General features: G+C 32.4%; 37 protein-coding genes (1 of these 37 cut by a window edge). 27 read left to right on the top strand and 10 right to left on the bottom strand.

What is annotated here, in order from left to right; genetic code table 11:
- The 3 genes from EKL96_RS05340 to EKL96_RS05330 all read left to right on the top strand — a co-directional run.
- On the top strand, positions 1 to 1906 hold the 3' portion of the coding sequence (locus tag EKL96_RS05340; RefSeq protein WP_126459215.1) for a gliding motility-associated C-terminal domain-containing protein. It extends 4025 nt beyond the left edge of the window; 1906 of the gene's 5931 nt are visible here — the last part of the coding sequence; its start codon lies off the left edge, out of view; it ends in the stop codon at positions 1904 to 1906.
- A gap of 156 nt (positions 1907 to 2062) precedes the next feature.
- The gene (locus tag EKL96_RS05335; RefSeq protein WP_126459212.1) at positions 2063 to 2980 is read left to right on the top strand and encodes a type IX secretion system membrane protein PorP/SprF; all 918 of its coding nucleotides are present in this window, start codon (positions 2063 to 2065) and stop codon (positions 2978 to 2980) included.
- 10 nt (positions 2981 to 2990) lie between these two features.
- A complete protein-coding gene (locus tag EKL96_RS05330; protein WP_126459209.1) occupies positions 2991 to 4931 on the top strand; it encodes an OmpA family protein in 1941 nt (646 codons plus the stop codon).
- Positions 4932 to 5013: 82 nt separating this feature from the next.
- Here the strand turns inward: EKL96_RS05330 and EKL96_RS05325 are convergent, their stop codons facing one another.
- Positions 5014 to 5682: a DUF4294 domain-containing protein gene (locus EKL96_RS05325; RefSeq protein WP_126459206.1), complete on the bottom strand. Its 669-nt coding sequence runs from the start codon at positions 5680 to 5682 to the stop codon at positions 5014 to 5016.
- Between the two features lie 83 nt (positions 5683 to 5765).
- On the opposite strand from EKL96_RS05325, the gene EKL96_RS05320 reads away from it, so the two are divergent.
- Positions 5766 to 6854, top strand: a complete 1089-nt coding sequence (locus tag EKL96_RS05320; RefSeq protein WP_126459203.1) for a M42 family metallopeptidase — start codon at positions 5766 to 5768, stop codon at positions 6852 to 6854.
- A gap of 187 nt (positions 6855 to 7041) precedes the next feature.
- Here EKL96_RS05320 and EKL96_RS05315 read toward each other — a convergent pair whose 3' ends face one another.
- The 3 genes from EKL96_RS05315 to EKL96_RS05305 all read right to left on the bottom strand — a co-directional run bounded on the left by EKL96_RS05315 (position 7042) and on the right by EKL96_RS05305 (position 11349).
- Positions 7042 to 7995 (bottom strand): phosphoribosylaminoimidazolesuccinocarboxamide synthase, encoded by a 954-nt coding sequence (locus EKL96_RS05315; RefSeq protein ID WP_126459200.1) that lies wholly within the window; start codon positions 7993 to 7995, stop codon positions 7042 to 7044.
- A gap of 98 nt (positions 7996 to 8093) precedes the next feature.
- Entirely contained in the window at positions 8094 to 10442 is a 2349-nt protein-coding gene (locus EKL96_RS05310; RefSeq protein ID WP_126459197.1) for a S9 family peptidase, read from the bottom strand.
- A 49-nt stretch (positions 10443 to 10491) separates the two neighbouring features.
- Positions 10492 to 11349: a Cof-type HAD-IIB family hydrolase gene (locus EKL96_RS05305; protein ID WP_317125134.1), complete on the bottom strand. Its 858-nt coding sequence runs from the start codon at positions 11347 to 11349 to the stop codon at positions 10492 to 10494.
- Between the two features lie 147 nt (positions 11350 to 11496).
- Here EKL96_RS05305 and hmpA point away from each other — a divergent pair, with 147 nt between their 5' ends.
- Positions 11497 to 12699, top strand: a complete 1203-nt coding sequence (gene hmpA / locus EKL96_RS05300; RefSeq protein ID WP_126459194.1) for an NO-inducible flavohemoprotein — start codon at positions 11497 to 11499, stop codon at positions 12697 to 12699.
- Positions 12700 to 12710: 11 nt separating this feature from the next.
- The gene (locus tag EKL96_RS05295; protein WP_126459191.1) at positions 12711 to 13136 is read left to right on the top strand and encodes an Rrf2 family transcriptional regulator; all 426 of its coding nucleotides are present in this window, start codon (positions 12711 to 12713) and stop codon (positions 13134 to 13136) included.
- 47 nt (positions 13137 to 13183) lie between these two features.
- On the opposite strand, the gene EKL96_RS05290 is transcribed toward EKL96_RS05295, so the two are convergent.
- On the bottom strand, positions 13184 to 14134 hold the full coding sequence (locus tag EKL96_RS05290) for a PhoH family protein (RefSeq protein ID WP_126451687.1): 951 nt from the start codon (positions 14132 to 14134) through the stop codon (positions 13184 to 13186).
- A gap of 183 nt (positions 14135 to 14317) precedes the next feature.
- Here EKL96_RS05290 and EKL96_RS05285 point away from each other — a divergent pair, with 183 nt between their 5' ends.
- From EKL96_RS05285 to dnaN, 5 genes are all read left to right on the top strand, one after another.
- Positions 14318 to 15145, top strand: a complete 828-nt coding sequence (locus EKL96_RS05285) for an S-adenosyl-l-methionine hydroxide adenosyltransferase family protein (RefSeq protein ID WP_126459188.1) — start codon at positions 14318 to 14320, stop codon at positions 15143 to 15145.
- Between the two features lie 58 nt (positions 15146 to 15203).
- Complete coding sequence (locus EKL96_RS05280) at positions 15204 to 15500, top strand: putative quinol monooxygenase (protein WP_126459184.1); 297 nt, start codon at positions 15204 to 15206, stop codon at positions 15498 to 15500.
- Between the two features lie 68 nt (positions 15501 to 15568).
- Complete coding sequence (gene gldF, locus EKL96_RS05275) at positions 15569 to 16294, top strand: gliding motility-associated ABC transporter permease subunit GldF (RefSeq protein ID WP_126459181.1); 726 nt, start codon at positions 15569 to 15571, stop codon at positions 16292 to 16294.
- Complete coding sequence (gene gldG, locus EKL96_RS05270) at positions 16294 to 17979, top strand: gliding motility-associated ABC transporter substrate-binding protein GldG (protein WP_126459178.1); 1686 nt, start codon at positions 16294 to 16296, stop codon at positions 17977 to 17979. Before gldF ends, gldG begins: the two co-directional genes overlap by 1 nt.
- A 103-nt stretch (positions 17980 to 18082) precedes the next feature.
- On the top strand, positions 18083 to 19201 hold the full coding sequence (gene dnaN / locus EKL96_RS05265) for a DNA polymerase III subunit beta (RefSeq protein WP_126459175.1): 1119 nt from the start codon (positions 18083 to 18085) through the stop codon (positions 19199 to 19201).
- An 81-nt stretch (positions 19202 to 19282) separates the two neighbouring features.
- On the opposite strand, the gene EKL96_RS05260 is transcribed toward dnaN, so the two are convergent.
- The 4 genes from EKL96_RS05260 to EKL96_RS05245 all read right to left on the bottom strand — a co-directional run bounded on the left by EKL96_RS05260 (position 19283) and on the right by EKL96_RS05245 (position 23889).
- Positions 19283 to 20173: a hypothetical protein gene (locus EKL96_RS05260; RefSeq protein WP_126459171.1), complete on the bottom strand. Its 891-nt coding sequence runs from the start codon at positions 20171 to 20173 to the stop codon at positions 19283 to 19285.
- Positions 20174 to 20261: 88 nt separating this feature from the next.
- The gene (locus EKL96_RS05255) at positions 20262 to 22034 is read right to left on the bottom strand and encodes a MutS-related protein (protein ID WP_126459168.1); all 1773 of its coding nucleotides are present in this window, start codon (positions 22032 to 22034) and stop codon (positions 20262 to 20264) included.
- A 116-nt stretch (positions 22035 to 22150) separates the two neighbouring features.
- Entirely contained in the window at positions 22151 to 22984 is an 834-nt protein-coding gene (locus EKL96_RS05250) for a universal stress protein (protein ID WP_126459165.1), read from the bottom strand.
- A 74-nt stretch (positions 22985 to 23058) separates the two neighbouring features.
- Complete coding sequence (locus EKL96_RS05245) at positions 23059 to 23889, bottom strand: universal stress protein (protein WP_126459162.1); 831 nt, start codon at positions 23887 to 23889, stop codon at positions 23059 to 23061.
- A 177-nt stretch (positions 23890 to 24066) separates the two neighbouring features.
- On the opposite strand from EKL96_RS05245, the gene mnmE reads away from it, so the two are divergent.
- The 8 genes from mnmE (at position 24067) to EKL96_RS05205 (ending at position 32575) form a co-directional block, all read left to right on the top strand.
- The gene (mnmE, locus tag EKL96_RS05240; protein ID WP_126459159.1) at positions 24067 to 25455 is read left to right on the top strand and encodes a tRNA uridine-5-carboxymethylaminomethyl(34) synthesis GTPase MnmE; all 1389 of its coding nucleotides are present in this window, start codon (positions 24067 to 24069) and stop codon (positions 25453 to 25455) included.
- 149 nt (positions 25456 to 25604) lie between these two features.
- Positions 25605 to 26732, top strand: coding sequence for a tyrosine-type recombinase/integrase (locus tag EKL96_RS05235; RefSeq protein ID WP_126459156.1), 1128 nt, complete (start codon positions 25605 to 25607; stop codon positions 26730 to 26732).
- A 4-nt stretch (positions 26733 to 26736) separates the two neighbouring features.
- Positions 26737 to 27468 (top strand): hypothetical protein, encoded by a 732-nt coding sequence (locus EKL96_RS05230; RefSeq protein ID WP_126459153.1) that lies wholly within the window; start codon positions 26737 to 26739, stop codon positions 27466 to 27468.
- 95 nt (positions 27469 to 27563) lie between these two features.
- Entirely contained in the window at positions 27564 to 27851 is a 288-nt protein-coding gene (locus EKL96_RS05225) for a helix-turn-helix transcriptional regulator (protein ID WP_126459150.1), read from the top strand.
- 89 nt (positions 27852 to 27940) lie between these two features.
- The gene (locus tag EKL96_RS05220) at positions 27941 to 29155 is read left to right on the top strand and encodes a primase-helicase family protein (RefSeq protein ID WP_126459147.1); all 1215 of its coding nucleotides are present in this window, start codon (positions 27941 to 27943) and stop codon (positions 29153 to 29155) included.
- Positions 29156 to 29357: 202 nt separating this feature from the next.
- Positions 29358 to 30218 (top strand): toprim domain-containing protein, encoded by an 861-nt coding sequence (locus EKL96_RS05215; RefSeq protein WP_126459144.1) that lies wholly within the window; start codon positions 29358 to 29360, stop codon positions 30216 to 30218.
- A 166-nt stretch (positions 30219 to 30384) separates the two neighbouring features.
- Positions 30385 to 31047 carry a BfmA/BtgA family mobilization protein gene (locus EKL96_RS05210; protein WP_126459142.1) on the top strand — a complete coding sequence of 221 codons (663 nt, stop codon included), beginning with the start codon at positions 30385 to 30387 and terminating at the stop codon, positions 31045 to 31047.
- A gap of 4 nt (positions 31048 to 31051) precedes the next feature.
- A complete protein-coding gene (locus EKL96_RS05205) occupies positions 31052 to 32575 on the top strand; it encodes a DUF5712 family protein (protein WP_126459139.1) in 1524 nt (507 codons plus the stop codon).
- 124 nt (positions 32576 to 32699) lie between these two features.
- Here the strand turns inward: EKL96_RS05205 and EKL96_RS05200 are convergent, their stop codons facing one another.
- Positions 32700 to 33980: a hypothetical protein gene (locus tag EKL96_RS05200; RefSeq protein ID WP_126459136.1), complete on the bottom strand. Its 1281-nt coding sequence runs from the start codon at positions 33978 to 33980 to the stop codon at positions 32700 to 32702.
- 380 nt (positions 33981 to 34360) lie between these two features.
- Between EKL96_RS05200 and EKL96_RS05195 the strand changes: the two genes are divergently transcribed.
- The 8 genes from EKL96_RS05195 (at position 34361) to EKL96_RS05160 (ending at position 44932) form a co-directional block, all read left to right on the top strand.
- Positions 34361 to 35923, top strand: coding sequence for a type I restriction-modification system subunit M (locus EKL96_RS05195; RefSeq protein ID WP_126459133.1), 1563 nt, complete (start codon positions 34361 to 34363; stop codon positions 35921 to 35923).
- The gene (locus EKL96_RS05190) at positions 35923 to 37062 is read left to right on the top strand and encodes a restriction endonuclease subunit S (protein ID WP_126459130.1); all 1140 of its coding nucleotides are present in this window, start codon (positions 35923 to 35925) and stop codon (positions 37060 to 37062) included. The genes EKL96_RS05195 and EKL96_RS05190 overlap by 1 nt, the downstream gene beginning before the upstream one ends.
- 59 nt (positions 37063 to 37121) lie before the next feature.
- Positions 37122 to 37844 carry a hypothetical protein gene (locus EKL96_RS05185; protein WP_126459127.1) on the top strand — a complete coding sequence of 241 codons (723 nt, stop codon included), beginning with the start codon at positions 37122 to 37124 and terminating at the stop codon, positions 37842 to 37844.
- Positions 37845 to 37928: 84 nt separating this feature from the next.
- Complete coding sequence (locus tag EKL96_RS05180) at positions 37929 to 40805, top strand: type I restriction endonuclease subunit R (RefSeq protein WP_126459124.1); 2877 nt, start codon at positions 37929 to 37931, stop codon at positions 40803 to 40805.
- Between the two features lie 177 nt (positions 40806 to 40982).
- On the top strand, positions 40983 to 41645 hold the full coding sequence (locus tag EKL96_RS05175; protein WP_126459121.1) for an SLATT domain-containing protein: 663 nt from the start codon (positions 40983 to 40985) through the stop codon (positions 41643 to 41645).
- Positions 41646 to 41771: 126 nt separating this feature from the next.
- Positions 41772 to 42617 carry a hypothetical protein gene (locus tag EKL96_RS05170; RefSeq protein WP_233579267.1) on the top strand — a complete coding sequence of 282 codons (846 nt, stop codon included), beginning with the start codon at positions 41772 to 41774 and terminating at the stop codon, positions 42615 to 42617.
- A 6-nt stretch (positions 42618 to 42623) separates the two neighbouring features.
- Positions 42624 to 43790: an AAA family ATPase gene (locus EKL96_RS05165; protein WP_126459118.1), complete on the top strand. Its 1167-nt coding sequence runs from the start codon at positions 42624 to 42626 to the stop codon at positions 43788 to 43790.
- A gap of 287 nt (positions 43791 to 44077) precedes the next feature.
- A complete protein-coding gene (locus EKL96_RS05160) occupies positions 44078 to 44932 on the top strand; it encodes a hypothetical protein (RefSeq protein ID WP_126459115.1) in 855 nt (284 codons plus the stop codon).
- Positions 44933 to 45244: the final 312 nt, after the last annotated feature.

Below are 45244 nucleotides of genomic sequence, written 5' to 3'. Positions count from 1 at the left end.
TGCTGTAAATGGTGCCAACGGAGGAACAGCTTTCTCCAATGTTTTAATAAATGATACCTTAAATGGAGTCGCTGTTTTGGCTTCGCAAGTTGTCTTAACAACCGTTTCGGCTTCTAATGCCGGAATAACGCTTTCTGGTACTAATGTGATTGTGGCTCCGGGTACGCCTGCGGGAAGTTACACTTTGGTATACCAAATCTGTGAAATTATAAATCCAAACAATTGTGATACTGCCACCGTTAGCGTTACCGTTACTGCGCCTGCTATTGTCGCTAATGATGATACTGGAACTGCTGTAAATGGTGCCAACGGAGGAATCGCTTTCTCCAATGTTTTAATAAATGATACCTTAAATGGAGTCGCTGTTTTGGCTTCGCAAGTTGTCTTAACAACCGTTTCGGCTTCGAATGCTGGAATAACGCTTTCTGGTACTGATGTGATTGTGGCTCCGGGTACGCCTGCTGGTAACTATACATTGGTGTACCAAATCTGTGAAATTATAAATCCAACCAATTGTGATACTGCTACCGTTACTGTTACCGTTACTGCGCCTGCTATTGTTGCTAATGATGATGTTTTTTCAATCGAAAATTGTACTTCAGTAGGATTGTTAGGAAGTGTTTTAATAAATGATTCAATAAATGGAAACCCGGTAGTGGCTTCAGCGGTAAACATCTCTTTAGTTTCTGGACTAAATTCAAACATTCAATTGGATAACCTTGGAAACATCAATATATTAAATGGAATAATTCCTGGAACGTACGTTTTAACGCATCAAATATGCGAAAAATCAAACACTGAAAACTGTGATACTGCTGTAATAACAATAATCATTAAAGATAGTACTGCGCCTGTCTTTGCATCATTACCAGTGCAATCAACGATACAATGTAGTACTACTCCTGATTTTGCTCAAGCAACAGCTACTGATACCTGTAGTTCTGTTACACTAACATTTGTTGACGCAACGGTTCAAGGAAGTTGTATTGGTTCCTATACGATAACAAGGACATGGACCGCTACTGATTTAGCAGGAAATGCAACTACTGCTTCTCAAAGGATCAGTGTACAAGATACTAACGGCCCAACCACAACAACTGAGTTTGCATCTAATATTAATGTAAATTGTGATGCTATTCCTTTGAAACCGGAACTTATATTTACAGATAATTGTTCAACTGTTTCCCCCGCACTATTTACTGAAAAAATTACTAACAGCTCACTTAACTCCTACTCAATTGTCAGAGAGTGGTCTGTTTCTGATTCTTGCGGGAATGTTTCTAAATTTACTCAAATTGTGAATGTAACAGCATCAAATAACGCCACACCAATTGTAAGCTCTGCGTGTAATGGTGACTCTTCAACAATCAATATCTTTAATTTGTTACCCGAGGGAACTCTAATAAATGGAACTTGGACAGATGTTGATAATACTGGCGCATTGCAAGGAAATATCTTATCGCCTTTTGGTTTGACTTTAGGAAACAAAGTTTTTGAGTATCGAATTAATGACGAAATGTGTCCAAAAAGCATCCAGTTAACAGTGAATATTAACGATGATTGTATCGTTTTAGGATGTGGAAACATAAAAGTCCATAATGCTTTTTCGCCAAACGGAGATGGTATAAACGAAGTATTTGTAATCGATAATATTGAAAACACAACTTGCTACCAAGAGAATACGGTTGAAATATATAACCGTTGGGGTGTATTAGTTTTTGAAACAAAAAACTATAATAATCAAACTAATAATTTTGAAGGTATATCTCGTGGAAGAACAACTATTAGTCAATCTTCTGGATTACCTACCGGTACTTATTTTTACATCTTAAATTACAGTGCTATTAATGGGAATGGCAAAGTGGAAATCAAAAAATTAGACGGGTATTTATACCTTAGTAAATAATCTTGAATTAATTTAAAAATCGGAGGATTCTTTTTTGTCCTTCGGTTTTAAAAATGAATTAGCACTATTCTTTAACAAAAATAGAATTGACATTATCCTAAATACCCTTTTGAACCTTTTTTAAATAATTAGTTCAAACAAAATAAAAAAGCAACTATGAAAACAAAAATATTTTTAATCCTATTGATGTTTACAGCATTTACAAGTTATGCACAACAAGATGCTCAATTTGCACAATATATGTACAACACAATCAATATCAATCCGGCCTATGCAGGATCTAGAGGAGCATTAAGTATTTTTGCTATGCATCGCACGCAGTGGGTGGGTTTAGATGGTGCTCCTGTAACAAATGTAGCTTCGATTAATACACCGCTAAATAATAACAATCTAGGTTTAGGAATTTCTTTTATCAATGATAAAATTGGTCCCACCAATGAAAATACTATTTCTGCCGATTTTTCATATACCATACAAACCTCAAAAACATTTAAACTTTCTTTTGGCATAAAAGGTACCGCAAATTTATTCAATTTGGATATATCTAAATTAAATCCTGTAGATGCTTATCCTGTAGACCAAAGTATACAAAATATTGATAATAAGTTTTCTCCAAATATTGGTACAGGTGTTTATTTACATTCGGATAAAGCGTATGTAGGTTTTTCTATTCCTAACTTTATTGAATCAGACCGCTATGATAATAATGAAGTTGCCATATTCAAAGAGAAAATAAATTATTATTTAATTGCAGGATATATATTTGATTTAAATAGAACCATAAAATTTAAACCCGCGGTTCTGTCAAAATTTATTGAAGGTGCTCCTCTTCAAGTCGATATTTCAGGAAACTTTATATTTAACGAGAAATTTGTCGTTGGTATTGCCTACAGATGGAGTGCTGCACTTAGTGCTATGGTTGGTTTCCAAATTTCTGACGGAATGTATATAGGATATGGGTATGACAGGGAAACCACTCGATTAAACAACTATAATTCTGGCTCGCATGAATTTTTCTTGCGCTATGAAATCTTTAAAAATAATGGTAAAATTATAACTCCAAGATTCTTCTAAAAAAATTAGTATGAAAAATAATATACTCCTTTATACAATTGTAATAACTGCTTTATCTATTCATGGATACTCACAAAAAGGGGAAGTTACTGTAGCCGACAAAAAATATGACAACTATGCCTACATTGATGCCATAAAAACCTACGAAAAAGTAGCCGAAAAAAAATACAAATCGGCTGATATGTTTAAGAAATTAGGGAATTCTTATTACTTTAATGCAGAGTTAGAAAAAGCAGCCAGATGGTATGGAGAGTTATTTGCAATGAATACTATCGATTTAGAACCTGAATATTATTTTCGTTATGCACAGTGCTTGAGATCCATTGGTCAAAATCACAAAGCCAATGATCTATTAGAACTATTCAATCAAAAATCTGGAAACGATAGTCGCGGCAAGATTTTTATGAAAAATGTAAATTATCTTGACGCAATCAAAGCAAATTCCGGAAGATATAAAATCGAGGATGCTGGAATAAATTCTATATATTCCGATTACGGTACTGCATTTCATGCAAATGAAATCGTATTTGCATCGGCAAGGGACACCGGAAGTGTAGGCCAAAGAAAACATAAATGGACAAATCAATATTTTACCAATTTATATACTGCCAATTTAGGGGAAAATAGGAATCCGGGAAACCCTCTCCAGTTCGATACCCATATAAATTCTAAATTTAACGAGTCTACTCCTGCTTTCACAAAAGATGGAAAAACCATGTACTTCACCCGTAACAACTATCTTGATGGAAAAAAAGGAAAAGATGCTAATAAAATTACTTTAATAAAAATATATAAAGCCACTTTAGAAAATGACAAATGGTCTAATATAACCGAACTTCCTTTTAATAATGATAATTACAGTACGGCTCATCCTACACTAAGTCCAGATGAGAAAACATTATATTTTGTCTCGGATATGCCCGGAACTATAGGTCAATCTGATTTATTTAAAGTAATAATACACAATGACAAAAGCTTTGGCACTCCAGAGAATTTAGGTGCTGTGATAAATACTGAAGGTAGAGAAACATTTCCGTTTGTAAATGATGAGAACGAAATATATTTTGCATCAGACGGCCATCCTGGCTTAGGAGGTTTAGATGTTTTTGTTGCCGCTATAAATCCCAATGGAACTTTTGGTGAGATACAAAATGTGGGGGCAGATATTAATTCTCCAAAAGATGATTTTGCCTACTTAATTGATACAAAATCAAGAAAAGGTTTTTTTTCTTCCAATAGAGATGGTGGTTTAGGATATGATGATATTTATAAATTTTCAGAACTGAAAAAAATTATTTGCCAACAGTTATTATATGGTGAGATCACTGATATTGCTACAAAAGAATTCCTTCCGAACACTAAAATTACTCTATTTGACAATCATTTTAACATTGTAAATACAACCCTTTCAGATGATAAAGCTAATTATTTTTTTCCTGTTGAATGTGGTAAAACATATTACGTAAGGGCTCAAAAACCTGAATATACTGCAAAAGAACAAAAGATTACAATAGCTGATGAAAATGGAAAGACATACGTACCAATCGCATTAGAAGATGCAAAGTGCAAAGTAACCATAGGGGATGATTTAGGTAAATGTTTTAATATAAAAATGATTTATTTTGATCTGGATAAATCAAATATCAGGCAAGAGGCAGCTTTTGATTTAGAAAAAATATTAGATGTTTTAAATCAAAACCCAACGATGAAGCTTGATATTCGTTCTCATACAGATAGCAGACAAACGTTCAAATACAATGAAGCGTTATCTGACAGAAGAGCTAAATCTACTATTAACTGGCTGATAAAAAATGGAGTACATACAAGCAGATTAATTGGAAAAGGATATGGTGAAACCCAACTGGTAAACAAATGTGTAGACGATCTAGAGTGCACTGAGGAGGAGCATCAACTTAACAGAAGAAGTGAATTTATTATTACTGATTTATAAAAAAAATTATCAAAGTAGCTCCTACACTGCTAACTATGCTGCAACATTATCTTTATAGAAATAGGAACACAAAATGATGGTATTATTTAATTGCCCTGCTAACCCAAGCATCGTTCAAGCTGTCATAATTAATAGGCTGTGCCGGAGTTTGATTTTGTAATCTTCCTGAATCAAATCCTCGTACTAGTATAGTTTCTATTAAATAATCCTCGTTGACATAGTAGGGTTCGTATTTTGTTTTTAGATTAATGTCAAACATGCTTGCTGCAGTATTGGACCAAAAAGCTTTCCAGCCACTTTTAAGGTTTTTTACTAACTCATAAGTGGTAGTACCTGTTTGACGGTGAATTAACTTTACCAATATTTGACCTTGTTTACGAGATAGCTTTTTAAGTTTAGCTTCGAACTCCTCACTCAAATAACTTTCTACTATCTTAAAGTATTTTTTTTTCTCCTTATTTGTTTTAAGGTTTGCCATTCCTTTATTAAGAATCGTCAATCGCTCCGAAGCTAGTTTTGCATAAGGATACGTTTTATAAACCCGACTTTGAAGTAATAAAAATTGCTTTCTTGCTTCGGGATCTGTTTTTCCCTTGTATATTATTATTTCTGGTAATTGAATGGTGTCATTAAGAATCAATTCGTCATCTTCTAACTCATGCCCTATTTTTGTAGTATCCTGCGGCATTACCTGTGCATTAACAGACAAAGTTATCAATAGAAAAAACAACAAAAATTTAATTAGCTTCATATTAGGAAAGTTTAATTGCCAAAATTATACATTATATACGCAACTGTAATGCCAAATTTATAATTTAGCAAAAAAATAATTTTATGAGCACAAAATCAATATTAAACAAGTCGTCACTTGAGTTTTTAGAAAACTATCTTAATAATGCTTCGCCTACCGGTTATGAAAGTGGTGGACAAAAATTATGGATGGATTATTTAAAACCTTACGTTGATACTTTTATAACAGATACTTACGGCACAGCGGTAGGAATTATAAATCCGGATGCACCTTATAAAGTAGTAATTGAAGGTCATGCAGATGAAATTTCATGGTACGTAAATTACATTACAGACGATGGATTAATCTACGTGATCAGAAATGGTGGTTCCGATCACCAAATAGCACCTTCAAAGCGCGTCAATATTCATACTAAAACAGGAATTGTAAAAGGTGTTTTTGGCTGGCCTGCTATTCATACACGAATGAGAGACAAAGAAGAAGTAGCTAAAGTTAACAATCTATTTATTGACATTGGTTGTGAAACCAAAGAACAGGTTGATAAAATGGGCGTTCATGTAGGTTGTGTGATTACCTATCCTGATGAATTCATGATTTTGAACGAAAATAAATTTGTTTGTCGCGCGATTGATAATCGTATGGGTGGGTTTATGATTGCCGAAGTGGCTCGTTTGCTACACGAAAACAAAATAAAACTTCCTTTTGGATTGTATATTACGAATTCAGTTCAGGAAGAAGTAGGGCTTCGCGGTGCCGAAATGATTACCAAAACCATCAAACCGAATGTAGCGATCGTAACCGATGTTTGTCATGACTCTACTACTCCAATGATTGAAAAGAAAATTGAAGGAGATACAAAAATTGGTAAAGGTCCTGTAGTTACTTACGCTCCTGCTGTTCAAAATAATTTGAGAGAATTAATTTTAGAAACCGCCATGGCAAACGAAATTCCGTTCCAAAGATTAGCTTCATCTCGTGTTACGGGTACTGATACCGATGCTTTTGCGTATAGTAATGGCGGCGTAGCTTCTGCATTAATATCGTTGCCGTTGCGATATATGCACACCACGGTTGAAATGGTGCATCGTGACGATGTTGAAAATGTGATTAAATTAATTTATGAAACCTTATTGAAGTTAGAAAACGAAGAAACATTCTCTTATTTCAAATAGTTTTAGGAGCTAATCCCGCTATCCGTTTTAAATGAAATTCACTGAACTCAAATAAAAATAAAAGTATAGTGAAGTAATCTTTTCCTTTTTAAAGTAAAAAGGAAAAGGATTTCCACTTTTATCGGGGCTAAAAACCGCAATTCATAATTATGAATTGCGGTTTTGCATTTATCTTTTAAAAAAACAATTATCTATTGGCTAGATATTCCAAAACATTTTTCTCTATTCTTTGATCTATATTGGTGATATCTGCTTTTACAAATTTCTCTCCTAAGATATTTTCATATAATTCAATATATCTTTCAGAAACGGTTTGAATGTATTCATCCGTCATATTAGGAATTTGTTGTCCTTCTAATCCTTGAAAACCATTTTCGATTAACCAACGACGAACAAACTCTTTCGATAATTGTTTTTGTTCCTCACCTTTGTTTTGGCGTTCCTGATATCCTTCAGCATAAAAATAACGAGAAGAATCCGGCGTATGAATTTCGTCAATCAAGACAATTACCCCTTCTTTGGTTTTTCCAAATTCATATTTGGTGTCAACCAAAATCAAACCACGACTGGCTGCAATTTCAGTTCCCCTTTGAAACAAATCTCTCGTGAATTTCTCTAAAACCACATAATCTTCTTCAGAAACAATTCCTTTCGATAAAATATCCTCACGAGAAATATCAGCGTCATGTTCGCCATTATCCGCTTTGGTAGTCGGAGTAATAATAGGTTCCGGGAATTTATCATTTTCTTTCAAATAGTCAGGCATTGTAACTCCGCAAATTTCTCTTTTTCCAAGAGCATATTCTCTGGCAGCATGACCAGAAAGATAGCCCCGAATGACCATTTCTACTTTAAAAGGGGCACATAAATGCCCTACCGCCACATTAGGATCAGGAGTTGCAATCAACCAGTTAGGAACAATATCCTGCGTCAGCTCCATGAATTTAGTAGCAATTTGGTTTAGAATCTGACCTTTATATGGAATTCCTTTTGGCAAAACTACATCAAAAGCCGAAAGCCGATCCGTAGCTACCATTACCAAAAGTTCATCATTGATATTATATACTTCTCTTACTTTACCGCGGTAAACAGATTGCTGGTTTGGAAAATTAAAATCAGTAGTTGTGATGGTGTTGCTCATTATACTAGTTGTGTGTGTTTTTGTTCTTGCAAATTTAAAACTATTTCATAGAGTTTTGCAAAGAAGCGAACTCATAAATTTAACTTTTATCTCTAAAATTATTTTTTAAGCAACGTATCGTTGAATAAGTTTAAGATTCGGCCGTATTCGTCAACCCAAGAATAGGTTTCTTTAAAACCATGTGCCTCCACTGGAAAACTGGATAAACTCCATTTTTTCTTCCCTAATTCGATAAAACGCTGAGACAAACGAACAATATCTTTGTACTCTACATTATCATCTACCATTCCGTGAAGCATCAATAAATCGCCTTCTAAATTATCTGCAAAATAGATTGGAGAACTTTTTTTGTAAGCATCCGGATCCGTTTCTGGAAAATTAAGAATATTTCCAGTATAACCATGATTGTAATGCGCCCAATCTGTAACGGAACGCAATGCAGCTCCAGAAGCAAACTCTTTTGGAGTAGTTAACATTCCCATCAACGTGATGAAACCGCCGTAAGAACCGCCATAAATCCCAACTCTTGTCGCATCGATTCCATGATTTTCAACTAGGTATTTCTTTCCGTCAATTTGATCTGTTAAGTCCTTCCCGCCCATAAAACGGTAAATTCCTGTTCTAAAATCACGTCCATATCCATCGCTGCCTCTATAATCAATATCTAAAACAGTATAGCCTAAATCGACCAATAAATTATGAAACATGTATTCTCTGTGGTAGGTACTCCAATAGTTATGCGCGTTTTGCAAATAACCGGCACCATGAACAAACAAGACAGCTGCTTTATTCGCATTGGCAGTTTGCGGCTTATACAATCTCGCATTTACGGGAGTTCCATCCTGCGCTTTGAAAGTAATCACTTCCGGTTCACGCCAAGAATATCCTTTGAAACTTTCCGATGTTGAAGCCGTTATCTGATTTAAGTTTGTATTCTTTTTATTAGGCGCTACATACAATTCCCAAGGTTTATTTTTATACGAGTAACGAATCAATAAGGTGCTTTCGTCTGGAGACAAACTCACTTCATGAGCACCATCTTTAGTCAAAATTGGCTGTAAAACCATATTTGCCACTTCTAATTTATAGAAATTTCTGTTTCCGGGATGCGTGGTTGTTGTGGTTAAATAAAAAGACTTTTTATCTTTTGCTAAACTCACGTTGCGCACTTCCCAATTTCCTTTAGTCAGTTGAGTTTTCTTTTTTGATTTTAAATTATAGCTGTACAAATGCGAATAACCAGTTTCTTCGGATTGAAAATAAGCAGTTTCATTGTCTCCCAAAAATCCCAGCGTTCCTCTTCCATACGAATTAGAAGGAATTCCGGGCCCGCCAATCCACGCTTCATCATGTTGATGGTCTAATTCCTGAAAAGTTCCTTTCTCTAAATTTAAACTGACAATCCATCGGTCTTTATTGTCCTGGCTTCGTATTTCACTAATTGCATACGAACCATTTTCATTGTAAACAGGTTCCTGAACTACAATCAATTTATTCTTTTTTTCTGTAGTTTTTGATTTTTCATACCATTCAAAATACTTAGGAACATCCTGAATATGACTTAATGTTGAAAAATTTACGAAATAAACAGAATCTTTAACAATGTTATAGACTCCAAATTTAGTTGCCAACAAATTATCTACAGAAACTTTCTCCTTTGTATCTTCAATTTGGTTGTAGCCATCAGCAGTTATGAAAAGTTCCATTTTTTCACTTTTACGTTCTGAATCTTCTATTAATCTGAAGGTGGCAAAGTTTCCTTTTGGATCCACTTTTAAGCTTCCAAAGGTATTTTTTCCATAATAATAAGGCTTTGGAAAATCAGATTTTGTAGTTTTTGATTTTGCCAAATTCCATTTTTTCAGTGCTTCCTGATCTCTGACAAATTGGAATAATTCTGCTTGTTGGCTTTTCAAAAAAGATTCTTTATCTGTGGCTTTCTCATCTGATTTTCCTTTACGAAAGTTTGTGATTTGAATGATAGAACCTTCATTGGTATTGAACTGAAAAAGATTTTCGTTTTGCCTGAAATAAAGCACTCCTGGTACAGAACCCATTTGCAAATTAGCAATTGGACTGCTTTGTTGGTACAGTTTTTTCGAGATTTTACTTTTTACAGCATACGAAAATAATCTTCCTTTATCGATGTAATAATATAAATCTGGATTAGTTGTTTTTTTAAAATCTAGTTTTGAAAAAGCAGCTTCATCTGGAGAAGCTAATTCTGGTTTTGTTAATCCATTTTTCCAAAAATAAGTACTTGTGCCCAACTCATTGTTTGGATTCCAATCAAAATACACTTTCTGACCATCTAAAGACCATCTTTCATTTTCAGGGGAAACACCAATAAAAGTGTTGCCTTTCATGATTCCTTCCAGTTTTAGCGTTTGACTTTGAATTGTTATGAAAAACAAGATACAGATAACGAAGATTATTTTTTTGTTCATTTGGTTTTAGTTTTTTTTGAAAATGGAAAAATATGGTTAGTTAAAAACATTAATTATTCAATAATTCTTGCGCTATATATTTGGCGACTCCGTCATTATCATTAGTTAAAATTACCTCTAAATGAGACAATTTATTTTTCAAACTATCAGGTGCATTCCCCATCACTAAACCTTTACCGGAAGAATTAAGCATCTTTTCATCATTGTAGCCATCACCAAAAGATAGTGCTTGCTGAAAAACAAAATTTTCCAGTTCCAAAATTTTGGCAATCGCAACACTTTTATCTACGGATTTGTCCATAAATTCCAGGCAAAGCGGAAGACTAAAAGCATGGCTAAAAAGTCCGGTATGATTTTCTAAAATTTGATCTCTTAATTCGATTAATTTTGAATGTCGATCGTGCGTAAAAAATACTTTTATAGCACTCAAATCCTCTAAGTTTTCAAAATCAACGAGTTCTGGATGATAATTTACTTCTGGTTGAAACTCATTTAATTTTTCATTGTGCTTGTTCGTTTGCCAAACATTTTCTCTGAATAATACGGTTGTAATTTCAGGATCAATATCTAAAGACAAGACGGATTTAACGGCCTCACTTTCCATATTATAAGAAAAAATTAGCTCTTTTTCAGGAGAATGTATCCGTGCTCCATTTGAAGTGACTAAATAAACAGGAACATCCAATCCTGCTACAATAGGCATTGCATCCAGATGATGACGACCAGTTGCTATAATTATTAGGTAATTTTGATTATGGAGTTCTTGAAAAACAGTTTTGGTGTATTGGGATATTTTGTGATCTGAGTTGAGTAACGTTCCGTCTAAATCGCTTATTACGACTTTTATTTTTTCTTGTAGCATCTTTCGGTTTTCACTGTCATTTTTAATATTTCCAAATTTATTCAATTTTAAAGAGAAACGCAAAAATTTATAAAAAGTTTAGGTTAACCTTTCTTGACGATATTTTGATAAATATAGCTATTTATTTGTTGTATTTTAAATAAAACAAATAGAAAATGATTGCTATCTTTGTAAAAAATAAATTTCAATACCATGAATGCAAGTCAAAAAGAATTAATAAAAGCAACTGTGCCAATTTTAAGAACAAATGGAAATGATTTGATAACCTATTTTTACCAAAGAATGCTATCCAATAATCCAGAGTTGAAAAACATTTTTAATATGGCAAATCAAGCTAGTGGAAAACAACAAAATGCTTTAAGTGGAGCTGTACTTGCTTATGCTGAAAACATAGAAAATCCTACTGTTTTGATCAATACGTTAAAATCAATTGGAAATAAACATGTAAGTTTAAATATTCAACCAGAGCAATATGATATTGTTGGAAACCATTTAATCGGATCGATAAAAGAAGTCTTAGGTGATCTCGCAACAGTAGAATTAATTGAAGCCTGGACCTGTGCTTACAATGAATTGGCTCAGATAATGATTAGTATTGAAGCTGAAATGTACCAAAAAACAATTAATAAAAAAGGAGGATGGAATGGCTGGAGAAACTTCATAATCTCTAAAATTGTAAAAGAAAGCGACGAAATTAATTCATTTTACCTTAAACCGGAAGACAACAAAGAAATTGCTGATTTCTATCCGGGTCAATATATATCTGTGAGTACGTATATTCCTGAATTAGGTCATAAACAGCCTAGACAATATAGTCTGTCGTCTTATTCTAATAATGAATATTATAGAATTTCAGTAAAAAAAGAAATTAGTCAAAACACATCTCCCGATGGTATTGTTTCCAATGCTTTACATAACAAAAAGGAAGGTGACAGTATCGAAGTTAGTGCACCAGCGGGGGTGTTTTTTGCAGATCCAGACGCAAAAAATCCTTTAGTACTGGTTAGTGGAGGTGTTGGACTTACTCCTATGATGAGTATGGTTGAAACCAATAAAAATTCACTTCAAAAAAATAAAACAGTTTGGATTCACAGTTGTCGCAATGAAAATGTTCACGCGTTTAAAGATACTATCGAGGAATTAAACAACGAAAATGAGTGGTTAACTTCTTTCGTTTTTTATGAAACTTTGCCCGAATCAGAAACAAATGCTATCGAAGGAAGAATTGATTTGCAGCAAATAAAAGAAGAAATCCTTATTGAGGATGCAAAATATTATATTTGCGGACCGGCTATTTTTATAAAAGTTCAATATCAATCTTTGGTTGCACTTGGCGTAAATAGAGAAAATATTCTGTATGAAGAATTTGGCCCTCAATTATTAAGCCTTAATTAGTAAATTTTAATATGAAATTGAATCACTTTACCGATTTTAGTATGCGCGTTTTGATGTATCTAAATCAAAAAAAAGATACTCCACAAAGTTCTCTAGATGATTTAGCGACTACATTTAAAATCTCGCGAAACCATCTTATAAAAGTGGTTCAATTTTTATCGGCAAATCAATTAATTCTCACCAAAAGAGGAAAAAATGGCGGAATAGTGATTTCTGAAAAAGCAAGAGAAATTCGATTAGGCGATTTGATTCACCTATTAGAACAAGACGATACGCCCATCGTCAACTGCGATTCAAAACCTTGCATCTTTCAATCACACGATTGCAAACTAAAATCATTGTTCAATACCGCTTATCAAGCTTTTATTGAAAGTTTAAATCAGTACACACTTTCTGATATAGAATTCAAGAATTGGAGTGCTATGTTTCAGGATTAATAAAAAAAATTACAAAAGGAGGCTTTTTCACAAAGCCTCCTTTTGTTTTAATCATTATTCTCAATCATTTTGTAGGCATCAATTACTTTTTTAACTAATCGGTGTCTCACAATGTCTTTATCATCCAGATAAATGATTCCGATTCCCTCAACGTCTTTTAAAACCAATAAGGCTTCTTTGAGTCCGGATATGGTTCTTCGGGGTAAATCGACCTGACCTGGGTCTCCAGTAATCATGAATTTAGCACTTTTTCCCATACGGGTTAGGAACATTTTCATTTGAGAATGCGTTGTGTTTTGGGCTTCATCCAAAATCACAAAAGCATTATCCAATGTTCTACCACGCATAAATGCCAATGGTGCTATCTGGATAATTCCCTTTAAAATATAATCTTCCAGTTTTTCGTTGGGTAACATATCGCGTAAAGCATCGTAAAGTGGTTGCATATATGGATCTAGTTTTTCCTTCATATCTCCTGGAAGAAAACCAAGGTTCTCCCCTGCCTCTACCGCTGGTCTTGTCAATATAATGCGTTTGACTTGCTTTTCTTTTAGCGCTTTCACTGCCATAGCAACTCCGGTGTACGTTTTTCCTGTACCGGCAGGTCCTACTGCAAAAACCATATCATTTTTTTCCATGGTATCCACCAACAATTGCTGATTGGGAGTCATAGGTTTGATGATTTTACCACCTACACCATGCACTAAAATTTTATCCTGTCCTTGAAATTTTTTGTCTTCCTGAACATCACCACGAATAACACGCTCGATTACATTATTATCAATGTTATTGTATCTTGAAAAGTGCACCATTAATCGTTGAAAACGTTTTTCAAAGTCGTCTAAAACTTCTTTTTCACCAAAAGCTTTTAAGGTTGTTCCCCGGGCGACAATCTTTAATTTTGGATAATATTTTTTAATTGTTTCAAGATGAGTGTCTTGAGCGCCCCAAAAGTCTGTTGGAGCGATGTCTATGAGCTCGATTATTCTTTCGTTCAAATGAGGTAGTTTTTAAATTAAATTAAGTAAATCAATAAATTTGTTATCAATGCGAATAATTGTAGTATTAATTTGAATTTGTCTTTTGTTTTTTGCTTTTTTGAATTTACTATTATTAGCTTTGCGTTTCTCAAATTTAATGAAAATTAGGTTTACAAAACACCAATAGTTATAAACAAATTTATGTCAATAATTACCCTAACTACCGATTATGGCTTGAAAGACCACTTTGTAGGTGCGCTGAAAGGGAAAATTTTGTCTGAGTATTCCGAAGCTGTAATTATTGATATTTCACATGATATTGATCCATTTAACACGTTAGAAGCTAGTTATGCAATTAGTGCCTCATATGCTAGCTTTCCAAAAGGCACGGTTCATCTCATAGGTGTGGATATAGAAGCCAATAAGGAAAACCAACATATTGTGATGCAATGGAATGATCATTATTTTATTGCTGCTGATAATGGTATTTTAAGCATGCTTTCGCAAAAAATTGTTCCGCAAAAAATGGTGGCAATCAATATTCATGATCGTTTACCGAGTGATGCGGCTGATCTTGATGTGTTTGTAAAAGTAGCCTGCCATTTAGCCAAAGGGGGTTTGATGAACGTCATTGGTAAAGAAATACACACTATTAAGCAAGTTACAAATCTGCAAGCCACTATTTCGGATGATGGGAATTCATTAAAAGGTCATGTGATTTACATTGATCATTTTGGGAATGTAATTACAAATATCACTAAAAAATATTTTATTGAAGTCGCCAAAGGAAGGGCGTATGAAATTGTTTTGAAAACTAAAAATATCAAAACAATTTTGCCCAATTATTCCGCAATTGCCAGTTCCGATAAATATCCGATTAAATCGTATGAAGGAGAAAAATTAGCCATTTTCAATGAAGCCGGTTTTCTTGAAATTGCAATTTTCAGAAGCAATCCTTCTAAAGTAGGTTCAGCGAATAGCTTATTGGGATTGAATTATAGAGATATAATAAATATAATATTCAGATAGCAGTGTTCAGTAATCAGTTTAAAAATCTAAAATCTTTAATCTAAAATCATAAATCTAAATGTTTGTACGAATAGTAAAATTGAGTTTTCACGAGGAAAATATTCCTGCTTTTTTAGAAAATTTTGAATTAATGAAAGATAAAATACGAAATGCGCCCGGTAATCGTTTCTTAGAATTGTATCAGGACAAAAACAACAAAAGCATTTTCTTTACCTATAGTTATTGGGAAACCGAAGCCGATTTAGAAAATTACCGAAATTCCGAACTTTTTTACGATGTTTGGACATTCACCAAGAAATTATTCAACGACAAACCAGAAGCGTGGAGCGTGGATAAATTAGTTACTTTGGTTTAAAGTTTTTTAGTTTAAAGTTGAGCAACGTTAAACTAAAAAAACTTTAAACTTTAAACAAAAAATAAAACATGAAATCAATAGTTTTACGAGAGATAAAATCCTTTTTCGGTTCGCCCATCGGCTACTTAGTTATTGCCATTTTTTTAATTATTAATGGATTGTTTCTTTGGGTTTTCGAAGGAGATTATAATATTTTGAATACCGGATTTGCTGATTTGACTCCGTTTTTTACCTTAGCGCCATGGATTTTGATATTCTTGATTCCTGCAGTAACCATGCGCAGTTTTTCGGATGAAAAAAAACAAGGAACAATAGAATTATTGCTGACGAAGCCATTGAGTATTTGGCAAATTGTAAACGGAAAATTTCTTGGTGCTTTACTTTTAATTGTCATGGCAATTATTCCAACCTTCATCTATGTAGCCGTTATTTCGAGTTTAGGAATGCCGGAAGGCAATATTGATATGGGAAGCACAATTGGTTCTTATTTTGGATTATTATTCTTAATTGCAGCCTATTCTGCCATTGGGATATTCACTTCAACATTGTCGGATAACCAGATTGTGGCATTTATTATTGCCGTATTTTTATGTTTTTTCTTCTATTTTGGGTTTGAAGGGTTAGCTGCTGTTGTTCCAAATGTATCTTCCATAATCGCGTCATTAGGAATGCAAGATCATTTCAAAAGCATGAGCCGAGGCGTATTAGATACCAGAGATATTCTTTATTTTACCAGTATAACCGTTGTCTTTCTTTCATTTACTGTTTATAATCTAAAATCTTTCAAATCGTAATGACTACTTCTAAGAAAAACAACCTAAAATCAGTATTGATTGTCCTTGTCCTTGTAGTTCTTGCGAATGTCATAGGAAATTCCTTTTTTCATCGTTTTGATTTAACAAAAGACAACAGATATACTCTTTCTCCTACTTCTTTGACTATCGTAAAGCAAGTCCAAAATCCGTTGTCTATAAAAGTATATATGCAAGGTGATTTACCGGCTGAATTCAAGCGTTTACAACAAGAAACAAAACAATTACTGGAAGAATTTCAGGCCTATAACTCCAATATTGTTTTTGAATTCGTAGATCCATTGGAGAATGATGACGCCAGCATGGACAATATTAAAGACTTGTATCGAAAAGGGCTTACGCCAATAAACATAACCGTTGACGATAAAGGAAAGCAATCTCAAGCGATGGTTTTCCCGTGGGCCACAGCCGTTTATGACAATAAAGAAGTTAATATCCCCTTGTTGAAAAATATTATGGGAGCTACAACTACCCAAAAAGTCATTGGATCTGTTCAGCATTTGGAATATTCTATTGCTGAAGGATTGAATAAAATTACCAAAGCCAAACAAAAGAAAATTGCTGTTATCAAAGGAAACGGTGAATTGCAAGATATCATGATGGCTAAATTTCTTTTGCAAGTGCGCGAAAGTTACCATATTGGTCCTTTTACTTTAGATTCGGTTGCCAAAAATCCGATTGGAAGTTTAGAAGCTTTAGAAAAATATGACTTGGCAGTTATCGCTAAACCAACTGAAACGTTTACCGATGCGGAGAAACAAGTTTTGGATCAATTTATCATCAACGGGGGAAAAACATTATGGTTGATTGACCAAGTTACGGCTGAAATGGACAGTTTGTACAATGCTTCAGGAGCTACTTTAGCGTATCCAAGAGATCTAAATTTAAATGATATGTTCTTTAAATACGGCATCCGAATCAATCCTGATTTAGTAAAAGACGAACAGGGAAGCCCCATAAAACTAGCCACTGGAGAACAAGGAAGTGCGACACAATTTCAGGAATTCAACTGGAAGTTTGCGCCACAAGTGTATCCAAATAGTGTACATCCGATAGTTAAAAATTTAGGAGGAATCAAATTTGATTTTGCGAATCCAATCGATACTTTGAAAAATGGAATTAAGAAAACTATTCTGTTGGAATCGTCTCAATATTCGAAAAAAATAGGAACTCCAACAGAGATCAACCTGAATAGTGTTGCCGAAGAAACTTCGCCAAATGATTACTTGAACAAAGGAAAGATTCCGCTTTCTGTTTTATTGGAAGGTTCGTTTCGTTCTATGTTTGAAAATCGAGTGTTACCATTTAAACAAAAAACATTTCAAACGACAGGAAAAGAGAACAAAATGATTGTGATTTCGGATGGAGATTTGATAAAAAACCAATTGGATAAAAACTTTCAACCCGTAGAATTGGGTTATGACCAAAGGTCTGGAAATTTGTATGATAATAAAGATTTCCTGATAAATTGCGTGAATTATTTACTCGATGATACGGGACTTATTAACATTCGAAGCAAAGATCTTGATTTACCTTTGTTGGATAAAGAAAAAGTTTATGAAAACTATACCCGAACACAAATCCTAACTATCGGGCTTCCAATTCTTATTTTGGTACTTTTTGGGATCTTATTTACTTTTCTTCGAAAAAGAAAATACAGCAAATAGATGTTAATAAAAAAGTTTCGAAACTAGAATAGTTTACGATATATTTGTAAAATGTAACGTATTTCGAATTTAGAGAAATACCTTAAAAAATAAAACAAAACAGATGAAATTTATAGTATCGAGTTCGTACTTATTGAAGCAATTACAGGTTTTAGGTAACGTTATCAACAGCAGTAATACTTTGCCTATTTTAGATAATTTTTTATTTGATTTAGACCATAATGTGCTAACAGTTTCTGCTTCTGATTTAGAGACAACCATGTCTGCTACTTTAGGAATTGATTCAGAAAGTAAAGGAAGCGTTGCTGTGCCTGCAAAATTACTTTTGGAAATCCTTAAAACGTTCCCTGAACAACCCTTAACTTTTACAGTTGAAGAAAACAGTACGATAGAAATCAGTTCTAATTCTGGTAAATATGCTTTGGCTTATGCTCCTGGAAATGAATTTCCAAAATCGGTTAACTTAGACGACCCATCTGTAACGCTTGTTCCTGCTGATGTTTTGGCAACTGCTATAAGTAAAACTATATTTGCGGCCGGAAACGATGATTTACGTCCGGTAATGTCTGGTGTATTTTTTCAGTTTTCGCCACAAGGATTGACATTTGTTGCAACTGATGCACACAAATTAGTAAAATATGCGCGTACCGATGTAACCGCCTCTCAGGTGGCTGATTTCATCATGCCAAAAAAACCTTTGAATATCTTAAAAAATATTCTTGGTACTTCGGATGCTGAAGTAAAAATTGAATATAACGATTCGAATGCTACTTTTTCTTTTGATAATTATGTTTTAATGTGTCGTTTGATTGATGGAAAATATCCAAATTACGAAGCAGTAATTCCAAAAGAAAATCCGAATAAATTAATGATTGACCGTTCTCAATTTTTGAGTTCTGTACGTCGTGTTGCTATCTTTTCGAATAAAACTACACACCAGATCCGTTTGAAAATAGCAGGTGCTGAATTGAATGTTTCTGCTGAAGATATTGACTATTCAAACAAAGCCGAAGAAAGATTGACTTGTGATTATCAAGGTGATGATATGCAAATAGGGTATAATTCTCGTTTCTTAACTGAAATGTTGACTAACTTACAATCGGATATGATTATGCTTGAAATGTCATTGCCAAACAGAGCCGGAATTCTAACTCCTGTTGATGGATTAGAAGAAGGTGAAACGGTAACGATGCTTGTAATGCCAGTAATGTTGAACAGTTAATTCAATTTAAAATACGCTATTAACCAAACCATTTTTATATTTAAAAAACCGTCTCGATTAATTACGAGACGGTTTTTTTGCTTATTCACTATGAATAAAATAAAACTTTGTATTTCCTTTTTTTATTGATTCTTTCGCATCTTTATGATTTTTTTCAAATGTTTCTAAATTAGTTCCTTTACAAATTCCATAAGAATAATGATATTTTAGAATTTCAAGATCTTTCGTTCCAAATTCTTTTTTATCTGATTTACAAATTGAAAAGTAACTATTGCAATCTGAATAATCTAGTTCTTGATAAAAATAACCTAAAGATCGTATAAAATTAACTTTCAAAGTAGTTAATATCTGCTCTTCATTTAGATTTTTTTTTGCGTTAATTTTTAATGAGCAACTATAAATATTTTGTTTGTTATTCCATAAAAGATAATATCCGTCATTCCCTTTAATTCTTATATCTAAATTGACATCATTGGTATCGTCTATAGAATAAATTAAATAGTTTGATTTTTCTTTATCTTTTACCACTGTAATTTTTAGTGAATCAATTTCGTTATCAAGATAATGAATAAATTTACTAAGCTTTTTACTATTATATTGGCTAACTGATTTGTCAAAATAAATTTTTACTTCATCTTTCCAAATTTTCATTCTTGGTTTTAATCTCTCTTCTTTTTTTTGATATTTTTTATTGAAAACTAATTGTTTATAGCGTTCTAAAAATATAGAATCTTTTTCTTCATACAAAACTTTTACTCCTTTCTCATCATATCCATTAATAATGATTAATGTATCACTCTTGACAATATTAAAACCAATTGAATCTATAACTTTATTACCACTTTTTTTCAATGATTTATAATTTTTGTATTCCATGTAAATAACTTTACTATGCAAATTCAACTGATTGTGCTGAGAAAAAATTGCCGAGGTGAAGGCAAATAACAAAAATACACATATATTTTTTTTCATAAATTTTATTTTTCTTTTGAATTATGAAAGTAATAATTTAAATTAATTCATTTTATTTTTTTTAATATTTTTTTAGAAAAATGGATTTTTAAATCACTCCCATTTTCTTCATCAGGAAAGTAGCACTTCTATTTTTACAAATTCCGTCCCGAAGTTTGTAATCAAAATGGAGTTCATCATTGATAATCTCTACTTCAAAACATTTGTTGGTTAATATATTTGGATATTCATTGGTTGTCAGGCAAACTTCGATATCGTGCGTTGCAATAGCTCCAACGGCTTTCTTACCAATTACTTTTTTGACCACTTCAATTGTTCCGTTGCGTTTATCATCTGAATTGGTACCACGTAATATTTCGTCCAATAAAACAAATGCCGGTCTATTTTCCAATTCGTCCATAATCTGCTTTAAGCGTTTGATTTCGGCAAAGAAATACGATTCGCTATCGGACAACGAATCAGATAATCGCATGGAAACTAAAACGGGTAACGGATGTACACTAGCCTGACGAGCACAAACCGGCGAACCTATTCCTGACAAAACCATATTGATTCCTAAACTTCTTAGAAAAGTACTTTTACCAGACATATTAGAACCCGTTAAAATCATAAACGATTCGGGATGAAAACGCACGTCATTTCCTATTCTAGTTTTTTCATTTAATAAAGGATGGCTTAAATCCTTGAAATCTATTTCGAAATTGCTGTTTAATGTTGGATATACAAACTCCGGATTGTTATACGAAAAATTGGCCAAACTGTTCAACATTTCGAATTCACCAATAACTTCCAACCAATTTTCTAAAGCTTGGGCATGATCTTTTTTCCATTGAATTAATGATTTTAAAACATGTAAATTAAAAAGGAACGTTCCATTGAATACGATAGCCGTAACAAAATTTGAGATACTGTCCATATTAGAAAACAAACCGGCTAACTGTTTCAAATGCACGCTGGCATTTTCTTTTTTGAACATTAATTTTTGCTGTAAATCGATTAATTTTTTCGACTGAAAAGATTCATTTTCTATTTTTTGCAACAGTAAACTATATTGATGAATGGTTTTATCTATATTCGTAGAATTAGCAATTTCTGCCTGGATACGCTTCATAAACCGACCCAAAACAATTAAATTAAATACAAATAAATACGATAAAACGGAAGCAAAAACAGTAGTCGAAGTTACTAAATAGGCAATCAAAACTCCCAGAAAAAGAAGTGGTGAAAAATAAGAAATGAAAACACTCATTTTAGCCAAGGGCGTACTATTAAATGTACACCACTTGAGCAGAGTCTCATAATTCGATTGATTGTCATTGCTTATTTTGGCGAAAGCCAAAAATTCCTGACGCCAGTCTAATTTTTTGGTTAATTCTTTTACCGCTTGATGATTTCTAAGAATCTCTTCATTGGGCAAAATTGATAAAAGCTGGTTTGCGAATGTTTTTTTACCAATAAAAGTAGCGATTCTATTCAAGTTTTGGAACAAAGAATGCTCGCCAAAAATATCTAAATCATAGGCATACGGATGGTGAAAATCATTGAATTCCTGTCCGTTTTCAAAAGGGATTTTATTTCTTTCCAGGTAGGAAATTTCATTTTCATTAATATCAAGTAAGGCTTGATTGACATGTTTTTCGAAAACTAATTTAGAATGAATGCGCATAAATACTACGAATAGTCCAAAAAGAAAAATGGCGGCAATTATGAAAATAATTTCGCTGTTTTTGATGTAGTAATAAATAGAAACCAAAAAAAGTACAATAGAAAGAAGTCTTAAAATACTTATACTATTGTACTTTTTATTGATTGCTGTCAATGCTGTTGAAAAGCGTATCTTTTTTGCTTTGTATATTTCCATAATTCAATTAATGAATTGCAAATATAACGAAATAGATTACTTTGAAGGCTAAATTAAAAGGCAATGGCGATGCCGCACTATATAGAATTCAAGATTTCAATTGAATTAAAACTGAATCAATCAATAGGAATCGCTAAAATTGGGATATCAAAATTCGTAGCTATTTTTTTTGTTAAACTAGGTTTGAAAATCCCTTCAAAAAAACCTCTTTTATACGTAAGCATAGTCAGTACATCAATTTCTTTGTACATTATAAAATCCAGAATTGTTTCTTTGACTTCGTCACTATTGATCACAAAAAACTCAACGGGTTCATTAATAAATTCTTGCTCCCAAGCAGTTACTGTATCATTTGAAACATCGGAATCACTAGTTTTTACATACAAGCATTTTACTTTAGCTTTCGTTTTTTTAGCGATATCTAACACCATTTTCAATGCTTTTTTATCTTTAGTTCTAAAACGGGTTGTAAATCCAATAATTTCTGTTTTTTTGAATTTTGCTTCTAACGGAACACACAACATAGGAATATCTATTCCAGAAATAACAGCACCTGTATTGGTACCCATAAAAAAAGCTTCCCATCCTGTAGCTCCTGAAGTACCCATGATCACAAAATCTATTTTATCTTCTTTAATTGATTTTTTAATATTATAAAGCAAATTCCCATCCATGAGCCTATGAGACATTTTTATTTTGTCCAAATGCCGCTCATCGGCTATGGCGCGCAATTTTGGGATTTCATCTTTAAACATATCAAATTGAGCTAAGGCCAAGGAATCATAAATGACGGCGTAATTTTCGGGAAAAAACTGATTGTCATAAATGGGCAATTCAAAGGTGTGCAATAAAACGAGTTCGCCCTGAACTATTTTTGCAAATTCTAAAGCATGTACAAAAGCATTAGTAGCCACTTCAGAAAAGTCGGTTGGAAATAGAATTTTTTTCATTTTATCTTTTATTAAAATAATTGATTTACTAAAATAAATTATTGGTGTCTTTACGTAGTCAAATCAGAATATTTTTATTCATGAATAGCAAGAATGGGTACATTGATATGAAATGCTAATTTTTTTGAAAGACTAATTTCGAAAAGTTTCTCAAAGAAATTTCTGTGATACACATGCATTGCAATCAAATTAATTTTATGCAAATCGATAAAATTTAAAATAATTCCTTCTACATCTTCTCCTTTAATGGAGTAAAATGTAACTCCATTATTTTCTACTAATACCTTCCAATCTTCTCTACTGTCCTCTTTAACTTCATGATGCGGAGACTCGACACGCAGGCAATCAATATGTGCTTGAAATATTTTGGACAAAGACAGAACTCTTACAAAAGACCCTGTGTCCTCCAATTTATATTGCGTAATGAACAGTATTTTTTCAATAGGATGATATGTACAATGCTCCGGTATTGCCAAAACTAATGCTTTGACATCATTCATTACTTTTGTGGCTATCGTACCGAAAAAAGTTTCCTTTATACCAGTGGCGCCTTTAGTACCCATAACTACGAAATCAAAATTTTCATTCTCGGTTATTTTTTTAATTTCGGGAACCAAATTTCCCAAAATCAAAACATGGCTTATTTTGATATGACCTAAATTATTTGCTTCCGCAATTTTTCTTAAAAGTGGCACTTCATCTTTATAATTTTCAAAATTACTGAGTTCTGTAACCTCATAAATTTCATGTAAATACTTAGAAACATTAACATAATTGGCTTGTGAAAATTGGTACACATGCATTGTAACTATTTCAGCATTAATAGATTCTGCCAATTTCAATGCATAGATAAACGCATTTTTAGACACTTCCGAAAAGTCGGTAGGAAATAAGATTTTCTTCATACTATAGTTAATTTATTGCAAATTAATTATTTATATAAATTTACAAAACAAAAAACAAAATAGTATGATAATTATCACTTTGGCTAATTTTTAACAAAAAATAACCTTAATGGTTTAGTACAAGAGACTTGTAGCCATGTCAAATTTACTTACTTTTACACCAAATTGACTTTAAATATGATACCTCACGATTCCATAGTGGCACTGGCAACTCCTTCGGGAGCGGGTGCTATAGCCGTAATTCGGATTTCCGGACAAGATGCCATTGCTATTGGAAATTCTGTTTTTAAATCCATCAAAAACAAAGAATTAACAACCCAAAAAACGCATACGTTACATTTAGGGCATATAATGGATGGTTCCAAAACTTTGGATGAAGTCCTGGTCTCCATTTTTAAAGGACCAAATTCCTATACTGGCGAAAACACGATCGAAATTTCCTGTCACGGTTCTACTTATATACAACAACAAATTATTCAATTATTGCTTCGAAAAGGCTGTCGAATGGCAGATCCTGGCGAATTTACGTTGAGAGCATTTCTAAACGGAAAACTGGATTTGTCCCAAGCAGAAGCTGTTGCCGATTTAATTTCATCAGATAATGAAGCTTCACACCAAATTGCAATGCAGCAAATGCGTGGCGGTTTCTCTAATGAAATAGCAAAATTAAGAGAAGAACTCTTGAATTTTGCATCACTAATCGAACTCGAATTGGACTTTGCCGAAGAAGATGTAGAATTTGCTGACCGAACCCAATTTCATGAATTACTGAACCGAATCGAATTTGTCCTAAAACGATTAATCGATTCATTTGCCGTAGGAAATGTGATTAAAAACGGAATTCCTGTAGCTATTGTGGGCGAACCCAATGTAGGTAAATCGACACTTTTGAATGCTTTATTGAATGAAGAGCGCGCCATTGTTTCGGAAATTGCGGGAACGACACGTGATACCATTGAAGATGAGTTAGTGATTGGCGGCATTGGTTTTCGATTCATTGATACGGCTGGAATTCGGGAAACGGAAGATGTGGTAGAAAGCATCGGGATTCGTAAGACTTTTGAAAAAATTGAACAAGCGCAAGTTGTCGTTTTTCTATTTGACAGTTCCGAGTTTAAAGTTTCTGGTTTAAAGTTAAAAGTGGAACTGGAAAAAATTAAAAACCAGTTTCCGTTGAAACCTCTTGTAATCATTGGTAACAAAGCCGATAAATTAGAAGAAAGTGAAATAGGAAATTTGAAATCAGAAATTCCTGAAATCTTACTGATTTCTGCAAAAGAGAAACTAGGCGTTGAGGATTTAAAAAATCAATTACTTTCATTTGTCAATACCGGAGCATTACGAAATAATGAAACAATTGTAACGAATACCAGACATTACGATTCCTTATTAAAAGCGTTAGATGAAATACAAAAAGTAAAATTTGGTCTTGAAACGAACTTGTCCTCCGATTTGATGGCATTAGATATTAAGGAAGCTTTGTACCAATTTGGAATGATTACGGGACAAGTAACTAATGACGAATTGTTAGGGAATATTTTTGCTAATTTCTGCATCGGGAAATAAAAGCACTTTCTTTAACTTTACTTTGCTTTCTATTAGTTGACTCCCATTGATTTAGGAGTATTTTTACTTTCTTATATTATCTTTAATTTATACATTTGTTACACTTCATGTACACCTTATCAAAAATAAGGTGTAAAAATGTACACCTTATGATAATTAGTTTAAAGAAGAAGAAATTGCAAAATGGCAGATATAGTTTATATCTTGAATACTACAAAGGATCAACTGTTAATGCAGCCGGCAAACGCATTCATTTGAGAGACTTTGAGTATCTAAAATTATATCCACATCAAGATCCAAAAATTGCAAGTGAAAAGAAGGAGAATAAGGAAATTGATACTTTAAGCGAACAGATATTATCAATCAGAAAAGCCGAATACTTTCAAGGCAAATTTGACATCAAAAACAATACAAAATCTAAAACCTTATTTCTAGAATATTATAGTAATCAAGCCGAGGAACGAGTTGATTCGCCTAAAAATTATGGGAATTGGACCGCTTCTTTTCTTCATCTTAAGCGATTCTGTAATCCAAATACAACTTTTGATGAAGTTGATGAAGAATTCGTAAAAGCGTACCGAAATTATCTTGACAAAGACGCTAGAACTAAAAGCGATCTTCCATTAGCTCAAAACTCAAAATATTCTTATTATAATAAATTCAAAGCTGCAATAAGAGCCGCTTTTGAAGATGGCTATCTTACAATGAATCCTGTCAAAAAAGTAAAAGGATTTGAGCAAGGAGAAAGTCAAAGAGAGTACCTAACTTACAATGAGTTAGTAGCCATGAACAAAGCCACTTGTAAATATGATGTCCTAAAACGAGCCTTTATTTTTTCCTGTTTAGTTGGCTTAAGATGGTCTGATATAAATACACTTGTTTGGAAAGAAGTAAGAGACGAAGGAGATATTAGCCGCGTAAATTTTAGACAAGAAAAAACGGATGGTGTAGAATATTTATATATTTCAGATGAAGCGAGGAAACTACTCGGAGAAAGAGAAAGCCCATCCGAGAGGGTTTTTAAAGGCTTGAAATATGGAGCTCATTTTAATGCTGAAATATTAAGATGGTGTATGAAAGCCGGAATTACAAAACATATTACATTTCATAGTGCTAGGCATACCAATGCTGTATTACTTTTAGAAAATGGAGCTGACATCTACACCGTTTCAAAAAGGCTTGGTCATAGAGAATTAAAAACAACCGAAATTTATGCTAAAATCATTGATTCTAAGATGAAAGAAGCAGCTAATTTAATCCCTAACATTAATAATTAAAAGAATGAAAATTATAAGCTACATTATTGTTATATCAATTTTAATTAATATTTTAGTACAACTAGGTTTAATTTTGAGATATTATTATCCGTTAATCATACAATATTTTCAAAATAAAAAAATTACTTGGAATTCTAATTATGATAGAATAATTGCAGCTTCATTTTTAGCATTTTTTTGTTTAAGCACCTATTTAGGCAGCATATTACTGACGTCTTCAAATGAATTGTATTTGGCAATTTTATATATGACAATACTAATACTGTTGACAATCTCAATATATTTACTTCAAAGAACGGGATCTGCAGAAAGAACTAAAAGCAGTTTATTTTCTTCTATTAAAAGTGATCCACAGAACAACTGCACGCAAGATTTTGAAAATAAATACACCCTTGCAAAGCTTGAAAAAATATTTGATAAATTAGTTGAATATGACTTCATAGAAGTATTAAAAGATAATGAGAGTATTATAGATAAAAATCTTTTTGTAAAAACACTAAGCGAAGGTATTTTGCCAAAAGAACCAATTTTTAAATTACATATGGACAATATTCAAACGAAAGAGTTTCATAAGTTATTTAAGGGTAAATGCCAGAAATTAACTATGCCAAAATTTCTAAAAATATTTATTATAAAAAGTGAAACAGCTACACCAGCTTCAATTAGCTCTTCAAAAAGTAAAAACTTAAATGGAGCCAAAAAGAAAGAATTAATTGAATTGATATTTTTAGGTTAATATTTTAAAATTTAAGGTTGATAATCATAACTTATTAACCTTTACAGCTTTTCCTTTAGTGACTTTTACCACCATAACGATAAAAACTATCACTTATGGAAAGCAATGCAATTATTCAAAAATTAACCCAATTAGAGAAACTTATAATTGGGACAACAAAACAAATCTTCACTGTTGATGATGTTGTAAACTACACAGGGTTCTCAAAAAGTTATGTCTATAAATTAGTGCATAATAATATACTCCCCTATTCTAAACCCAACAATAGAACTCTCTTTTTTACTAAATCAGAGATTGACGAATGGTTATTACAAAACAAGTCAAAATCGGTTTCTCAAATCGAAAAAGAGGCGATCAATTATACAAATGCTGTAAAAAAATAAAAGCGTTCAATTCCGCCGAATTGTAACGCTTTATTTTAACTCTAACCATGTTGTGTCTGACAAAGATACAATAAAAACCATATTGTATAATGAAAAACATGTATTTAAGAATAGGAACTACCTATTTTAAGAAATCCTTATATCCTTTACCTTCAGGTGATTTTATTGAAATTTTAGTTATTTGGTCAGCAGAATTCATAAGACAAGATCACGGTAAAAATGTCCTTTCAGAAATTGAAAGATTTGATGGCTTTATTTGTATTCCTGAAAATCGTCCTGAACACTTTAAGAAAAGAGTCCAAGATTACTACAACACCTATCATCAAATAAGCAAATCGCCCTCAGAAGGCGATATTACCAATACATTAGCTTTTTTATCCCATATTTTTGGCGAACAGCTAGATTTAGGAATTGACTATTTGCAGTTGCTTTATTTAAAACCAACCCAAATCTTACCCATTTTATGTTTAATTAGCAAAGAAAGATCAACCGGGAAATCAACCTTCCTAAAGTGGCTAAAAGAAATCTATGAATATAACTTGACTTTTTTAACCAATAGTGACTTTACTTCAAACTTTAACTCCGACTGGAGTTCAAAACTATTGATTTGTATTGATGAAGTTTTGTTTAAGACTGATGAACTCACAGAACGTATAAAATACCTTTCTACGACTAATACACATAAAACAGAAGCCAAAGGAAAAGACAAAAAAGAAGCTTCCTTTTTTGGGAAATTTATTCTTTGCTCCAATAATGAAACATCATTTATTAAAATTGATGCTGATGAAATTCGATTTTGGATCATAAAAGTGAATCGTTACAAAAAAGAGGATGTTAATTTCTTGAAAAAACTAACAGACGAAATTCCTGCATTTCTACATTTTCTAACAAATAGAAAATTATCCACCGAAAATCAATCCCGAATGTGGTTTACTCCTGAACAAATTAAAACTAAGGCTTTATTAAAGTTAGTAAAACATAATTCGAATCAATTGGAAAAAGAAATAGCTAATGTTTTACTGAATACAATGGAAAGTTTAGATATTGAAATTCTAGATTTCAGTTTTTCTGATTTATTGAATATTTTAAACAAGTTTAGGATCAAATATGATGCTGCTGAAATAAAAAAAATTATTCGTAAAAATTGGAAATTAGAGCAAGCTAAAAATTCAAATCAATATCAAAAAATAAGCATCACTAATGATTTAGATTTCTACCAAAATTTAACCAAAGGACGTTATTACTCGATAACCAGAGATTTTTTATCTGATTTTAGTGATGAATTGATGACAACACAAGATTAAACCAACAACAGTAAGGCTTTATATTGTCATCATTTTGTCATCAAAAATTATAATGATGAATAAAAAATGATGACAGAGTTTTAATAATGATGACGTGATGACAAAATGAGGAGACGTAATCCCCTATCAATATTGGGCTGAGACCACTTTGTCATCAATTCATCACTTTTTTACATTTTTTTAACCTACAAAATACGCTGTAATGAATTCGACTCAAGCAAGAGAAATTTCAATAGAAAAAGTACTTCAAAATTTAGGATGTGAACCCACAAAATCTAATGAAAATGAAAGTTGGTATTTATCCCCTTTTAGAATTGAAAAAACAGCCTCTTTTAAGCTCAATAGAAAAATTAATCGATGGTTTGACCACGGAGAACAGAAAGGCGGGAACGTTATAGACTTCGTAATTCAAAAGTTTGGATTTAGTGTTAATGAAGCTTTGAGTTACCTAGAAAAATTCGATACTTTTTTTTCTTTTCAAAAGCAAATTTTTGAAACACCAACTAAGGAACTGAATAGTACTAATCATATTGAAAAAATAATACCGGTTCAACATGTCGCTTTAATTCAATATCTAAAAAGTAGACAAATACATAATTCCAAAAATATTGAACAGCTCAAAGAAATCCACTACACAATAAATGAAAAAAATTACTTCGCTTTAGGATTTCAAAATAAAAGCCAAGGATGGGAAATAAGATCTAAATATGCAAAAATCTGTTTAGGAAAGAAAGACATATCACTAATCCACAATGAATCAAAAACGCTAAGGATCTACGAAGGCTTTTTTGACTATTTATCTATTATACAGATTCAGGAAAATTTAATAATGGAGGAATCGGATTATTTGATTTTAAATTCGGTGGCATTGTTAGTGAAGAATATTTCGGTTTTGAGTGATTATGATTTTATAGAATTGTACTTAGATAATGACACGACAGGAGATAAATACACTTCATTGATAATGGGAAAATTTGAAAATGCGAAAGATTGTAGAGCGCTTTTTCATGGATTTAAAGACCTAAATGAGTGCTTGGTAAATGGCGGTGAAATTAAAGATTGAATATGAAGATATGAGGGAGCAAGAGGGGATTGCGCTATGCGACAACCCAAACTACAACTGACTGATTTTTAATAATTTAACTTAATAGACTTTCGATGAATGCGTGCATTCATACTCCTTTTTTACTAACCAAATACCAAACAAAACTTATAATCAACACTTTACAATGGAAAATAGTAGACATAATTACATGCAGAAGGATGTAAACATAAGAATTAGCCATGAAAGTAAAAGCCAACTCGATTGGTTAAAAAAGACCTACGATTTCGCAACCTTTAACGAGTGTATTTCTCAAGTCCATTATTTTTTCAAGAGAAATAATATAGCTCCAAGCGAACAAATCTCGAATGTGTTTTTGAAAAATTTTCTTGAATTGAAGTCGGATTTAAAAAATTTCAAAATAGAAATAAATGAAAACCTGAAAGAAAACGTAAAAATTTTAAAGTCAAACGAGAGAGATCTTTTAACTCCGATGAGTCGAAAAATAAACACTCTTTTTGAAAATAAAATCAATAATTCAATTGATAAAAGAAATGAAATTTTGATTGAGAAAGCGGAAGAACCGAACATAATTTCACAACAAAATAAAAAAATCATCAGCCTTACACAGGATTTATCTTCCAAGAATCAACAGCTAAATTCCATGCAAAAAAGTATAGAAGGGATAAATGAAGATTTAAGATTTTACAGGAAATTACACGAAATTGTAAAGGAAAACACAAAAATAGAGAAGCAGTTAATTGGTAAGGATAAAGTAGTTATTGAATGGGATATTGAAGAATGGAAAAGAATTTTAGAATACGTAGAAGCCTTTAAACGAAATAGATAAAATCATGAATGTAAAATTTATCGCCCACGATACCAAATCAAGTTCTAGTTGTTCGGGGCTTGTCGAATATCTGAATAAAGAAAACGAAATTGACACGGATAAAGTAAGACTGCAGGAGAATTTTTTCAATCAAGAGTATTCAGAGACACAACCTTTGCAAAACATAAAAATGGATGATGTGAAACATGCTATCGATTCAAATAGGGGCTCTCGCAAACTAAACGAATCAAATTTCTACATGCTGAATATTTCGCCAAGTAAAGACGAACTAAAACACCTTGAAAACATAGCGGTTGCCGAATTAACCAAAAGGGAATACGATAAAAACAGTCCTGTTTACGAAGAAAGCAAACAAGAACTTATCAAGATGCAATTGAAACTTTACACCAAAAATATTATGTCTGAATACGCTTCAAATTTCAAAAGGGAGGTCTTCATTAACCCTAACAAGCTTCCGAACAATGAGGAAAAGAAAGCCCTAGAAAGTGAAACAAATAAAATTTACAAAGACTATTTGAAAGAAAGAGGAATTGAGATAAAAGAAAACACAAATCCGAAGGAGTGGAAGGAATTGAAGGATTTGAAAATCATTTCGGAAAACAAAAAATCTTTAAAAGTTGAAATGAATTTGGAAGGTTTTGGAAACAAAGAGGTTTCGATTCCAAAAATACTTCTGCATGAACAAAAAAACGGAACGTATAAAATTCCTAAAACGCTGTATCACACTAAAATAAATGAAGCCATTGAGAAAGAATACGGAACCAAAAAAGAGGATATATATAAAGAGCATGCAAATCAAAAAGGGTTCGATTTGAGCAAAAGACAGCTCACAGGCGATGATTTACTTTGGTTCGGAAAAGTAGAGACACAAAGGCATTACAACCACAAAGACAGAGAAGTTATAAGGAACAAGGAACTTTTACGAGAAATCAAAATCGAAAAAAGCAATCCTGAAAAAATAAAGGAATTGGAACCCAAACTAAACAGAGATCCATTTACTAAGGAAGTCATCAAACACGACACTTTGAAAGGTGGCGACAACTACCACATGCACGTTTTAGTGTCTAGGCACGACAGAGCCAACCAAAACGCTCGGGATAAAATATCTCTTTCCCCCCTGGCATCCGCAAGGGATAAAATGCTTTTGGCTGGAAAAAATCAAGTTGGTTTTAATCGCAGTGCTTTTTTCAAAACGGCAGAGCAAACCTTTGATAAAAAATTCGAGTATGCCAGACCAATTCACCAATCGTATGAATATTTTAATGATAGAAAGAAAAATTACAATATTGAAAAGTCCGAAAAAGAAATAGGAAATAAAATATCCAATGGGGTAAAAAACGAGACTAAAAACTTCATAATGAAGCACACAGGGTTAAATGAGATGAAGAAACAATTGAACCCTATTCAAAGTATAAAAGAGCAAATTCCATTTGCGAAAATACCGACTAGTTTCCCAAAATCCATAACTGACTTGTCAATAAAAGTTATGAGAAAAGTTCTTGATATTGGAAAGGATGTGGGCTACTAATCGCTTCGCTATCCTCAATTTTCAGTTCAGAGGTTTTAAGCTCCAGAAAACCTCTGAACCGAAAATCAAGGCAATCCTATTATGATTGTATCGATTTGTTAACCAATCATGGATTACCAACATCTTACTCTTCTTCGTCTTTAAAAGGCTCCTTATTTGTAGAGAGAAATTTATAAGTATTAAGGTAATCACCAACTGTCTTAAATTGCACAAATTCTTGTGTATCATCCAAGTTGTTCTGATTAATTTCAAAAAATTCAGAGGGAGTTATTCTATACCCCTGTCCATTTGCCTTTAAAATATAACTGAAGAAAAAGTCCGAAAAAGAACTTTCCTGTATGTATTTAGGTTTGTCAAAATGTCCTAAATTATAGCTGTTTGCAATGATTTTTTCGGCTTCATTTCTGATACACTTCAGCAAATAATTATAAATATGATTTGTTGTCACTTGTCGTTCCTCTTTGAAACGCAATGTATTATTGGTATACTTCCAAATCAAATTATAAATCTGACCAATAGAAAAATGATTCGTTAAATACTCCAATAGATTCTCTATTGCAAAATCATTTTTAAATTCTATTTTGAGAACCTGATCAAAATTGTAAGCAAGATATAATTGAGCTTCATGTTTGGCAATTTTTTTCCAGTATAAAAAAAGCTCTTCATTGGTTAGTTTTAATTGATCCTCCGCCCTAGCCAAGTAATTATACAATTCATAATTTGATAAATCATCTTTCAAAACATTGATATTCCACTTCATTTTATAGAGTTCAATAGAAAGAATGGTCTCATTGAATTTATTTTCTTTAATTCCAATGAAACTATAATCACTTTCAGGATGAACCGTTAAAATCTTTGATTTATAAAGCGGCAACACAAAATCTTTGCTGTTTTTCCAGTTTTCTTTACTGGAGAGAGGAACAATATAAGTTAAATCTTCTGATGACATATTCCGGACTAACATTCCTAGACTTATTTTCTCTTCAGCCGTGAGTTTTTCAAAAGGGATTTTTACAGATTCTTCAAGGTGTAACTGATTTGAAATGCGTTCTTCCCGTTCTTTTTCTTCCTGTAAATATACTTGACGTTTCATATCGAGACAAGAACTACAAGTACAATGCCCTTCATTTATGTGACCACAATTTGAGCACACAGGTTTATTTGGATATAGATTCCTATGGTGTGGAATTACAACCACTTGACAGTTACATAAAGTACACGTTTCTGCTGTTTTTTCCCAAGGAAATTGCTCTTCAAAATTATTATTTTGAGGAAGTTTGTATTTTGCTTTTAGGGAAGCCATTGCAATTCGATCCTCGTAATACTCTTTCATTAAAGCCGTCATTTCATCCTGAGATAAAAAATCAAATTTAGTACCTTGTTTTTTTAATTGGTAATGATTCATATAGTGATTATTTAAAATTACAAGCCTAGTACGCCTCACTTAAATAATTAAATAAAAAGGCTTAAAATCAGAAAAAATACCCTAACTATCTTAAGGTGTTACTTTAAAAGAAAACAAATAATTTAAGAGCATTATTTTTTCTTTCAAAAGCAAATATAATACGGGAGCGTACTAATTAGTATTTCCTTTTAAGGCTCCAGACCAGCTTATAATAACGGAATAACCTGAAAGACAACTAAAAAGATAGTATAAGAAAGTAAAGGAAAACAAAAAAGCGTGTTTTTTTTCTTCTTTACGGTTTTCCTCATTACACTTCAGTATATATTCGATACTTTAGCAGTCATAAATATCTTATTTTAATCCAAAATAATAATTGCTTAATGGCAGCTGAACAAAAACAAAAATTAGAACAACAACTCTGGAATATCGCCAACACCCTTCGAGGAAAAATGGATGCCGACGATTTTAGAGATTACATATTAGGTTTTATTTTCTACAAGTACCTGAGTACAAAAATGGATTTGTATGCCACCACTATCCTAAAGCCAGACGGTTTGACTTTTCAAGAAATCGAAGGACATCCCGAGGAAGAAGTCTTGATGCAAGAAATTAAACAATTATCGATTGATAAACTGGGATTTTTCTTGGAACCTTGTGATTTGTTTTCGGAATTAGCACGAAGAGGAAACGCAGGCGGAAAAAATAATTTCATTCTTGGGGATTTAGCTAAAGTACTCACGCACATTGAGCAAAGTACGATGGGTTCTGAAAGCGAAGAAGATTTTGGCAACCTGTTTTCCGACTTGGATTTAACCTCTCATAAACTAGGAAAATCCGAGACTGACAAAAACGAATTGATAGTAAAAGTCTTGGTACATTTAGATGAAATTGACTTTGATTTAGAAAACACCGACAGCGATGTTCTGGGTGATGCCTACGAATATTTAATAGGACAGTTTGCCAGTGGAGCTGGCAAGAAAGCAGGTGAATTTTATACGCCACAACAAGTAAGCAGCGTTTTGGCTCAACTGGTAACGGTGGGCAAAGACAAACTCAAGAGCGTTTATGACCCGACATGTGGGTCTGGTTCATTATTATTACGTGTAGCCAAAGAAGTAAAAGACGTAAGTGCTTTTTACGGTCAGGAAATGAACCCTACCACTTACAACTTGTGCCGTATGAATATGATTATGCACGATGTTCACTACAAGCGTTTTGATATCAAGAACGAAGATACACTTGAAAGACCACAACATTTTGATATGCGTTTTGAAGCCATTGTTGCTAATCCTCCTTTTTCTGCAAATTGGAGTGCTAGTCCTTTGTTTATGAGCGATGACCGCTTCTCTGCTTATGGAAAACTCGCGCCAAGCAGTAAAGCCGATTTTGCCTTTGTGCAACATATGGTTCACCAGCTAGATGATAACGGAACTATGGCCATCGTTCTCCCTCACGGGGTTTTGTTTCGTGGTGGTGCAGAAGGACACATACGGAAATATTTGATAAATGAAAAGAATTACTTGGATGCCGTAATAGGTTTGCCAGCCAACATTTTTTATGGAACGAGTATACCGACTTGTATTTTGGTTTTGAAGAAAAAGCGAACCGATGCCAAAAGCATTTTGTTTATAGATGCCAGCCAACATTATGAAAAGGTGAAAACTCAAAACGTGTTGCGTACCGAGGATATTGACAAAATCATAAACACATACGAAAACCGAACCGAAGAAGAGAAATACAGCCATATTGCCGCTTTAAGCGAAGTTGCCACCAACGATTACAACTTGAATATTCCTCGTTATGTAGATACTTTTGAAGAAGAAGATGCTATAGATTTAAAAGCTATAACCAATGAATTACGAGAATTGGCAGACCTTAGTAAAACAACGGATGCAACAATTGAAGGTTTTTGTACTGAATTAGGAATTGAAACACCATTTTAATGAGTACAGCAACTTTGAATAGTGAAAAGAAAAAAGCTTTAGTTCCTGAATTAAGATTCTTTGGATTTGAAGATGAGTGGAAAGAAAAAAAAATCGGAAAAGTATTTAAAATAAATGCTGGTGGGGATATAGATAATGAAAGGGTAAGTTTTGAAAAAACTGAAAAGTTTAAATATCCAATTTATGCTAATGCAAAAAAAGATAAGGGTTTCTATGGATATTCTGATATATATAAAATTGAATCTGGAACAATTACTGTAGCAGGAAGAGGTGTTTATATTGGAATAGCCCATGCTAGAGACCATCAATATTATCCAATAGTAAGGTTATTAGTTTTAAAGCCACTCGCAAATGAAGATATTTATTTTAGTGAGAATGTTATAAATAGATTAAATCTTTTTGTAGAAAGCACTGGCGTTCCTCAATTAACTGCTCCTCAATTCTCTAATTACAAAATCTCACTTCCAAGCCTTCCAGAACAACAAAAAATAGCTTCTTTTTTAAGTGCTGTGGATGAAAAATTACAGCAACTTTCCCGCAAAAAGGAATTGTTAGAACAATACAAAAAAGGCGTAATGCAACAATTGTTCTCTGGTAAATTGCGGTTTAAGGATGAAAATGGAGAAGATTATCTGGATTGGGAAGAGAAAAAGTTGGGGGAGGTTGCAACTAAAAAATCTTCTAATATTTCAGCTAATAAGATTGAAGAAAATTTCGGCGCTTTCATTATTTACGGAGCTTCAGGAGTATTAAAAAAAGTTGATTTTTATAAAGAAGAAAATGATTATGTTAGTATAGTAAAAGACGGAGCCGGTGTTGGTAGATTATTATATTGTAAAGGCAAATCTTCAGTTTTAGGTACAATGGAAATAATAAGCCCAAAACTTCGTATTGATACTTATTTTTTATATTGCTTACTTTCAAATATTGATTTTGTAAAATATGTTACAGGAAGTACTATTCCTCATATATATTTTAAAGATTATTCTAATGAAATTTGTGGTATTCCTACCCTTTCAGAACAAAAAAAAATAGCCGATTTCTTGTCGAGTATCGATGCTAAAATAGAAAGCACCGCTCAACAAATCACCCAAACGCAAAGCTTTAAAAAAGGGTTATTGCAGCAATTATTTGTGTAATTATTGAAAATTAAATTATGATATGTTTTTTCACAAATTTTGATTGGGATTCATTTTGGATGAATGTATTAGTCAGTAGTTTTTTTTTAGTAATTGCTTCTATCCTAATCCCTTTTTTAGTAGTTAAAAAGATACGGAATAAGAATAAAAAATTAATCGTTAAAAAAACAGCTTCCGTAATCCAAGAGATTTGCGAATTTATAAACGATATGCCATATACAAACAACATTTCTTTTATTGATAATCTGCCGTCAAAAAATGATGATATTGCTTTTATTAAAGATAAGTTATATGGCGAATTATTAATAATTGGTACATCCAAAAAATCAAAAATTATCCGTCATGTAGGTATTTCTTCGATAAACGCACTTAATAAAATTGTAGTATTAGAAATATGTATTGTTTTCAGTAAGTATATGGAAACTTTTGACACTGACACCACATACAAAATATTAAAAGATGAAAGAAATAGATTAGAACAGTTTAGACTAAAATTAGAATCCATTATTACAATTTATTCTCTTCATGTAGATGAAAATGTAATTTCAGTAATCAGCGATTTGTGTCTTGATATAAAAGCATTTGAAATAAAATTTAAAGATAATTTTGCTATTGATGATTTGATTGAAAGCGGAAAAACTAAAAGAACAGGTGTTTTTGGCATTATGGATGTTGCTGACATTTATAAAAAAATATTGGAGACATTAGAGATTTTAATTAGAAATAAAAATTTTGAAACGGAAATAAAAAAAACAAGTGAATTACATTTTATCAAGTATTGATACCAAAATAGAAAGTACCAGCCAACAAATCAACCAAACGCAAAGCTTTAAAAAAGGCTTGTTGCAGCAACTATTTGTATAATTATGAGCCATCAATCCGAAGCAATCTTAGAAAACAACTTAATCAAGCAATTGCGGGGTTTAGAGTATGCGTCTGTAAATATTCCCGATGGCGAAGCTTTGGTTTCCAATCTACAAAGTCAATTAGAACTTTTTAACGAAACCACTTTTACAGCCAAAGAGTTTGATGCTATCATCAATCATTTAGCCAAAGGCAATGTTTTTGAAAAAGCCAAAACGCTTCGAGACCGCTTTCAATTGAATAAGGAAGATGGCACTTCGTTTTATGTTCGATTTTTTAATGCGGAAGATAATAGCAAAAATTTATTTCAAGTTACCAATCAAATCAGTCTGGAAGGAAGCTACAAAAACCGTTTTGACGTAACGCTTTTGGTCAATGGTTTGCCTTTGGTACAAATAGAACTCAAACGTTCTGGCTTAGAAATTAAAGAAGCATTCAACCAAATTAATCGCTACCAATTGCATTCTTTTTGGAGCAATCACGGTTTGTTTCAGTACGTGCAACTGTTTGTGATAAGCAATGGAGTTAATACCAAATATTTGGCCAACAACAAATTGCAATCGGTAAAACAAACCTTCTTTTGGGCAGATGCTAATAATAAAAATGTTACCGAGTTAACCGAGTTTACAGCGGCTTTTTTGAACCCAACTCATTTGGGTAAAATGGTAGCCCATTATATCGTGATTAATGAAACCCATAAAGTGATGATGGTGTTGCGACCGTATCAATATTTTGCCACGGAAGCGATTATTCATCAAGTCAAAAACTCTAATGAGAATGCTTATATTTGGCATACCACAGGTTCGGGTAAAACCTTAACTTCGTTCAAGGCAAGCCAAATCGTGATGGAATTGCCAGCCGTTTACAAAGTCGTTTTTGTAGTTGACAGAAAAGATTTGGATTTCCAAACTATGAATGAATTCAATGCTTTTAAAAAAGATAGCGTTGACGTTACGGATAATACACAATCTTTGGTACGGCAATTAACAGATAATACCAAGTTGGTTCTAACTACGATTCAGAAATTAAACAATGCTGTTTCGGAACGTTTTGCAGGTAAAATAGAAGCCTTGCGGCACAGGAAAATCGTATTTATATTTGATGAATGCCACCGTTCACAATTTGGAGAAACTCATGATAGAATTACCAAATTCTTTGATAAAAGTCAGTTAATCGGTTTTACAGGAACACCCATATTTGCCGAAAATGCTTCTAAGAATGATTTAGGAAAACGAACCACCAAAGATTTATTTGGCAATTGCTTGCATAAATACGTGATTACGGATGCTATTCATGATGAAAACGTATTGCGTTTTGGAATTGAATATGTGGGGAAATACAAAAACAAGAGCAAAGCTTTTATCGACATTGAAGTTGAAGATATTGATAAACAAGAGGTTTTAGATTCCGAAAAAAGAATCAACAAAATCGTTGATTATATCATTGCTTATCACAATCAGAAAACCTTTAGTCGAGATTATTCAGCCCTTTTGGCGGTAAGCAGTATCAGTAATGTGATTCAGTATTACGACCTTTTTCAACAAAAGAAAGCCGCAGGAGAACACGATTTGCGTATTGCCACTGTTTTTACCTATGGCACCAATGAAGATTCAGACGAAGCACAGGATTTCCTTCCAGAGGATGAAGTCGATTTTGATGTTATGGCAGAACCGATAACCAGTTATCAAGGAAAGCATACCAGAGATAAACTAGAAAGCTATATTGGTGATTATAACAATATGTTTGGCACGAGCTATTCGACAAAAGACAGCGAATCATTTCAAAAATATGCCCAAAACATAAGCAAACGGTTAAAAGACCGTGAAAAGGAAAACTTTAACAACGAGAAAGACCGTTTAGACATTGTAATTGTAGTGAATATGATGCTTACGGGTTTTGATGCCAAAAAAGTAAACACGCTTTATGTGGATAAAAACTTGAAACAACATGGCTTGATACAGGCTTTTTCGAGAACCAATCGAATCCTTGGGCAAAAGTCACAAGGGAATATTTTGTCCTTTAGAAACCTCAAAAAAGCCACTGACGATGCGATTACTTTGTTTTCTAACAAAGATGCCATTGAAGTGGTTACGATGCCCGATTATGAAAAAATAGCCGAGAAGTTTGACGAAGCTTTGAAAGGCTTGCGAGAAATTGCACCAACCTACCAAAGCGTAAATGAGTTAGAGAGCGAAGAAGCCGAAGCTCAATTTGTACAAGCTTTCCGAAAATTGATGCGAGCTATGAATGTCTTGCAATCCTACACCGATTTTGATTGGGAGGATTTACTCATTGACGAGCAAGAATTTGAAGATTACAAAAGCAAATACTTAGACTTATACGAAAAGGTAAAACGGGACAACGAAAAACAAAAAACTTCGATTCTGGATGATATCGATTTTGAATTAGAATTAATTCACAGAGACCAAATCAACGTTGCCTATATGCTAAAATTGTTAGCACAATTGAAAGGATCAAAAACTGAATCAGCAGCAGCTGTACAACGAAAAGCCATCATTGATTTATTGGGTGGTGATATTCAGTTAAGAAGTAAACGAGAACTGATTCAGAAATTCATCGATGAAAATATGCCACACATCAAAGACGGAGAAAGCATAGAAGATGAATTTGAAAAATTCTGGCAAGACCAAAAAGTACTAGCATTGGGCAAACTATGCGAAGACGAGCATCTGGATAAAGCGCAATTTAAAGCATTAATCGACGCCTACATTTACAGCGGTAGAGAACCCATAAAAGACGAGGTTTTCCAATGTTTGGACAACAGACCCAGCATTCTTCAAGCAAGAGTAATTGGCGATAGAATTATTGCTAAAATGAAGGAGTTTGTGGAGATTTTTGTTAAGGGGATGATGGCTTAGAATGTGTAAGGATATTTAAATAATAACAAACTAATTTGTAATAATTAGGTATAATTTAGCGAAAGCAATAGGTTACTTGATAGTGGCAAACTATCCTTTTTAGGGTTGTTGAGTAGTTGCTTTATCTTGAATGATTTCAAATTATAGCCAATCACTAAGCGAAAAACAACAAATAATATGAGTGAAATAATAGTAGAGAAGAAAAGTATTTTTACAGGATCAAAAGAATATCTAGAAAAAAGTTTTCTTGAAGAATTAAATTACAAGATTTGGACGACTAAAGGAGCTAGATTCAAAGCTGATCGAAGACTTACGACCATCTCAAAAATGTCTAATATTAGTTTTTCAATTTTATCAGCATATTTAATAATTGCCGGATTACTGGCCGTTTACAATATAGAAAATAATGATGGAAATTTGGGTCTAATAAATTATTACATTACCGCCTTATCAATAATTCAACTTGTAGTTGCACAATTTGAAAACAATCAGGATTATAAAATGAAAGCTAAAAACTTTCACGATTGCAGCTTGGAATTAAGCAAATTATATAATAAGCTAAGGACTTTTAAAACTCTGAATTCGCAAGCTTCGGAATACACAACATTAAATTTTTGCCAGCAATTAGCAGATGAATATCAAGAAATATTATGTCGATACGAAAACCATGAAGATATTGATTATGAAAGCTTTAAAATTACTCAGCTAAATTATTTTAAAGAACTTACAACAAAAGACGTAAAAAAAATAAAAAAGAATTATTGGTGGAAATGTTACGGTTGGTATTCGCTAATAATTGCTTTGCCACCTATTGTAATTTTAGTAATTACAATACTTTAAAAGTCTATAACACCACTACAACGGATTTGGGCAATTGGCTTAATTTAGTCCCAAACCCGCTAAAGTAACTGGACGTTGTGTGTAAGACCGTCTCAGAATCGCAAAAAAAACTCAAATAACTAAAATATGATTTTTAATATTTATTACATAAATTTTCCAAAAGTATACGAAATAAAGATGATGCTTAGTAATGTAATAGCTTTAAATCGGGAAAAACAAACTGATTCTACAGACCAGAAAGATGTTGACTATAAAGGAAAACTAGGAGTTAATTTTTTAAACTTTTTTAATATTGATGCAGAAGCATCGAACAAAAATTCCAAGTCTGATTCACAAAAAGTGTTAGAAACGTTTGAAATTAAAACAACCAAATCAATAATTTTAAGCGAAATAATTGAGCGTAGCGGACGAACTCATGACTTTAGTAATTTAGAAGAAGGACAATTAATAAAAATTGACAATGTAAATTTATCCCTAGAGAACGAACCTGAGTTGAGAACAGTAAAACTTTTTACAAGTGGGTCTTTCAAAGGAATGAATATTCCAGGGGCAAATGGATTTGATATAAATAATTTATTCAACTCGATGTTTAAGGATTATGCTTATAAAATGAAAGGAACGGTAATAGATTCCGAAGAAGCAGTATTGATAAAAATTCCGCTTACTTTTGAAAGTGAGTTTGAAAGTTCATACAGTGTAGATGATTTATTTATTGGAAAAGTTTCAATAGTTGGTTTATATAAAGGAAAAATCAAAATCGAAGCTTTAAAAAATTCTTTAGATTTTTTCCAAGAATTAGGTTCAATGCAAAATATATTAAATAGTCCTGCAAATGATGAGATTCAGGATAGCCAATATCAAACTAAATCAAATAATAACAACTCTTTATTTACAAGCTCAGAGCATAGCGACAAAGAATACCACTATATTGATTTATTAGCTATTGTTCAGAATGTAAATTTTCCAAAATAATTTTGAATGATACAAGAACTTTTATTTTATGATAAGAATTACTTCGATTATTTTAAAAAAAATAAAGAGAAAGAAGGTTTTAATATTGTTAGTGTAACTGAATACATGCGTAATTTTGAACTTGCTAATGATGTGAGTGAATTAAATCAAATTGTCGATATTTCATCTCTCTCGGGACTTAATTCTTTACAGTACAATGCTGAAAGCCTATTCCCCTACTTCAATGAAAATATTACTTTCATTTCAGATAAAGAAAACAAAAAAAATTTCGAATATGAACTTCGATTTTGTTTCATTGAATTTACTGATTTAGAAATTGTTGAAGGAATAATTGTGACGGATGAAGATGAAATTAAGTTTGAAAAACCATTAAAGCATAAAAAAATAATAGATATTAGTAATGAAGAAGTATATTCTTTCTTAAAAGCATTTTCTTCTGAAATTTATGGACATGAAAAATTTAAAGATGATTTTTCTAAATTAATAACAAACTTTAGAGTTTTTAATAAACTAGGAGAACATAAAATATTATCTCTTTTTTTAATGGGAGATTCTGGAGTTGGAAAAACAGAAGTTGCTAGAGCCATTCATAAGTGTTTAGGAGGAAAAGGCAAACTTGCAAAAATAAATTTTGGGAATTATAGTAGTGATAATTCATTAAATTCTCTAATTGGTAGTCCACGAGGATATATAGGAAGTGAAGAAGGTGAAATTTTTATACGAGTTAAAAATTCAGATATTGGATTAATTCTAATCGATGAATTTGAAAAATCAAATTCTACACTTTTCAATTATTTTCTCGATGTTCTAGAAAATGGAAAAATGTCGAGTTCTTTAAGTGAGGAAATTGACTTAAATGGTTTCATTATAATTTTCACCTCAAATATTAACAAGGAGGATTTTACGAAAATTATTTCTCCAGAATTACGTTCTAGATTTGATTATAAAGGATATTTTACTCTATTATTTCATAGAGATAAACAGAAATTTGTAGATTTTAGGATAAAGTCAATTATTCAAAAATTCAAAATTCACTTCAATAAAGAACTTCCAGAAAGCATTGAAGAAGAGATACTTGAAAAAGTAAATGTCAGTCAATTTAAAAACATGAGAGATTTAAATAAAAGTATAAAAAATGCGTTTGTAGAATGTTTGGTGAAACCTAGAAACTAATAAAAAGGTAAAGTATACAACAGCCATTTTGAGCTAGCTGGAGTTTAGTGGAATTATCGTTTCACATCAACTTTCTGCAAAGCCGAAAATTGAAAGATTACTAACATCCAAAACATTTACAAGCGTGAGAATGTCAGGCTTTGAAAAAACTACTTCAAATTTAGGAAGTATTCGGAGGGCTACAAAAGAAAAATCTCAAATATGGGATTCTCTAAAGGTTGATTTTAGTTTTTTCACAGTCTGGTGTTAGTGGCAAGCTCTCACAAAAAACTATAAAACTTAAGATTATGATAGGAAAATGCGCATTATATGATAACGAAACTGAATTAAAATTGAGTCATATCATACCAAAATTCGCATTTGATTATATGAAAAAAACTGGGAGTAAATATTTGAGGACATATGAAAACCCAGACGTAAGGGTTCAAGATGGTCCAAAAGAATATCTTTTAGGAGAACAAGCAGAACAAGAATTTAGTAAAAGAGAACGATGGTTTGCAAACAATATATTCTTACCATATATGAAAGATAATAAACAAGAATTTGAATATAACGAAAATTTCTCATATTTTCTTATTTCGGTACTTTGGAGAGTCCTAATAAATCAGCAAAAGGATAACTCTGTTAAAAATGAGAAAAGATTAAATTTTCTTAATGACGTCCAACTTGAATGGAAACAATTTTTAAGTGAATATAAATATCCAATTAATTTTAATGACCTAAATGTTTTTCTAACAGATAGAATTACTTCACATACAACAAAAGGAATAAATGTAGACTCTTATATGTCTAGATTCATTGATGCTACAATAATCCATAATGAAAATTTCACCACCGTTGCTGTCTATGTTAAGTTTTTAAGATTTATGATTTGGAGCGTAGTGAAGGGAAACCCAAATAATTGTGAAGATATTAAAATAAAATTTCTCGATGGAAAACTAAAAACACCACAAAAAGTTAAAGATGATTTTTTTGGCGGTTTCATACTCCATAGAATTAAAGATATCGATAATCGACCAAAAGCAAGTGAAAGTCAACAAGCAAAAATTGAAAAAGAAATTAAAAAAAATGAAATTGATTTTTGGAATAGTGATGCAGGTAGATCTCTAATAAACGATATGGAAAACAAGGCCAGCCAGTAACAGTTGTTTTCAGAAATTGGGGTTTTATGGATTAATTTATAGATTGTTTTGTACTTGTAAAATTAGTCATAAACAGAAAATCTATGCTTTAATGTAAAGTCATTTTTATTTAACAATTAGATTGTCATTTTAGAGGAAAATACAAAAATGCCTAAATTCCATCAATGAAAAACTCAGTGTTTAAAAGAGTATTTTTGTGACTATCAAATTTCAGTATAATGGAACATCAAATAGATGACTATTCCGATGAAAGTGGACACCCTATTCCGGAGCAAAGTGGACAGTTGTTTTGCTGATGATTTCTTGGGTTAA

The sequence above is a fragment of the Flavobacterium sp. LS1R10 genome (assembly GCF_003968825.1).
Lineage (GTDB): Bacteria > Bacteroidota > Bacteroidia > Flavobacteriales > Flavobacteriaceae > Flavobacterium.
The sequence above is the reverse complement of the archived record's forward strand: the minus strand, read 5'-3'. Positions and strand labels throughout refer to the sequence as shown.

Excerpts from the sequence above, each read along its gene's own strand:
- EKL96_RS05335 (WP_126459212.1), top strand. The coding sequence starts at position 2,063 with ATGAAAACAAAAATATTTTTAATCCTATTGATGTTTACAGCATTTACA.
- EKL96_RS05330 (WP_126459209.1), top strand. The coding sequence starts at position 2,991 with ATGAAAAATAATATACTCCTTTATACAATTGTAATAACTGCTTTATCT.
- EKL96_RS05325 (WP_126459206.1), bottom strand. The coding sequence starts at position 5,682 with ATGAAGCTAATTAAATTTTTGTTGTTTTTTCTATTGATAACTTTGTCT.
- EKL96_RS05320 (WP_126459203.1), top strand. The coding sequence starts at position 5,766 with ATGAGCACAAAATCAATATTAAACAAGTCGTCACTTGAGTTTTTAGAA.
- EKL96_RS05315 (WP_126459200.1), bottom strand. The coding sequence starts at position 7,995 with ATGAGCAACACCATCACAACTACTGATTTTAATTTTCCAAACCAGCAA.
- EKL96_RS05310 (WP_126459197.1), bottom strand. The coding sequence starts at position 10,442 with ATGAACAAAAAAATAATCTTCGTTATCTGTATCTTGTTTTTCATAACA.
- hmpA (WP_126459194.1), top strand. The coding sequence starts at position 11,497 with ATGAATGCAAGTCAAAAAGAATTAATAAAAGCAACTGTGCCAATTTTA.
- EKL96_RS05295 (WP_126459191.1), top strand. The coding sequence starts at position 12,711 with ATGAAATTGAATCACTTTACCGATTTTAGTATGCGCGTTTTGATGTAT.
- EKL96_RS05285 (WP_126459188.1), top strand. The coding sequence starts at position 14,318 with ATGTCAATAATTACCCTAACTACCGATTATGGCTTGAAAGACCACTTT.
- EKL96_RS05280 (WP_126459184.1), top strand. The coding sequence starts at position 15,204 with ATGTTTGTACGAATAGTAAAATTGAGTTTTCACGAGGAAAATATTCCT.
- gldF (WP_126459181.1), top strand. The coding sequence starts at position 15,569 with ATGAAATCAATAGTTTTACGAGAGATAAAATCCTTTTTCGGTTCGCCC.
- gldG (WP_126459178.1), top strand. The coding sequence starts at position 16,294 with ATGACTACTTCTAAGAAAAACAACCTAAAATCAGTATTGATTGTCCTT.
- dnaN (WP_126459175.1), top strand. The coding sequence starts at position 18,083 with ATGAAATTTATAGTATCGAGTTCGTACTTATTGAAGCAATTACAGGTT.
- EKL96_RS05260 (WP_126459171.1), bottom strand. The coding sequence starts at position 20,173 with ATGAAAAAAAATATATGTGTATTTTTGTTATTTGCCTTCACCTCGGCA.
- EKL96_RS05255 (WP_126459168.1), bottom strand. The coding sequence starts at position 22,034 with ATGGAAATATACAAAGCAAAAAAGATACGCTTTTCAACAGCATTGACA.
- EKL96_RS05250 (WP_126459165.1), bottom strand. The coding sequence starts at position 22,984 with ATGAAAAAAATTCTATTTCCAACCGACTTTTCTGAAGTGGCTACTAAT.
- EKL96_RS05245 (WP_126459162.1), bottom strand. The coding sequence starts at position 23,889 with ATGAAGAAAATCTTATTTCCTACCGACTTTTCGGAAGTGTCTAAAAAT.
- mnmE (WP_126459159.1), top strand. The coding sequence starts at position 24,067 with ATGATACCTCACGATTCCATAGTGGCACTGGCAACTCCTTCGGGAGCG.
- EKL96_RS05235 (WP_126459156.1), top strand. The coding sequence starts at position 25,605 with ATGATAATTAGTTTAAAGAAGAAGAAATTGCAAAATGGCAGATATAGT.
- EKL96_RS05230 (WP_126459153.1), top strand. The coding sequence starts at position 26,737 with ATGAAAATTATAAGCTACATTATTGTTATATCAATTTTAATTAATATT.
- EKL96_RS05225 (WP_126459150.1), top strand. The coding sequence starts at position 27,564 with ATGGAAAGCAATGCAATTATTCAAAAATTAACCCAATTAGAGAAACTT.
- EKL96_RS05220 (WP_126459147.1), top strand. The coding sequence starts at position 27,941 with ATGAAAAACATGTATTTAAGAATAGGAACTACCTATTTTAAGAAATCC.
- EKL96_RS05215 (WP_126459144.1), top strand. The coding sequence starts at position 29,358 with ATGAATTCGACTCAAGCAAGAGAAATTTCAATAGAAAAAGTACTTCAA.
- EKL96_RS05210 (WP_126459142.1), top strand. The coding sequence starts at position 30,385 with ATGGAAAATAGTAGACATAATTACATGCAGAAGGATGTAAACATAAGA.
- EKL96_RS05205 (WP_126459139.1), top strand. The coding sequence starts at position 31,052 with ATGAATGTAAAATTTATCGCCCACGATACCAAATCAAGTTCTAGTTGT.
- EKL96_RS05200 (WP_126459136.1), bottom strand. The coding sequence starts at position 33,980 with ATGAATCATTACCAATTAAAAAAACAAGGTACTAAATTTGATTTTTTA.
- EKL96_RS05195 (WP_126459133.1), top strand. The coding sequence starts at position 34,361 with ATGGCAGCTGAACAAAAACAAAAATTAGAACAACAACTCTGGAATATC.
- EKL96_RS05190 (WP_126459130.1), top strand. The coding sequence starts at position 35,923 with ATGAGTACAGCAACTTTGAATAGTGAAAAGAAAAAAGCTTTAGTTCCT.
- EKL96_RS05185 (WP_126459127.1), top strand. The coding sequence starts at position 37,122 with ATGAATGTATTAGTCAGTAGTTTTTTTTTAGTAATTGCTTCTATCCTA.
- EKL96_RS05180 (WP_126459124.1), top strand. The coding sequence starts at position 37,929 with ATGAGCCATCAATCCGAAGCAATCTTAGAAAACAACTTAATCAAGCAA.
- EKL96_RS05175 (WP_126459121.1), top strand. The coding sequence starts at position 40,983 with ATGAGTGAAATAATAGTAGAGAAGAAAAGTATTTTTACAGGATCAAAA.
- EKL96_RS05170 (WP_233579267.1), top strand. The coding sequence starts at position 41,772 with ATGATTTTTAATATTTATTACATAAATTTTCCAAAAGTATACGAAATA.
- EKL96_RS05165 (WP_126459118.1), top strand. The coding sequence starts at position 42,624 with ATGATACAAGAACTTTTATTTTATGATAAGAATTACTTCGATTATTTT.
- EKL96_RS05160 (WP_126459115.1), top strand. The coding sequence starts at position 44,078 with ATGATAGGAAAATGCGCATTATATGATAACGAAACTGAATTAAAATTG.